This window comes from Bacteroidota bacterium, from assembly GCA_016183775.1.
Classification (GTDB): domain Bacteria; phylum Bacteroidota; class Bacteroidia; order JABDFU01; family JABDFU01; genus JABDFU01.
In genome coordinates, this window is sequence record JACPDY010000152.1 from 1 (window position 1) to 44,649 (window position 44,649).

36 protein-coding genes are annotated in these 44,649 nt (G+C 39.2%); 10 read left to right on the forward strand and 26 right to left on the reverse strand.

Annotation, left to right across the window (positions count from 1 at the left end; translation table 11 throughout):
* On the reverse strand, positions 1-486 hold a 486-nt coding region (locus HYU69_16720), incomplete at its 3' end, for a transposase (protein ID MBI2271984.1).
* A 199-nt stretch (positions 487-685) separates the two neighbouring features.
* On the reverse strand, positions 686-3,223 hold the full coding sequence (locus HYU69_16725; protein MBI2271985.1) for a hypothetical protein: 2,538 nt from the start codon (positions 3,221-3,223) through the stop codon (positions 686-688).
* A gap of 238 nt (positions 3,224-3,461) precedes the next feature.
* Here HYU69_16725 and HYU69_16730 point away from each other — a divergent pair, with 238 nt between their 5' ends.
* From HYU69_16730 to HYU69_16745, 4 genes are all read left to right on the forward strand, one after another.
* A complete protein-coding gene (locus HYU69_16730) occupies positions 3,462-4,340 on the forward strand; it encodes a M23 family metallopeptidase (protein MBI2271986.1) in 879 nt (292 codons plus the stop codon).
* A gap of 44 nt (positions 4,341-4,384) precedes the next feature.
* The gene (locus HYU69_16735) at positions 4,385-5,542 is read left to right on the forward strand and encodes a 1-deoxy-D-xylulose-5-phosphate reductoisomerase (protein ID MBI2271987.1); all 1,158 of its coding nucleotides are present in this window, start codon (positions 4,385-4,387) and stop codon (positions 5,540-5,542) included.
* 93 nt (positions 5,543-5,635) lie between these two features.
* Positions 5,636-6,946, forward strand: a complete 1,311-nt coding sequence (gene rseP, locus HYU69_16740; GenBank protein ID MBI2271988.1) for an RIP metalloprotease RseP — start codon at positions 5,636-5,638, stop codon at positions 6,944-6,946.
* A 281-nt stretch (positions 6,947-7,227) separates the two neighbouring features.
* Positions 7,228-7,956 carry a hypothetical protein gene (locus tag HYU69_16745; GenBank protein ID MBI2271989.1) on the forward strand — a complete coding sequence of 243 codons (729 nt, stop codon included), beginning with the start codon at positions 7,228-7,230 and terminating at the stop codon, positions 7,954-7,956.
* On the opposite strand, the gene argH is transcribed toward HYU69_16745, so the two are convergent.
* The 22 genes from argH to HYU69_16855 all read right to left on the reverse strand — a co-directional run bounded on the left by argH (position 7,957) and on the right by HYU69_16855 (position 33,283).
* Positions 7,957-9,279 (reverse strand): argininosuccinate lyase, encoded by a 1,323-nt coding sequence (argH, locus tag HYU69_16750; protein MBI2271990.1) that lies wholly within the window; start codon positions 9,277-9,279, stop codon positions 7,957-7,959.
* An 84-nt stretch (positions 9,280-9,363) separates the two neighbouring features.
* On the reverse strand, positions 9,364-10,209 hold the full coding sequence (locus HYU69_16755; protein ID MBI2271991.1) for a Bro-N domain-containing protein: 846 nt from the start codon (positions 10,207-10,209) through the stop codon (positions 9,364-9,366).
* A gap of 62 nt (positions 10,210-10,271) precedes the next feature.
* The gene (locus HYU69_16760) at positions 10,272-11,066 is read right to left on the reverse strand and encodes a hypothetical protein (GenBank protein MBI2271992.1); all 795 of its coding nucleotides are present in this window, start codon (positions 11,064-11,066) and stop codon (positions 10,272-10,274) included.
* Positions 11,067-11,073: 7 nt separating this feature from the next.
* Positions 11,074-12,150: a M20 family metallo-hydrolase gene (locus HYU69_16765; protein MBI2271993.1), complete on the reverse strand. Its 1,077-nt coding sequence runs from the start codon at positions 12,148-12,150 to the stop codon at positions 11,074-11,076.
* Positions 12,151-12,301: 151 nt separating this feature from the next.
* The gene (argB, locus tag HYU69_16770; GenBank protein MBI2271994.1) at positions 12,302-13,096 is read right to left on the reverse strand and encodes an acetylglutamate kinase; all 795 of its coding nucleotides are present in this window, start codon (positions 13,094-13,096) and stop codon (positions 12,302-12,304) included.
* Between the two features lie 102 nt (positions 13,097-13,198).
* Positions 13,199-14,146, reverse strand: coding sequence for an acetylornithine carbamoyltransferase (locus HYU69_16775; GenBank protein MBI2271995.1), 948 nt, complete (start codon positions 14,144-14,146; stop codon positions 13,199-13,201).
* On the reverse strand, positions 14,143-15,285 hold the full coding sequence (locus tag HYU69_16780) for an aspartate aminotransferase family protein (GenBank protein ID MBI2271996.1): 1,143 nt from the start codon (positions 15,283-15,285) through the stop codon (positions 14,143-14,145). The genes HYU69_16775 and HYU69_16780 overlap by 4 nt, the downstream gene beginning before the upstream one ends.
* 104 nt (positions 15,286-15,389) lie before the next feature.
* The gene (locus HYU69_16785) at positions 15,390-16,376 is read right to left on the reverse strand and encodes an N-acetyl-gamma-glutamyl-phosphate reductase (protein ID MBI2271997.1); all 987 of its coding nucleotides are present in this window, start codon (positions 16,374-16,376) and stop codon (positions 15,390-15,392) included.
* Positions 16,376-17,575, reverse strand: a complete 1,200-nt coding sequence (locus HYU69_16790) for an argininosuccinate synthase (protein MBI2271998.1) — start codon at positions 17,573-17,575, stop codon at positions 16,376-16,378. Before HYU69_16790 ends, HYU69_16785 begins: the two co-directional genes overlap by 1 nt.
* Positions 17,572-18,231, reverse strand: coding sequence for a GNAT family N-acetyltransferase (locus tag HYU69_16795; GenBank protein ID MBI2271999.1), 660 nt, complete (start codon positions 18,229-18,231; stop codon positions 17,572-17,574). The genes HYU69_16790 and HYU69_16795 overlap by 4 nt, the downstream gene beginning before the upstream one ends.
* Positions 18,232-18,389: 158 nt before the next feature.
* Positions 18,390-21,383, reverse strand: a complete 2,994-nt coding sequence (locus HYU69_16800; GenBank protein MBI2272000.1) for a hypothetical protein — start codon at positions 21,381-21,383, stop codon at positions 18,390-18,392.
* 98 nt (positions 21,384-21,481) lie between these two features.
* Positions 21,482-22,198, reverse strand: a complete 717-nt coding sequence (gene recO, locus HYU69_16805) for a DNA repair protein RecO (protein MBI2272001.1) — start codon at positions 22,196-22,198, stop codon at positions 21,482-21,484.
* Positions 22,199-22,246: 48 nt separating this feature from the next.
* On the reverse strand, positions 22,247-24,535 hold the full coding sequence (locus tag HYU69_16810; protein MBI2272002.1) for a hypothetical protein: 2,289 nt from the start codon (positions 24,533-24,535) through the stop codon (positions 22,247-22,249).
* A 267-nt stretch (positions 24,536-24,802) separates the two neighbouring features.
* Positions 24,803-25,171, reverse strand: coding sequence for a DMT family protein (locus HYU69_16815; protein MBI2272003.1), 369 nt, complete (start codon positions 25,169-25,171; stop codon positions 24,803-24,805).
* A gap of 21 nt (positions 25,172-25,192) precedes the next feature.
* Positions 25,193-26,023, reverse strand: coding sequence for a universal stress protein (locus HYU69_16820; GenBank protein ID MBI2272004.1), 831 nt, complete (start codon positions 26,021-26,023; stop codon positions 25,193-25,195).
* A 306-nt stretch (positions 26,024-26,329) separates the two neighbouring features.
* Complete coding sequence (locus HYU69_16825) at positions 26,330-27,229, reverse strand: methyltransferase domain-containing protein (GenBank protein MBI2272005.1); 900 nt, start codon at positions 27,227-27,229, stop codon at positions 26,330-26,332.
* A 506-nt stretch (positions 27,230-27,735) separates the two neighbouring features.
* The gene (locus tag HYU69_16830; protein MBI2272006.1) at positions 27,736-28,779 is read right to left on the reverse strand and encodes a M20/M25/M40 family metallo-hydrolase; all 1,044 of its coding nucleotides are present in this window, start codon (positions 28,777-28,779) and stop codon (positions 27,736-27,738) included.
* A 52-nt stretch (positions 28,780-28,831) separates the two neighbouring features.
* Positions 28,832-30,253 carry a pyruvate kinase gene (gene pyk / locus HYU69_16835; protein ID MBI2272007.1) on the reverse strand — a complete coding sequence of 474 codons (1,422 nt, stop codon included), beginning with the start codon at positions 30,251-30,253 and terminating at the stop codon, positions 28,832-28,834.
* Between the two features lie 137 nt (positions 30,254-30,390).
* The gene (locus HYU69_16840; GenBank protein ID MBI2272008.1) at positions 30,391-30,810 is read right to left on the reverse strand and encodes an IPExxxVDY family protein; all 420 of its coding nucleotides are present in this window, start codon (positions 30,808-30,810) and stop codon (positions 30,391-30,393) included.
* Positions 30,811-30,941: 131 nt separating this feature from the next.
* Positions 30,942-31,655 (reverse strand): ribonuclease III, encoded by a 714-nt coding sequence (rnc, locus tag HYU69_16845; protein MBI2272009.1) that lies wholly within the window; start codon positions 31,653-31,655, stop codon positions 30,942-30,944.
* A 28-nt stretch (positions 31,656-31,683) separates the two neighbouring features.
* Positions 31,684-32,940 carry a beta-ketoacyl-ACP synthase II gene (gene fabF / locus HYU69_16850; GenBank protein ID MBI2272010.1) on the reverse strand — a complete coding sequence of 419 codons (1,257 nt, stop codon included), beginning with the start codon at positions 32,938-32,940 and terminating at the stop codon, positions 31,684-31,686.
* Between the two features lie 106 nt (positions 32,941-33,046).
* Positions 33,047-33,283 (reverse strand): acyl carrier protein, encoded by a 237-nt coding sequence (locus HYU69_16855; protein MBI2272011.1) that lies wholly within the window; start codon positions 33,281-33,283, stop codon positions 33,047-33,049.
* A gap of 298 nt (positions 33,284-33,581) precedes the next feature.
* On the opposite strand from HYU69_16855, the gene HYU69_16860 reads away from it, so the two are divergent.
* A complete protein-coding gene (locus tag HYU69_16860) occupies positions 33,582-33,989 on the forward strand; it encodes a cobalamin B12-binding domain-containing protein (protein MBI2272012.1) in 408 nt (135 codons plus the stop codon).
* A 14-nt stretch (positions 33,990-34,003) separates the two neighbouring features.
* Here the strand turns inward: HYU69_16860 and HYU69_16865 are convergent, their stop codons facing one another.
* Together HYU69_16865 and HYU69_16870 are read right to left on the reverse strand one after the other, a co-directional pair.
* Positions 34,004-34,393 carry a DUF1801 domain-containing protein gene (locus tag HYU69_16865; protein ID MBI2272013.1) on the reverse strand — a complete coding sequence of 130 codons (390 nt, stop codon included), beginning with the start codon at positions 34,391-34,393 and terminating at the stop codon, positions 34,004-34,006.
* A 61-nt stretch (positions 34,394-34,454) separates the two neighbouring features.
* Complete coding sequence (locus tag HYU69_16870) at positions 34,455-35,363, reverse strand: hypothetical protein (protein ID MBI2272014.1); 909 nt, start codon at positions 35,361-35,363, stop codon at positions 34,455-34,457.
* A gap of 281 nt (positions 35,364-35,644) precedes the next feature.
* On the opposite strand from HYU69_16870, the gene HYU69_16875 reads away from it, so the two are divergent.
* The 5 genes from HYU69_16875 (at position 35,645) to HYU69_16895 (ending at position 44,436) form a co-directional block, all read left to right on the forward strand.
* Positions 35,645-38,977 carry a T9SS type A sorting domain-containing protein gene (locus tag HYU69_16875; GenBank protein MBI2272015.1) on the forward strand — a complete coding sequence of 1,111 codons (3,333 nt, stop codon included), beginning with the start codon at positions 35,645-35,647 and terminating at the stop codon, positions 38,975-38,977.
* Between the two features lie 15 nt (positions 38,978-38,992).
* The gene (locus HYU69_16880; protein ID MBI2272016.1) at positions 38,993-40,693 is read left to right on the forward strand and encodes a hypothetical protein; all 1,701 of its coding nucleotides are present in this window, start codon (positions 38,993-38,995) and stop codon (positions 40,691-40,693) included.
* Between the two features lie 266 nt (positions 40,694-40,959).
* Positions 40,960-41,337 (forward strand): DUF1987 domain-containing protein, encoded by a 378-nt coding sequence (locus tag HYU69_16885; GenBank protein MBI2272017.1) that lies wholly within the window; start codon positions 40,960-40,962, stop codon positions 41,335-41,337.
* Positions 41,338-41,476: 139 nt separating this feature from the next.
* On the forward strand, positions 41,477-43,819 hold the full coding sequence (gene rnr, locus HYU69_16890; protein ID MBI2272018.1) for a ribonuclease R: 2,343 nt from the start codon (positions 41,477-41,479) through the stop codon (positions 43,817-43,819).
* A 68-nt stretch (positions 43,820-43,887) separates the two neighbouring features.
* Positions 43,888-44,436 carry a hypothetical protein gene (locus HYU69_16895; protein MBI2272019.1) on the forward strand — a complete coding sequence of 183 codons (549 nt, stop codon included), beginning with the start codon at positions 43,888-43,890 and terminating at the stop codon, positions 44,434-44,436.
* Positions 44,437-44,649: the final 213 nt, after the last annotated feature.

Sequence of the window (44,649 nt, forward strand, 5' to 3'; positions counted from 1 at the left end):
CTTAATATTCGCATCTTCCAGTATCTTCAGCAAACGATTTTTTTCAGAGCTTACCTGCCCAACCAGTTTCTTTTTATACCGGAACAGATCACGTAATTCACGTATGTCTCTTGGCGGTATAAAGCTTCGTTTCAAAAGACCGCTCAACAGCAATTTGGCTATCCATGAACTATCCGCTTTATCTGTCTTGCGACCGGGTACATTTTTCATGTGCCGGGCATTGACAAGAAGAATATCAAAATTGGATTCCAATATATTGTATACTGGTTTCCAATACACCCCGGTGCTTTCCATCGCAACATGCGTAATGCCTGCCTGTTTTAACCAATCTCTCAATTCTGTCAAAGAACTTGTAAAGGTGGTAAAGGTTCGTGTTTCTGCTTTTATCTCTTTACCTTTAATTGTGGCTACCATTGTTTCCTTATGCACATCCAGTCCGCAACCTCGTTCAACTATTTGTTCGTATTCTACTTTTTCTGTTTCCATGATGCTATAAAGTTTTTGATTATAGCACCAAAGTTAAATGTTCATTCCTCTTTGTGTTTATTAAATCATGAATGCTTCATTTGTGTATAATTTTTAAGTTACCATTTGTCAGATGGAATACGCCATATTTATGTCCATTTGGTATGCCGAAGGTATATGGCTATTTCATGAGTATGAATTGTTATTTGACGGATAATATTTATTTCAAAAAATTTCCCTGAAAAAAAGCCATGTAGTCACTGATATTTTTTGCTTTATAGAACACCGGGAAGTTTTCGGAAGAAATAACAAACGTTTTTAATTTCGCTGCATCAAGGTCTGAAAAAATTTCTTTTTTATCTTTTGATATCAGATTGTAATAGGTCATGGCTTTTTCTTTGCCGACAAATGATTTCACACTTATCATTTGCTTTCCTGCGTCCAATAAAATATTTTCAATGAATAAATTATCCAAACTATAATACTCGGAGTTAATGTCTGAAAGCTCGATCTTTATTTTGTTGATGTCAATTGGCCCGTCATATACAAAAATCCAGTAATATTCAGCATCCTTGTTATACAGGTATTGAACAGCATTGTTAATCAGGCTGTCTTTTTTGGTATCCGAGAGCCCGTCTTTTTGTTTTTTGATCAGGTCAAGATATTCCTGGGCCTTGTCTTTCACTTCGTCTTTTGGATATTTGATCACGATACGTGTCAAAGCGCTTTCAAAAGCACTGGTTCCCTGTGTGCGTCCTATGGCAAGAGCTTCAAGCAGGTCGAATTTAGACAGCAGCGGACTCTTTCCAAGTGCGGTATCAGCGATCTGGCATTTGACGATCACAGCGAGGTAATTAGCATCACGGTACAACTGATATGTTTCAGTATATAGTTTTTCCGCTTCACCAATGTCCGCCTGTTTTTCTTTGTTATAATCGGGGTTGTCAATTATTTTGGCATATTCTGTTTCGGGGTATTTGGTAAGGAAGATGTTTTTATAATATTCTGCCCGGTCATTATCTCCGATTGTTAAATACAAACGGTATAACTGGTAATATGTTGAAAGTTTATATTTGTTCTCCGGATAGCGTTTCAGCATCTCTTCAAATGATTCGGCCGCTTTGTTGTTGTTGTATAACTGTTCTTTATAAATAGCTCCAAGGTTATAATAAGCGTCAACTATTTTTTCATTTGATTTTTGAACAGCGCTTTCAGTCAGCGGGAGATTTTGTAAATAATATTCTTTGCTTTTTTTGTTTGAAATTTTTGGACTTGCCTTTTTACTTGTGTCACTTGCAAGAGTCTGTTCAGGGTTTGTTCCGGAGTCATCCAGCACGATCTCTTTTGAAGCTCTTCTCCAGTTATCCTCCAGTTTGCGATCGCCCCATTTTTTACGAAACTCAGAAGCGCCAAAACTCACTGTCGTTGGATTATAGAAATACCATTGTCCGCTGTTTTGTTGCGCATTATTTTGCTGAGTGATCTGGGTAACCTGGAGAGCCTGTTGCTGTTGAAGCTGCTTTTCCTCTTCCTTTTTCTTTTCTTCTTCTTCAAGCTGAATGATCATTTTTTCTATCCTTGCATTGCGTTCTTTTTCATCCATTTTGGCAAAAAGTTGCAGGCTATCCTCTTTTGCAATAATATTCAGATTTTTAACCAACTCCGACAAACTGTTTTTTTTATTTACGATAAGTTCGTAGTTCGGAAATCCGGGTTTAACCAGTGTTACTGTGCTGTCGTAATAGGCCTGTGCTGATTTATAGTCCGTATTTGCAAAGGCGATATCTGCAAGTTTCAGGAAAGCAAGAGCTTTTTGGGTATTGTTGGAAACACTTGCCTGTGCCGACTTTTTAAGGTAATTTATGCACTGCGGGATATCGTTTTCTTTTTCCGCTATTTCAGCCAGCACGTAATAGATCTGGTCGAAATACTCCGTGTTTTTTTCATCTTTCAGCATCTTATTCAATTCTTTTTTTATTGATGCTCCTGCGGTTGATGATGTAACTTCAAAGCAGCGCGCGCGGTTAATCTGTGAATTGAAGGTTAACTCATAGCCGGGGTTTATTCTGATAACTTCGCTGTATAATGCAGAGGCCTTTTTTGTTTTCCCCAGCTTTTGTTCCAGTTGCGCTTCTATAAACATATAGCGCGCGCGTACTTTCTTCTTTTTGGTTAACGCAATAGCAATATTTAAAGGCTTTAAAGCTCCTCCGTAATTTTCGCGTAAAATAAAATGTTGGGCTTGAATAGCTGCTAACTCGGCTTTATATTCTTTGGGAAATTCTTTCTCATCCGCTAACAGATCGATCATAGATTCAGCCTGGGATATACTGCCAAGTTCATCATAGGAGCGAATAAGCCACATCATACCTTTGAACCGGGTGGGAAGGGTTTTATATGTTTTGGCAACATAGTCGAAGGTCTCGATGCCGGAAAAAAAATCGCGTTTATAAAAATGCGCCTGACCCATAAGCAGGTAGCTGTCATCAATCCATTTACAGGCTCCCGGAATTTCTTTTTTGCTTTTGGTGGTTATGGTATGACGATGAATAACAGTAGAAAGTTTTTTTATCGCTTTATCCATATCCGGGAACAGTCCTTTTGCCTCATCCGCTGAAGGATATATATAAACAGGTAAAATTTGTGTAAAATCATCTTTGTGATTTTTTTCGAGTCGGCTTACGGCATCTTTTACACTTTCATTTGCATAAAAATAGCCGTTGAAGCGGGAAGTGGTGTTATGAAAAGTTCTGGTCACAAAAGTATTGCGCTTTGTTGAGCAACCGGTTATAAACACCAAAAGCCCTGTGAAAAGAAGGGCGAAAAAAACACTTTTTAATATGTTGCCGCGTATCACTTAAATGCTTGCTGGTACAACGCTGGAAAGGCAAAATTATTATAATTTTTTGAGCATCCTTTCTATTCTTTTCTTTATTGCGAAACATTAGTGAATTTAAGGGATATAAAGGGGTATTTTTGCGATATTTACAACCCTTATGTCGCCCGAAACACATAAAAAGCGCAGTTTGTCGGAACGCCTGCGTGATCGTTACAGGTTGGTTATACTAAATGACTCTTCTTTTGAAGAGAAGTTTGTATTAAAATTAAAGCCATTATCACTGTTTATTGGTATTGGCGCTACAATTATTTTACTTATTGTTATTGTTATCAGCACTATTGCATTTACTCCCCTTCGGGAATATATTCCGGGGTATGCCGATATTACGATGCGCCGCTCCCTGATAAATCTCGCTGTAAGAGCCGATTCGCTGCAATACGAATTGGCCCTGAAAACACAATACATCGAAAATATTAATAATGTGATCAGCGGGAATATTAAACCGGACAGCATCCAGAACAAACGCGACACGACCAAAAACTATAAAGCCCTAATCATTGCCAGCCAGCCCTCAAAAGAAGATTCTATTTTGCGAAGCGAGGTAGAACACAAGGAGCGCTTTAGCCTTGCACAGAGTGATGGGAAGCCTGCAAATAATGGGATTTCCAGTTTTTTCTTTTTCACCCCTTTAAAGGGAACCGTTACAACGTCATTTAAAATTGCCGATGAACATTTCGGAGTGGACGTTGTTGCTAAAGAAAATGAAGCCATCAAATCAACACTTGACGGGACCGTTATATTGGCAGCGTGGACCACAGAAACCGGCTACACTGCGCAGGTACAGCATAGTAATAACCTGATCTCGGTGTATAAACATTGTTCGGCGTTAATGAAAAAAACGGGGGCTTTTGTAAAGGCGGGTGAAGTGATCGCAATTGTGGGTAATAGCGGCGAACAATCTACCGGTCCGCATTTGCATTTCGAATTATGGTATAATGGGAACCCGATCGATCCGCAGGATTATATGGTGTTTTAGTTAGGTGAAAAAGGAATTAGTTATTAAGTATATAATCAGTGCGAATGAAACCTGAAACCAAAAAACTTGCCATCCTGGGTTCTACCGGCTCCATTGGTACGCAGGCACTTGATGTAATTCGTGCGAATCCGGAAATGTTTTCTGTGGAAGTATTGACAGCAAATGGAAATGCGGATCTGCTTATCAAACAGGGGTTGGAATTTAATCCCAACATAGTTGTTATTGCAGATGACAGCAAATGGAAATTTGTAAAAGACGCATTGTTTGACAAAGGCATAAAAGTATTTACGGGCAATAGTGCGGTTGAACAGGTAGTACAAATGGATGAAATTGACATGGTGCTTGCTGCCATTGTGGGCTATGCCGGATTGGCGTCAACCCTAAGCGCGATAAAAGCAGGAAAGCAAATTGCATTGGCCAATAAAGAAACATTGGTTGTGGCAGGAGAGCTTGTTACCGCTCTTGCCAAAGAAAAGGGAATTAATATTTACCCGGTTGATTCAGAACATTCGGCTATTTTTCAATGTTTGGCGGGTGAATTCCACAACCCGGTTGAAAAAATATATTTAACCGCTTCCGGTGGACCTTTCCGGGGGAAGGACACAAAATATCTTTCAACGGTTACAAAAGCGCAGGCACTCAAACATCCCAACTGGGACATGGGAGCAAAAATTACCATCGACTCTGCAACCCTTATGAACAAAGGACTTGAAGTGATAGAGGCAAAATGGCTATTTCACCTTAAGCCTGAACAGATCGATGTGATCGTGCATCCGCAATCAATTATTCATTCGATCGTTCAGTTTCAGGATGGTTCCATGAAAGCCCAGATGGGCTTGCCCGACATGAAGCTGCCTATTCAATATGCATTGGCATACCCGAATCGTTTACCTTCAACTTTTAAACGGTTTAATTTTTTAGACTATCCCAATTTAACCTTCGAGCAACCTGATAAAAAAGCATTCCGTTGTCTTGATCTGGCATTTCAGGCCATGAATAAGGGCGGAAATACAGCTTGTGTACTTAATGCCGCCAATGAAATTGCCGTGGCAGCGTTTTTGCAGGATAAGATCAGCTTTGTGAAGATCGCTGATGTGATTGAACAATGTATGAGTAAAATTAATTTTATCGCAAAGCCCTCTTATGAAGATTATGTAAATACAAACAAAGAAACCCGTAAATTTGCGCTGACGTTATTGTAATAAATGGGTGTAATATTTAAACACACCCCTGCTCCTCTCAAGAGGGAAGGCCATCGTTTTGGCGACAATAACTTAATAACTGATAACTAAACCATGATCCAGGCCATTCAATTTATACTTAGCCTCTCGATTCTAATTGTGCTGCACGAGCTGGGGCACTTTATTCCTGCTAAACTTTTTAAAACTAAAATTGAAAAATTCTATTTGTTTTTCGATCCATGGTTCTCACTTTTTAAAATAAAGCGTGGTGAAACAGAGTACGGCATCGGCTGGCTTCCTTTGGGCGGCTATGTAAAAATTGCAGGCATGATCGATGAGTCGATGGACAAAGAACAAATGAAACTTCCTCCTCAACCCTGGGAGTTTCGCTCCAAACCTGCCTGGCAGCGTCTCATTATTATGTGTGGTGGTGTAACCGTGAATGTTATACTTGGTGTACTTATTTATGCAATGGTACTGTTTGCCTGGGGCGAAGAATATCTCCCGACTAAAAATGCTAAGTATGGCATTGCTTGTGACTCTACCGCATTGAGAATGGGCTTTAAAGATGGGGATAAAATACTTTCTGTTGACAATAAAGAGGTGGACAATTTTAACAAGATCCCTCTTGAAATAATTTTAAATAAAGCCAAAAGTGTGCAGGTGGATCGGGATGGACAGAAATTAGATATTCCGATAAAAGAAGAATATTTTACGGAACTTATCAAGGGCAAGGTCTCATTATTTGATATACGTATGCCTTGTGAGGTGGATTCCGTTATTCCCGGAATGGCTGCCGATTTAGGAGGATTAAAGAAAGGAGATAAAATAATTTCAATTGATTCTGTTCCGACGGCCTTTTATCAAAATGTTGTGCAGTCTCTTCAACGCCATAAGGAGGCATTCGTAAAGGTTAATGTGAATCGTAATAACGATACTGTTGCGTTGAAGATATATGTATCAGCTGAAGGAAAGTTGGGTTTCATTAACAAAGGCCCTTTGGACTATTTTCAGTTTTCTACACGTAGCTACAGCTTTTTGGAATCATTTCCTGCCGGTATCCACAAAGGGGTCGAAACAATGGACAGTTATATCAAGCAAATGAAAATGATATTTACCACAAAGGATGCTCACAAATCCCTTGGCGGTTTTATAACCATTGGTAAAGCATATTCGCCTGTATGGGATTGGCAGCGTTTTTGGGTATTTACAGCATTTTTATCTATTGTGCTCGCCATTATGAATATATTGCCTATTCCGGCGTTAGATGGCGGGCATATGATGTTTTTGCTTTACGAAGTGATAACGCGCCGTAAGCCAAATGAAAAGGTAATGGAATACGCGCAATATGCCGGAATGATGTTATTGCTGGCATTATTGTTGTACGCCAATGGAAATGATGTGATGAGGCTGTTTATAAAATAAAGGTCCTCACCCCTATCCGGAGGAGAGGGAGTTTGATAAACCTATTTAATATGACACGGTTAATTTTATTGCCTCAAAAATTTTTTTCCCTCGCCTGCCTGTCGAAGCATTTCTGCGTAGACACGGCCCCTCGTCCCTCGTTTCTCGCTTGCCTGCCGAAGCATTTCCGCGCAGGTGTGGCCCTTTTGTCTCTTATCTCATGTCTCATATCTCACATCTCCTTTTCCCAAAGCACAACTGTTTCGCCCTCCTCCGATAAGCCCAAAATTGCCCCCCCTTCAATGATTGAAAGGAAAGACACACGCAAAGTATTAGTCATTCCTTTTGAACCAAAATTGTATATGTCGGAAATTGACCAGAATGTGAATAAGGAAACAAAGATGAATTTTAATCAGATCCGCTATGCCTTTCGTTCCGGGCTTGATTATAGTGTTGTTGCAGAATTCAAAAAAAAATACAGCGTAATTTCATTGTTGAGTGATACGGCCAGGTCAATGAGCGATCAGTATTACATTTATTCCTCAATAGCTTATAAATATGATGTTGTTCCGGATTCAACCGGAAAGACACAAGCAGACCATATGATAAATAAGCCTAAAATTCAAAACGGCCAGATCATAGTTGCTACCAACGACCAGCGAAAATTCATGAATACAAGAATCACCAACCCGAATTTACTGACCACCCTTCATAAAAAATATGGTACGGAGATATTTATTTTTATTAACCAACTCGACATGAAGATCAACGTTGATAATAGTGGAAATAGCACTACCGGAGGGTTTGACCGCACCGCGGCGGTTCATTATTCCATATTTGATCTGAGCGGCAATTTATTGAATTCAGGACTAGCAACTAAAAATTTTCCTGCTAATACGAATAACCCCAATAGAATAGTAAATGACTATTTTTCCGGTATAGCAGAAACAATCCTCGCAAATTATCTCGCTGCAACGGCTCCAAAAGTTGAAAAGGGTAAAGGAGTGCTCGAATGGCAGGACGGGAAATAATTATTTGACCAGATCCAACATCACAGACTTTTTCCCCAACGCTGCTTTCGCCTTATTAAATTGCGTTACTATCTTATCATTATTCAAATTACCAATACTGCCTTGGTGTGTATATACAACCTTCTTAGGACGTGTAAATTTTCCTTTGGCAATTGTTTCTCCAACTTGTTTGTACGCATCACGGAATGGGATCCCCTGCATTACTAATTGATTGACAGATTCAACGCTGTAAAGCATATCGTATTTCTTGTCGTTCAATATATCCTTTTTAATGGAAATGTTTTCGAGCATTAATATGGTCATAGCAATGCATTCCTGCAGGGATATAATGGCAGGAAAAATAATTTCCTTGGTTAATTGCAGGTCCCGGTGATAGCCCGATGGCAGGTTATTAGTGAGTAATGTAAGTTCATTTGGAATGGATTGTATCCTGTTGCAACGCGCACGGATCAACTCGAATACATCAGGATTCTTTTTATGCGGCATAATGCTTGAACCTGTTGTTAACTCATCAGGAAACGAAACAAAACTGAATTCCTGGTTCATATATAAGCACATGTCGTATGCCAGCTTCGCTAATGTGGAGGCCACATTAGCCATTCCCATGGCCGTAACTTTTTCCGATTTTCCCCGTGTCATTTGGGCATAAACAACATTGTGGTTCAGGCTTTCAAAACCAAGACAGTCGGTTGTCATTTTACGATTTAGCGCAAATGAGGATCCATAACCGGCTGCAGAACCGAGTGGGTTTTTGTTCACCACATCATAGGCTGCCGTAAGCATTCCCACATCATCAACCAAACTTTCGGCATAGGCTCCAAACCACAAGCCGAACGAAGAAGGCATTGCTACCTGGAAATGTGTATAGCCGGGGAACAAATGATCTTTGTACTTTTCACTTTGCTTAATGAGCAGCTTGAAAAGCTCTTCAACACTGTCAGTTATCTCTTTTATATTTTCGCGCAGAAATAATTTTAGATCAACCAACACCTGATCGTTGCGGGAGCGGCCCACATGAATCTTTTTGCCGGTTTCGCCAAGAGCTTGTGTAAGCATCAACTCTATTTGCGAATGTACATCCTCTACTCCATCTTCAATTTTAAATTTTCCGGCTTTAATTTGTTTGTATATTTTTTTTAGTTCTATCTCTATCTTTTTTAATTCCTCTTTTGTCAGCAGGCCAATAGAAGTTATCATCCGTGCATGCGCAATAGAGCCAAACACATCGTATTTAGCCAGCTGTATGTCGAACATCGCATCGTTGCCAACGGTGAACAGTTCTATCTTTTCGTTTGTTTTATATCCTTTTTGCCAGAGTTTCATACGGTAAAGGTATGTACTTTATTGATATTGTTTTTCAGCGATTACAATTTGTAACCAACTGAAACCTTCCTGTTTTAGGTTTGGTTATCTCTTTTTCCCTTTTCCTTTATTTAATTCTTTCTTTTTCTCTGCTTCGGGCAAATAATTGTCTTTGGATATTACTTTTTTACCTGTCCGGCTTTCAAGTTCTCGTCTTGCGTTGCCTGCTACGCTCCCTCCTTGTTTAGCTGCTTTGCGATTTTCTATAAATCCTTTTGGATTCTGCGTCTTTACAATTTCAGTTGTCGAAGCCTCTCCAAGCATTGAAAAGATCAACTCAAGGTCGGTCATGTGGTCTCTGAGGTTTTGGCTTTTAAGACCTTTTACATTTTTGTATTGTGTAGGGGTTAATCCAAATGTCGCTTTTGAAATTTCAGCAGTAAGGATCGCGTATTCTCTTTGCTCTTTTACTCCCCTGTTTTTCCATTCTTCTGTCAGTTCTTCACGTATCGCGATACTGCGCATACGTTTTTCTATCCAGTCGTCAGAATACCCTTTCAGTTTATAAAGTTCTCTTGTGCGTTGGGTCGCTAATTCCGGATTTTCAATTTCGTCCAATCTGTCCGAGCCAACTTGCGCCAACCAAAGTTTAAAGGGTTCTGCTTTTGGTGATGGAATAGATTGAATAATTCTCAGAAGCCCCTGAGCATTGGCGGCTTGAACTTTTCGTTTTTTGCCGTCAGCAGCCATCATTTCAACCAGGGGACAAATTGTCCCCCAGTTGGAATTTAGCTGAACATCACGCTTTTTCATTTTTTTGATATAATCCTTTACATCAGAAGTATCCGTTAATAATTGAACTACATCCTGAATAGAAAAATACCACTTCTGCTCGGTTTCATCCCAAGCACTTCGTATTTGTTTGCTTTCAAATAGTTTAATGTTACTCATAATGTTGTGAACAACTCTATCTTTTCGTTTGTTTTATATCCTTTTTGCCAGAGTTTCATGGGTTAATTTTTGATTTTCTTTTTTTCTCCCGATAATTTTATTTTTTCATCTATTTCAAAAGTGATAGAGTTTTTTAAAAAATCTTGAATATGTACCTGCCCCTTCCCATATGCCCATAAAAACAATTCGATACCTAATGGTGAAGGTTGCAGTATCATTCCTCCAACATTGCTTTCGGGAAAAGTTTTTTGAATGTGTTCCTTTCCGCCAAATTGAAAATACCCATCGATTAAGTCTTCTTTTAAAAGACCAAAAATGGAATGATTAATTAAGTTTGAAATTTCTTTTTTCTCTTCTTCAACAAAATCCATTGCTATAGCATATGTTTCAATTGGGATAAATACCCTTAAATTATTTCTTTCTTGGTCAAATGCAACATTTGTAGACTCCCCGTTGTATAGCTCTTTAACAGTGTGATACATAATATAGTGCAGGCGCAATTGATAGGATGATAGCCTACTTATAAGCGCATTAAAATAAGCCCCCCTATCATCTCTTGATATTCCACTTCTTGATGAAGCGAGTACTCCACCAAAGTAATCAACGGAAAGAAAATCATCACAATATGAGCCTTCGTTAATTATTCCTTTTAATACTTTCGGAGAAACCCCACCACTTTCCTCGTCAAGCTTTTTACCTAATTTTTTGCCTGCATTAGAAAAAATATTTTTCAATGTATCCACCCTTTTTTCTGTAAAATCTTTTAACCCTTTTCCGAGATAATCGGCAGTTGGTCCAAGTATTTTTCCAACAATTTCTTTACTTCCTAAAATGGTTAACCCCGTTCCTATGTCCATTTATTTATTATTTTATTATTTCCCCCAACAACCTCCTATAAACCTCAATCCCCTCCTTTATTTCACCCAATCCAATATACTCATCCGCCGAATGTGAGCGTGCACTATCACCCGGCCCTATCTTCACCGAAGGCGCATCAATCAGCGATTGGTCGGATAAAGTAGGTGAGCCAAATGTTTTAATGCCAAGTGTCTTCGCTGCTTTTACAAGTGCATGATCTTTACTAATAAAAGAAGGCTGCAGGCGTGTTGAGCGTGGCATAATATCGGAAGACACATGCTGTTTAATAATGGCAAGTGTTTCTTCATTGGTATAAGCATCTGTTGTACGCACATCAACTGTAAATTTACATTCATCAGGAACCACGTTATGCTGTTTGCCTGAATTAATAATGGTGGTACTCATTTTTACCGGCCCCAGTGTTTCAGATACTTTTGGGAACTGGTAATTTTTTATCCATTCAATATCTTTTATGGCTTTGTAAATGGCGTTATCGCCTTCGTTGCGTGCGGCATGTCCTGCAACGCCTTTTGCTGTGCAATCCAAAACCATCAAACCTTTTTCGGCAATGGCCATTTGCATTTGAGTTGGTTCACCTACAATTACACAATCCAAAGCAGGCAAATCTTTGAGGATCTTCGCAATGCCATTATTCCCGGAAATTTCTTCTTCAGCTGTAGCGGCAAGGATAATATTGTATTTCAGATCAGCTCTTTCATAAAATGATACAAAGGTCGCGATCAGTGCTACCAATGGTCCTCCTGCATCGTTACTGCCGAGGCCGAATAATTTAGCTTCTTCTACTTCCGGCAAGAATGGGCTGCGTGTATAGCCAGCATTGGGCTTTACCGTGTCATGGTGAGAGTTTAATAATATAGTAGGTTTACTCTTATCGAAATGTTTATTGAGGACCCATACATTATTTTTCTTACGCTGCGTTTTCATATTCCGTTCCGCAAAAAAATTCTCAATCGCTCCTGCTGTTCCTTCTTCCTCTTTACTGAATGAGGGAATCGCAATAAGCTCTTTCAGCAGTTCTACCGCATCATGAAATAATTTTTCAGACGTTACCGCTTCGCTCATTTATCAAATAATAATTTTTGGTGGGCTTTAGTGTTTTGGTGTTTTAGTGGCAATTTAATTTTAGCCACCAAAGCCTGCCTACCGGACAGGCGGGCACGAAAGCTCCAAATTTTCACCAAATATTTTTCTAAAAAATTCACAATAATCCTATTTAACAGATGCGTGTGCCAATGGGCTGTGTATTATTTATAATAGATGGCAAATGAAATGCATTACAAATGTATACCGAATGAACACCTTTTGCGATGGTCTCGAAAGCATTGTCCAGCTTGGGAATCATTCCTTCATAAATTTGTTTTTTGCTTTTTAATTCTTCGAACTGTGATTTTTTCAATTCACGTATAAAGGAAGTATCATCATTTACATCAAGTAATACCCCGTTTTTCTCAAAGCAATAAAATAAATGTGTTTCGAATTTTTTTGCTGTTGCATAAGCCAATACCGCGGCGATTGTGTCAGCATTGGTATTTAGCAGGTTTCCGTTTCCGTCATGTGTAATAGGACAAACAACCGGCATTACATTTTGCGCAAGAAGTGAGGATATCAATTCTACATTCACGGAATCATCTTCTATATCACCTACAAAACCGTAGTCAATCGTTTTAACAGGGCGTTTTTTGGCTTTTATCAGGTTTCCGTCTGCACCGCTAAATCCAATGGCATTACAACTTTTGGACTGCAATGCCGCTACTACTTTTTTATTAATAAGCCCTGCATAGGTCATGGTAACCAGATCAATGGTGGCTTCATCAGTTATCCTGCGGCCTTCCACCATTTTGGTTTCAATACCTAATTTTTTTCCGAGTTCGGTGGCAATTTTTCCTCCGCCATGCACTAATATTTTTTTCCCTTTAATACCTGCAAAATCGCCCAGAAATCTGTCAAGGGCTTTAGGGGCGTCGAGTACGTTGCCGCCGATCTTTATTATGTATAATTTCTCTTTCATGGTTATAAATAGAACACTGATTTTTATGATCGTTATGATTTTTTATGATCAGGATCTGCGCAGATCATAATAATCATAAAAATCTGCGTTCCCTTTTCTATATTATTTCTTTAACATATTCTTCAACACAGCCTGTGCTGCATACACTCTGTTCTCCGCTTGCTGTAATATCAATGAATTTGGCCCATCAATCACTTCATGCGCTAGTTCCAATCCCCGGCGCACGGGTAAGCAGTGCATTACTTTTGCTTTATTTGTTTGCTCCAGTTTTTTGTTGGTAAGCATCCATCCTTCGCCGGAGGAAAGTATTTTGCCATAATCGCTGTAGCTCGACCAGTTTTTTACATACACAAAATCAGCTCCCTTGAGTGCTTCATCCTGGTCATGCAAAATAGCTGCTTTGCCTGTGAATTTTTTATCCAATTCATAGCCTTTCGGATGTGTAATAACAAAATCTACATCCGCATTGTTCATCCATTCGGCAAAGGAATTGGAAACGGCTTGCGGCAATGATTTTATATGAGGAGCCCATGTAAGAACTACTTTTGGTTTTTTATTTTTCTTGCGGTTCTCTTCGATGGTAATAAGGTCGGCAAAACTTTGCAATGGATGCAGGGTAGCGCTTTCGAGGCTTATAACAGGCACTTTTGCATATTTGATAAACCTGGAAAGTGTTTCTTCGTTGTAATCTTCCGCTTTGTTTTTCAGGCCGGGGAAAGACCGTATACCAACAATATCACAATATGTTCCAATAACTGCAGCAGCATCTTTAATATGTTCCACGGTTGAGCCATTCATTATTACATCATCCTGCATCTCAAGCGCCCAGCCATCCTTGTCCATATTCATTACCATTACATTCATGCCAAGGTTCATGGCGGCTTTTTGGGTACTTAAACGTGTACGCAGACTTGGATTTAAGAAGAGCAATCCCAGCGTTTTGTTTTTGCCAAGCTTTGAAAAAGCTAAAGGATCTGATTTTAATTTTAACGCTTCTTTAACGAAGGATTTAATATTGGCAACATCAGTTACTGAAGTGAATTGGTTCATGCGCCAACCGGGCTTTGCGCCAGGACTTGTTTAAATGCGTTATTGAATTGATCGATGTCTTCCTGCTTAACATTAAGCGCAGGTAATAAACGGATCACATTTTTGTTTGAAGCAGAACCGGTAAATATATTGTGTTCAAACAATAGTTTCTTACGGATCTCCGCGCAAGGTGCATCCAGTTCTACTCCTATCATTAAGCCCAGGCCGCGCACTTCTTTTACACCATTCAATTTTTTAAGTTCATTTATCCAGTTGTTGCCAACGCGCAAAGCCTGCTCAACAAGATTTTCTTCTTTGATCACTTCCAGCACCGCTATTGCTGCAGCACAGGCTAAATAATTTCCGCCAAAAGTAGTGCCAAGTAAACTATGCTTAGGTTTTATTTCGGGTGAAATTAAAACGCCGGCGACAGGAAACCCATTCCCCATGCCTTTAGCTGTGGTTATTATATGCGGTTTTACCCCGGAGTATTGATGCGCGAAAAATTTTCCTGAACGTCCGTAGCCTGATTGCACTTCATCCAATATAAATACCGCTCCATGCTGTTTACAAAGAGTATCTATCTTTTTCAAAAATGAATTGGTAGGAATGTTTACTCCGCCAACGCCTTGAATGCCTTCTATAATCACAGCACAAACATCTTTATTCATGGCCTGTTCAAGTGCGGTCTCATCATTGAAAGGTAAAAACTGGATGTTAGGCGTTTCATTAACAGGGGCAACAATACTTTTGTCATCTGTAGCGGCAACAGCCAATGAAGTGCGCCCATGAAACGATTTGCTGAAAGAAATTATTTTTTTCTTGCCTGTGTGAAAGGATGCCAGTTTAATTGCATTTTCATTTGCCTCAGCGCCGGAATTACATAAAAACAACTGGTAATCATTATACCCGCTCAACTCACCCAATTTCTCTGCCAGCTCATTTTGCTGTTCAATTTTTATCGAGTTAGAATAAAATCCGATCTGATCAAGCTGATCTTTTATTTTCTTTACATAATGCGGATGACTATGCCCGATGGATATCACAGCATGTCCGCCATATAAGTCAAGATACTTTTTCCCTTTGCTATCCCACAAGGTTGAGCCCTGTGCTTTCGCAATGGTGATGTCGAATAATGGATATACGTCAAATAATTTCATAATAAATACATTTAAAAAACACACCCCTGCCTTCGTTAAGGCTTCGGCAGACAAGCCTGCTTGCCCGCAGGCAAACACCCCCCCCCTCTCCAGAGGGGAAAAAATCAAAACGCACTTGCTTTCAAGTTCAATCCTGTCTTCTCATCCAGCCCGCACATCAGATTCATATTCTGAACAGCCTGTCCTGACGCGCCTTTCAGCAGGTTGTCGATTATGCTTGTAATTAATAACTGATCGCCATGTTTTTGTAGGTGAACGATTCCTTTATTGGTGTTCACCACTTGTTTCAGGTCGATCTTATTTGTACTTACATGTGTAAATGAACTATCTTTGTAATAGTTCTGATAAAGTTCGATCGCATCTTTTTCTGTGCCTTTATAAGGTGTGTAAACAGATGCCATAATTCCTCTTGTAAAATTACCGCGATACGGAATAAAATGAATGTTCTTTTTAAACGAAGGCTGCAATTGCAAAACAGAATGTGTTATTTCATTCAGATGCTGGTGCTCAAAAGCCTTGTAAGTCGACATATTACTATAGCGCCAGGTAAAATGTGTTTCGGGTTTCAATGCCTGCCCTGCTCCTGTGCTGCCTGTTATCGCTGAGATGTGAACATCTTCGTTCAGTAATTTTTTAGCTGCAAGCGGCAATAGGGCCAATTGGATTGATGTGGCAAAGCAGCCGGGGTTGGCAATATTTTCAGCTGTTTTAATTGAAGTGTTATTCAGCTCCGGTAATCCATAAATAAAATTCCGGTTTTGCTTTTTGAAAGCAGCATCAACCCGGAAATCCTGGCTCAGATCAATGATCCGGATATCCTTGTTTATATCGTTCTGTTCCAGGAATTTTACGGAGTCCCCATGTCCAAGACATAAATAAAGCACATCAATATCCTGATCAATAGTTGAAGAAAATTTCAGATCACAATCACCCAGCATATCAGTGTGCACACCATAAATATATTTATCTGCATTGGAAGTACTGTGCACAAATTTTATTGAAACATTAGGATGAAAAATTAAAATACGGATCAACTCCCCTGCTGTATAGCCGGCTCCGCCTATGATACCGATATTTAATTTTTTACCCATCAGGGATTAATTTTGTTAACTGCGTTATAGATAGCCACCTGGTTTCCAAAAATTTTCGCGAAACCTTTTACATCATCACCAGTCCATGAATTGTTCATTTCGCCATAACTGCCGAATTTAGCCGACATCAGGTCGTGCTCTGAATCAATGCCGTTTACTTTAAACCCATAAGGAGCAAGCGTAAGAAAAACTTTACCACTTACAAATTGTTGTGTGTCTTTCAGGAATTTTTCGATGTTGCGCATTACAGGATCCAGGAACTGACCTTCATGCAGCCAGTTGCCGTACCATACACTCATTTGGTCTTTCCAATACAATTGCCATTTGGTAAGCGTGTGTTTTTCCAGGGCGTGATGCGCTTTAATTGTGATAAGGGGTGCCGCAGCCTCAAAGCCAACACGGCCTTTTATGCCGATAATAGTATCACCCACATGTATATCACGACCTATTGCAAATGGCGAAGCCAGTTCATTTAACTTTGCAATAGCCTTTGCGGGACTTTTAAATTTTTCGTCGTTAAGTCCGACGAGTTCTCCTTTTTCAAAAACGAGTGTGACATTTTCCGGCGTTTTTTTCTTTAGCTGCGATGGATATGCTTCTTCCGGCAATGCTCCGCCTGAAGTAAGTGTTTCCTTCCCTCCTACCGATGTGCCCCAAATACCTTTATTGATGGAGTATGCAGCCTTTTCAAAATTCATCTGCACACCATGTTTTTTTAAATATTCTATTTCTGCCTGGCGCGATAATTTCAGATCGCGTATTGGAGTAATGATCTCGGCTTTCGGAATAAGAATGTTGAACGCCATATCAAAGCGCACCTGGTCGTTGCCGGCACCTGTACTGCCATGTGCTACAGCATCGGCATTTATTTTTTGTACGTATTTCGCTATAGTCAATGCCTGGAAGATACGTTCCGCACTTACAGAAAGCGGATACGTACCGTTTTTAAGTACGTTGCCATATATCAAATACCTGATACACTGATTGTAAAAATCATCAACCGCATTTATACATGAATAGGAAGCAGCGCCTAACGAAAGCGCACGTTTTTCAATCTCCGCGATATCCTGTTTTGTAAACCCTCCGGTATCAACAGTTACGGCATGTACCTCCATATTCTTTTCTTTGGAGAGATAAATGGCACAGAAGGTAGTATCAAGTCCTCCGCTATAAGCGAGCACAACTTTTTTCTTACTCATTTTTGATTCAGGTCTTTTTTTAAGAACACAAATTTTTTCAGGCTCAGAAAACGTTCATATAGCTTTGATCTTTTTTTAAAAGTATCGGCCGGGGTTTCCTGTTTCTTTTCTTTTTCAGCAGGATTGTATAGCATAGCTGTACATAAACAATTTGTGCGGCCTTTCATGGAAAGAATATCAAAGTTAACGCAGCTTTGGCAGCCTTTCCAGAATTCATTATCGGTAGTCAGTTCAGAATATGTAACCGGCTCGTAGCCCAACTCTGAGTTGATCTTCATAACAGCCAATCCCGTAGTTAATCCGAAAATTTTCGCGTTGGGGTATTTGGTGCGTGATAATTCAAATATTTTTAGTTTAATCGCTTTTGCCAAACCGCTTTTACGGAATTTTGGGGAAACAATTAACCCGGAGTTGGCAACAAATTGTTCGTGGCTCCATGTTTCGATGTAACAAAAACCGGCCCAGGCACCATCGTTATGTAGCGCAATAACAGCCTTGCCTTCCAGCATTTTCTGAGCGACATAATCGGGGGAACGCTTAGCTATGCCGGTACCGCGAACCTTCGCGGATTCAGCCATTTCTTCAACGATCTGTTCCTTGTAGCCAACATGTTCAGGGCCTGCCACAACAATTTTGAAATCCGGTAATGCACTCATCTCAAACCCTTTTAAGTACTATTTTCTCCCATCTGATTTGGGCGGATAAATATAAATAAAAAGAGGGAGAAACAGTCCAAAAATTATTCAATAATAACCAGAGGAAGACGTTGTGTGAAGGCATTGTCTGGCCTACAGTCAGGATAGTATCTTAGAGCTTAATCGGCATAGCAGACCACTTTAAAATTACTGATGTAAGCCTTAGCTTTTCCGGTGTTCCATACATATATTTTTATAATATCTCCGGGTTGTATTTCCTGAGGAATTTTTTTTTGCAAAATATTTTTTGTCCATTTATTAATACCGTTGGCCACAATATTTTGTGTAACATATTGATATGTTTTCCCATCACGATCAATTGCATATACCAATACTCCTGTAAATTCCTTCTCTGCAATTGCATCCAAACTGATCGTCATAAATTTTTCCTTTAATTTATTGACTTCCGCTCCTATTTTGTATTCATATGTGCTACTGTATATATTCAGAGAATCTAAAAGGTTAGCATTTACAGAAAGCTCCGTGAAATCTGCTTTAATTGAAGTTATTACGGAAGGATTATGGGACCATTGCGTATATTGTTTGTTGAAGTCGTTGCATGAATAGAAAAGGCTGGGTCGTGTGTAATTTGTATCAATCGAAAAAAGCCGTATAGAGCGTCTTTCCTTATCAAATAAGGTACTTGCTTTGGGATATTTTGAACGGATGATCTCGGTTACTTCCAATGGATCTCGAACATTGAGCCATGTATAAATAAAATGTGTGCTCTTGCTTTCATGAACTAGTTTAGCAAGGGCATCCAGGTCAGCGTTCTCCTCAAATCGCATTATCTTGTAATTTAGTTTAATTGTCTTATCGGTGTTGAATAAAACATTCGCATCCGTATGATTGCTTTTTAGGCTATCCACAATCGTTTTTGTTTTTGTTTCAAGCTCAAACAAATATTCATTCTCAGATCCTATATATGGTTTATTATTAACAATTTTAAAACCCATCCAAAGTCCGGAAGTAACAGTGATCGTTATTATTAAATGTTTCCAGCGTTTGTCATTTTGAGCTTTATAGTATGATACGATGAAGTATATAATTAAAATAAGCACTAAAATATATGTAACAGAAGAGACAAAAACAACCACCTTATTGTCAAACATGAATTTTACCTTGTGTGATCCTGGAGGCAACAAGATGGACATAAAGTTTGTATTTGCTACGATCTTTTTGACTTCTTTATTATCGATAAAAATTTTCCAACTGCTGTAGTTGCTTTGTAATAAGGTAAGTAAGGTGATTTTTTTTGTTTCCGTGTTCAAAAGTATTTCATTGGGTGTAAATGCAGCGATGGATACTGTATCTCCATTGGAAATACCAAGGGCGGATTCTTTAATCTCCTTATAATCATTATCGTTCAGGTAGACATCTTTAGTATTTTTATTTGGGTCAATAAGCGTATCGTGTAAACTATTTACGGAAAAAATATTGCCGGATAAATAAATAAGCGGATTATTTAAAGACGCATTTAGCAGGTTTGGAAAATGGTCTTTTAAATTGTCAAAATCCTTCAAGTGAAATGAGCTAAAGCAATCTGCTGAAATAGTTTTGGAAAAAATATTGGTATTGCGCCAAAGTCCGTTTATTTTTCTATTATCATCGGTATAGTTTTTTATTTTTATTGATAAGTTCGGTTTAGGAAAACCTTTAGGCTGATCTCTTAATTGGTTGGAAAGTGATTTAACGTTATTTTCTGTAATAGCTGTTTTGTAAATATTACCTTGCACAGAAACTGTCATTTCTGTCAGTACTAATAGCAATAGATGAAAGCGAAAATTTGTGCTTTTGAAAACTATTAACAGAAAAAATCCTAGAATAACAAGCTGGAAGATCGCATACAAAAAAGTGTTTTCATACACATTGCCGCTATTGACCCATAGCCCAAATGACGAGTATGATTTTAAGTAGCTAAACTGTCCGAAATCTGTTTTTGCAAATGCTATAATTAATACGCAAAATAACAAAAGTGTTATAAGTAAAGTTGAAGTAACGATCTGTTTTTTATTGTCTTTTATTTGTGCGAACCCTTTATTCAGGTAAAATGCCACGAGTATGAAAAAGAAAAATGTGGAGAAGTAGCTATAAAGGCTTGGGAACCGAAAAACTCCCAACAAAGGCAAGTGGCGGGACATTTTAAATAAAGGAAAGGAATCTCCTGCTGCCACAAGCAGAAAAATCAGGGAAGTGCCAAGTACAAGTTTGTGAATACGCGACAGTCCTGATAGTATAGCCGTAAAAAGCAATACCAGAGTAATTATTCCAATATATGCATTACTCATTGCAATGTCTGTGTGAAAAAACTTCTCGTCGTTTACCATACTGAATGGTGAAATAAACGACAAGAAACTTTTAGGCGAAAGAGGTCCACGCACCGCCGTGCTATCCGAAACTCCCTGGCTAAAGCGTTCAATTTGTGGCATTACCTGGATAAACGAGACAATGATTGGCAAACACAATACAGTAGAAAAAAGTAAGAAAACAAATAGGCTGGAAAGGAGTTTATTAAATGCAATATTTTTTTTATTTTTTATCTGATACCAAACGAAGAATATTGTAAAGAAGAAACATAGATACCCTGCAAGTATGGTAAGGGTTGCATATCCTGTGGTGACCATTAAAAAAAGGAAGAAGGCTGACTTGAGGGAGTCTTGCCACAATTGTTTATTAAGAATTTTTATAAAATATAAGAAGAACCAGGGCATATATGCGGCACTCGTTATAAGGATAAAATGTTGTACATGAGCAATAAAAAAGCCACTCAGAATATAAGCACAGCTAATTATAAGTGCTGCATAATTGTTTTGGGTTAAATAGCGTATGAGGCGAAACATACCTGCTGCGGCAACAAAAATATATAAGACGAAAAGTATTTGTAAGGAATAAATACTGTGATCGAAAAAAAAACTGGTCACCATCACTTCAGGAGACCATATTGGTACCGAAAGATCTGCGTATAAGGGATATCCAAGAGCCTGATAAGGGTTCCAAAAAGGAAATACATTGTTTTGCAAACATTCACCTATAAAATACCTCCATGGCAGCCAACAATCAAGCATATCCCATTTAACTGCATTTGTACAAAAGGCAATTTGCCAGTAAGCCATAATTGTTATAAACAAGAGAAATATGTATGGCTTAAAGCGATGGAACATTCAACTATTTTATGCTTAAAGTTAAACTATTTGGAATAATCAAACGGGGCTTATAATTGTTCTAAAATCAAGTGCGATGTCAGCTCTGAACTTAAAGCGTTATGCAATTTGTAATAATCTAGCAAGATTGATATTAGTCGTTTTCTTTCTGCATTTGTGATTTGTACCTTTTCGCAACATTCAAATTTTATATTCATCAGTTCATAAATATGTCTACTTAATGTTTCGTCTACAAAATGAATATGATGTGGTACTTCAGAAAGAAAACGGCCTTCCACGAGATCAAAAAAGGTATTTTCTACGGAATAATTTTCGGTTGGATAAAAGCCAAGATATTTTGTGTATTTGAGCATAAATGCCAAATGAAAATTCGCACATCCATTTTCTTTAAGCCCTAATATCTCAAATACATTAATTAAGAATCCAAATAATTTTGGATTTGATTCTACCTCATGAATTGTTTTATATAGCAATTCATTCAGAAATAATGCAATGACATTTTTTGTCTGATCAAACTCGAGTGTTAGACTTCGTGCTCCGGTAACTTCGTTAATACGTTCAAGTCGGGGTTTCCCAGTTTTGGTAACGATCATTTCAAGCACCATTAGTCCCTGAAAATAGTTTACTTTTACTTTTGAAGTTCGGCTGTGGACGCCACGTACAATATAGTTTTGTAGGCCAAATTGATCTGTATATGTATTAACTATAAGGCTATTGTCGGTATACTTGATAGTACGTAAAACGATTCCTTTTACGTGGTGCAGCATAACGGCAAAAGGGGATAAATGTAAAAATTAAAAAATGACAACTAAGTGTTAATTAATAAAAAGGATCTTTGTAACATATGTCTTGGTTCCATCATCATTTGAACAAAACACCAAATAAACTCCTGTTTGGGCGCGTTCTCCGTTAAAATTCTTTCCATCCCAAATCGCTTGTCCGCCTAGGGCTTTTGTTTCATATATCAGGGCCCCACTAATATCGGTAATTTTTACAGCAGCATTTCTAATTAACCCTTTGATAGCGATAGTCCCGTTGTAATCGTGTTTAACGGGATTTGGATATGCATACACATCTGTAAAATCATCGCCTCCCTCAGTTGCTGTACTTTTATATGAAACGATTCCATTGGGACTACCCAAAAAAACTTCTCCGTTTTCCGAATTTATAGTTATACAACTTACTTCATTCGAAAGTAGCGGGCTATTCGTAATATCAAAATGATGAATCTGTTTTGTCCCGTCCTCTGACATCAGAAACACGCCGGATTTAGAAGTCCCGATCCACTTGCGATTGGCTCCATCAACGGCTATTGAAGTTACCTCTTCTGTTTCTAATAAGATCTGTGTGTGTCCATCCTGCTCGATCAATATACGTTGTGCATCCCAGGTTCCCCCATTAAAAATATTTTCAGGGGAATATATTACGGCAATTCCTTTGTCAGTTCCGATCCAGATGGCCCCATCCTTGTCTTCAGCTATACAGGCAACTTTAATTCCGGGCAAAGCGCCATTGCCGGTTTTGTCAGTTATGATTTTAGTATTAGAGCTATTGGGAGTGGTAAAGGAGTTGTTGTCATTGTATACCAATATAGAGTTAATACGAGGTAAAACTACCCATTTTTGTTTACTGTCTTGTGTTACTTTTATGCTACCCACGTCGGGCCTATTTACATACCCCGAAAAATCAAATGATTGCCATGTTCCGTCTTTTTTTCTTACTGAAATAACATTATTGGTTTCTCCGTTTGAAACCCATAAATTTCCATCGTCATCATAGGTTGTTCCGTTAACACGTACGGCATAATAGCCACTAACATTTTCCTGGTTTTTTATTGAACTATTACTGGGATTATACACCTTGACAAGTGCTCCATTATTAAACTCAAGTAAGCCATGAAGTATTGAACCCGCAAAGGCGTGGTTGGCATTGTTTGGATCAGGAACTATGCTCATTACACCATGTAAGGAATCCATATTTCCTCCGGGCTGCAGACCAAAAATGGTTGACCAGCTATTGTCAGAAAAATAGGAAACACCGTCAACACCAAAATACCCACCGGGTGCTGACCATATTTTTCCATTTGCTGAAGCCATAGAAAATACTGCAATGGTGCGTGGCCCATTGGGAACAATATTTTCGCCAGGACCATTTGGAAATTCCTTCACCAATCCATACCTGACATCGGCTATCCATGCAATAGCATTATTATCAACCAGGGCATCGGCAAAGATTGCATTTGCAAAACCATAATTGTAATAATTAGCGCCTACCCCTGTTTCATTGGTATCATATATGCCAATGACGTATTGACCAACTGTAGTAAGTTTGTTGTTGTTTGAGCGCAGGCGTTTAAAGTTATCATAGCCGATACCGGTAGCAGTCCATACTCCACCATTGTATTTATAAATTCTATCCTGCATCCATCCACCACTGAGCCATTTTGAAAGATTAGCATACATATACCCATTGAAATAAGCTAGTGTATTGTATGTGCTGTCCGGAAGACCCGGTTGTTTTGTCCATGAATTATAATCGGCCAGGTTAAAGCTGTTAAGCGGCGCCGTGTAAATGCCCTTATCGGTTGCGGCAAATAATTGCGTACCATCAGAGTTCACATCACGTACATTGATAGCAGAACCAGATGGTCCAATGTAATACGTTTCTTTCGTTTCGTGGTTATTGAGGTCAACTACCACGATCCCGAATCCACATGCTAAATACGCAAATCCGTTTTTAAAAAAGATATTGTTAATGGATTTATTCCCCTGTATTGATTTTATTTTAATATCGGGCAAGTTGGTAATTACGCCGTTTTGGATAAGGTCAATATTGGCATTTTTATATGCTACTACCAGTGTGTTTGTGAGTACATCAAAATTAATAGCTGTTATTGATACATCGGATATGCCGGTGAGCTTTGACATGAGCTCGAGAGAATTATCGGACTGATTATAGGCATACAGACCGCCTTTCGCGGCACAATATATTTTTCCGTTGCCTTGAGTTATCGCAATGCCTTCCTTATAGGATAAGTGCATTCTCCATTGTCCGATCGGAATATCCTGTGCGGCACAATATGCGCAGGATATCAGGATAATCATAAACGTTATGTAGACTCTGCTCTTCAATGATATCTTCTATTTACAATTATACAGTTTTTTGACCTATGTATTAACTATTTGTATACCCTTTTATTGCATGGTTTGGATCAATTTTTGTATTTGTATTATTGAATTTTCGGCACTCTCCTACCCTATTATTTTAGTTAGTTCTGTTATGTTGAAATATTTTATCGTGTTATAATTGTCTGGTGGCCATAAGACCCCTTGCTTTCAAAAGGAATCAAGAAGTGTGTATTAAAAAATGATTTACTTTCGGAAAATAAAGTAAACAGCGAGTATCAGAAACACGAATCCCACAAAATGATTCCATCGAAGCGTTTCATTTTTAAATACCAATAGCATGAAAACCGTAAATACACTGATATTAATTGCTTCCTGAATTACTTTTAGTTCAACCAATGTAAAGGGGCCACCATATTCCTTGTATCCTATTCTATTGGCGGGGACCTGGAAGAAATATTCAAATAACGCAATTCCCCAGCTTAGCAATACTACTGCCATTAAACCCATGTTTTCAAACCATTTCAAATCTTTAAACCGCAAATGTCCGTACCATGCCAGTGTCATGAACGAATTGGAAAGTATAAGCAACATTATGGTATAGAATCCGCGCATACCTTTAATTGATTCTTGAAATTAAAAAGGGCTGGCAAATGAGGTAGTATCTTTCCGGACCATAGGGCGTATGCTTATAACCGGAATATCGGATAAATTATTAATCTGCTGAGCGACTGTTCCAATAAAGAATTCTTTGAAGTTCAACTCCCCTTTCGACATGATCATGATCAGATCAGCATCTATTTCTTTAGCATATTGTACAACCATTTCGGCTATATTTTTCCCGCGAATAGTTTTATTTCCGGCGGGCACACCGTTTTCCCGTATATAGTTTCTTACCTGATTGGAATAAGCCAGCAGTTTGTTTTCATAGATCTCGGCTTTTTTATCAAGCACGGCCAGCACTTGTATCTTGGCCCCATAATACTTTGCAAATTCAATTGCTTTGCCCACCTTTTCACGGGTTTCTTTTGTAAGATCAAGCGGCAGCAAAATGGTTTCACAGCCATTTCGATGAGTTTTGCCTTTAACTGTTATAACTGGCGCTGTGCATTCGCGCACCATTCGAAATGCGTTTTGTCCAAGTATTGCTTTTGGAGGAACTATAGAGTTAAGGCCAATAAAGACAAGTATAGGTTCAAGGCGGTCAACTGCTTTATTAATTTCGACGAAGGGATTTCCCTGGGCTAAAATCGATTTCACTTCAACTTTTGCTTTCTCCTGTGTTTCTTTTGCAAGAGCGCTTAGCTTTTCCGTTGCCAATTTCTTATCTTCTCCTTCATCCACAACATGTATAAGATAGATCTTGGCGTTTGTGAACCTGGCGAGGTTATAGCTTTGACTCAGCGCAATGAGAGATTGTTCTTTGAAATCAGTTGGAACAAGAATTATTTTTTCTTTCGGACCCATTAAAAGAGATTAGTGAAAAAGAGAAAGTAAAGTAAACACTTTATTAAGCAGCCCATCTGCAGGTATACATTTTGTTTTTAACAATTCCATTTTAATAAAAGGGGGACAAATACCCCGTTTTAATTGTCGAATGCCCGTTTGTGAACTATATATCATAAAGACAGGGAAAGTGAAAAAGGTTGCATAATAATTAGAAAGGATGAAGAGAAGAGGATCAGATAAAAATCGGTAATTTTACATTCGGCACAGCAGCAATTGGTTGATTATCAATTTGTTGTTAAAATGGTTCCACGTGAAACAAATCTATTATTTCCTTATTATGTAGATCTGACTGGAAAATTCATGGCCAGATCTTATGGCCGATATATTTGATAGTGCGCCTTGGCAAATTGCCCTTAAATAATTCACAGCCCCCGTTTTGTATTTTTCACTAAGCATTGAAACATAAAATGAATCGAAGCGCATTGGGAATGTTTCAATCACTTTCATCCCGTACTTTTTGAATAGTTCATTTATATCCTTAGGAGTAAAGTGGTATAGGTGTCTTGGAACATCATAGGCTGCCCATTCTTTTCCGTAATGTTTTGCATCTAAAGAATTACAGTTTGGAACAGCTATAATAGCCCATCCACCGGGCTTTAGAAGATCTTTTATTTTTATAATCCTTCCATTTAGATCGTGAACATGTTCAAGTACATGCCACATTGTTATTATATCAAATGATTCTATTTGAAGGGTGTTTAACTCGCTCTCGGAGCGAACATCAAGTTTATAATTGTTGATCGCTAATTTGCGGGCATCAACGTCAGGTTCAATTCCAATACATTTAAATCCTGCATCATTACAAATTTTCAGAAAAGCTCCTGTGCCACAGCCAATGTCCAATAGTGATTTTTGATCTTTCGCTGAAGGGGAGCCGCAAAGCCGGACTACCAGTTGTAGTTTTTTAGCAAGAGTATATTTACGCACCAAATGATAGAGGCGGTTAATTAGGCCCTTTGTTGTATCACTATGTGATATATATTCTTCCGATTTGTAATAACTCCCAATTTCAGTTGTATCGGGCCGGGGATTGGTAAATTTAAAACCACAAGATTTGCATTGAACAATAGTAAATTCCTTTTTACTTTGAGTATAATCCGTACAGGTTAAAAATTCAGTATATTCTGCTGAATTACAAATGGGACAGGTTTTCAATATTTCCATAGCCGCAAAGGTATTTATTACTTATTTGATGTCAAAAATAATAGAATAAAGGCGTTCAAAGAAGAGAAATATCTTAATAGCGCTAGAATGATTATTTAATTTTTAGATAAATGATATTTAAAGAATTATTTTTTTCAGCAAAAATAATAAATTAGAATGGGTTATAAATCAATAGCAATGGGCTTTATATAATATTTTAATTTTAAATATTTATTTGAAAATTTGAGTAATCATGAATTTTATAACCAATGTAAAATTTGATTATAAGGGCATATATGGACCTATCCGAAGTAAAGATTAAATATTTGTCCGGTGATCTGTAGAAGATCTTGTATGATTGTGATAGTCTGTTTGATAGATAGTATTAATATAATCATTAACCTAATCCATAGGTTCCACGTGAAACACATGTATTTAATATACTGTTTATCAGCTATTTAATGTTGAATAGAAATATAATGTAGAATTCGGGGTAGATATGGGTATTATGGAATTTGTATTGGAAATTAATTATGATCCCAATTATAGGCGCTGAGATCTTCCAGGCAATGCTTAAGTAAATCAATACTGGAGCGGATATCTGTTTTGCTACACATTTCTATTACCTGATGGATATGTCTTGTAGGAATTGATACAGCACCCGATATAGCACCTCCGGGTGTCATTCGTTGAATACCTGCAGTATCAGTTCCTCCTGCAGTCAGTATTTCCAATTGATGTTTTATTTTATGTTTTGCCGCAATCTTTTTCATGTATTCAACCATTCGATAATCGCATATGGCAGAAGCATCAAGAACTTTTATAGCAGTTCCTTCGCCCAAATGTGTACACATTTCATGCTCTTTGGCTCCGGGAACATCGTATGCAAGTGTAGTATCTAATCCGAAGCCGAAATCAGGTTGAATATTTAAGGTGGCGGCCTGTGCACCACGAATGCCAACTTCCTCCTGCACGGTAAATACGGCATACACATCATACGGGGTTTTTTTCAACTCCTTCAATACCTCAATCAAAATAAATACGGATACCCGGTTGTCGAGTGATTTACAATTAACACAATCTCCCATTTCAATTAACTCCCGTTCGCGCGTTACAGGATTGCCTATGCTCACAATTTTTTCGACATCCTTTTTTCTCATTCCCAGATCGATAAAATATTCAGTGAGCGGCACAACTTTATTTCGTTCTTCAGGAGTCATTATATGAATAGGTTTGCTGCCCATAACCCCGATGACATCTTTTTTTCCATGCACAATAACACGTTGCGCGGTAAGTGTTTTTGGATCAAAACCTCCGAGGGGAATAAAACGCAGAAATCCATTTTCATCAATATGATTTACAATAAACCCGATTTCATCCATATGAGCGGCGATCATCACCTTCTTATCCTTTTTGCCTTTTTTAATGGCAGTAACATTGCCCATATTGTCAACACTTATTGAGTCCACGTAAGGTCTGACTTCTTTCATAACCAGCTCACGGATCTTTTGTTCGTAGCCTGGAACCCCCGGGGTTTCACATATTCTTTTTAATAATTCTGTATTTATCATGACGATGTGGTTAAGCGAATTTACAGTAAATATATTATTCGATATGGAGAGATCAATTGATATAACTCAACTTCAGCATATTGGTGCGGCCACGTTCCTGCATAGGTATACTGGCAATATTTATAACCAGCTCATCTGTTTTTACAAAGCCACCCTTTTTTAAATAGTCTTTTATATCAGAGATTGTTTGGTCGGTGCTTTCGTATTTGTTGTAATAAAATCCCTGTACGCCCCATACGAGGCTTAATGAAGTAAGCAGCGATTCATTATCGGTAAAAATAAAAATGTTTGCCCGGGGGCGGTGACTGGATATTTTGAATGCAGTGTAGCCCGAATTGGTCATAGAAATAATAGCGCTTGCTCCGGCTTGTTTAGCTACAAGGCAAGCGTTAAAACAAATTGAATCGGAAATGAATGTTTGCGTTTTTAAGACCGGAGGGTGTTCGCGGTGATATATATCTCCCAGCTTCTCCACTTCGGCAATTATTTTTTTCATGTACTCGATCACCTTTACCGGGTACTTACCTACAGATGTTTCACCACTTAACATAACGGCGTCAGCTCCATCCATAACCGCGTTCGCAACATCATTCACTTCGGCACGGGTAGGGGAAAAGTTGCTGATCATGCTTTCCATCATTTGTGTGGCAATGATCACAGGTTTTGATGCGTTGATACATTTATCCACCAGCATCTTCTGGATCATCGGAACCTGCTCCATCGGCAACTCAACACCCAGATCACCGCGGGCGACCATAATGCCATCGGCCATATCAATTATATTATCTATCTCATGAATGGCTTCGGGCTTTTCAATTTTGGCAATAACCCGGGCACGTTTGTTCTTGTTTTTTATGATCTCTTTCAGATCAACAATATCGGTTACACTACGTACAAAAGAAAGGCCTATCCATTCAATATCATTGTCCAGCGCAAAATCCAGGTCCTTCAAATCTTTTTCAGTCAAACAGGGTAAAGAAATTTTTGTATTCGGCAGGTTAACTCCTTTTTTGGATGACAATATTCCACCATGAATAATGCTTGCTTTCACTTCATCTTTGCGATTGGTGGAAAGCACTTTAAGCAATAGTTTGCCGTCATCAATGAGCACATTGTCACCTACGGAAACATCTTTTGGAAATTGAGGGTAGGTGATGTAAACGCGCTGATCATTGCCAATGCATTTATTGGTGGTTATGCATATTTCTTTACCGACAACCAGTTCAATGCCATTATTCTCAACCTCACCAATGCGAAGTTTGGGTCCTTGCAGGTCCGCCAATATGCCAATGTTTGTTTTGAGCTTTTTATTCAACGAACGGATCGTAGTGATAACTTTCCTGGCATCATCATACGAGCCATGCGAAAAATTAACCCGGCAAATATTAACTCCTGCCTTGATCATCGATTCCAACACATCGGGTGGAGTGGAGGCGGGCCCCATTGTGGCAACTATTTTTGTTTTATTAATCATGGAAAATCAACGAATAGTGAATGAATGCGAATATACAAATAACGAAGATTGTAGAGGTGCTATATAGGAATGAATTTGTGGATGCCCCGTACACGTATGATCCGTAAATTCGGATTCATTCGCTGTTCCATGTTATATCAAAACAGCAAATTCTCTTTTGATTTCAATTTGTTCGGATCAATTTCAAATGCAGTGAGTACGGTAGGAGTTTCTTTTATACGTTTAATAATTGTGGCTTTATCCTCGTCCATCAATGTACCTTTTATCATTAAAAAAAAGTCGGCTTGCTTTTGTTCGGGGACGAGAGCGGCGATCAGACATCTGTTCGAGATCAGGTAGTATTGACGGTGTTGCTGTTCGTTTTCGAAGGCCGACATGGAGTAGGTGAGGGGCTCTTTGTGTTTTTTTGCATCAATCTGCAGGTCGTTTGTTTTCGCCAGTTCCAGGTTGAGGCTATTATTCAGCGCCCAGGTTAAACGATAATCTTTTTCGTGGCAGGAAATACCAATCAAAACGAAGTCATATTCATACTCAATATCAAGTACAAGTTTGGCCATAATTATGAAGCTAAAGTAGCAAGGTAAATGGCAAAAGGCAAATCAAACGCTTTGATCGAACCCGATACTGCAAACCTGAGGTAGACGTTTCGTTGTTAACCCGAATACAGGTGGAATAAAAAGTGGTAAAATTATTTTTCGAGCAATACCATTGCTTCTTCTGCAGCCATTTGCTCCGCCCGCTTTTTTGAAAAATGCCGGCCCATCCCTTTTACTTCATTGTTAAGAACAAGTTCAATAATGAATTGTTTATCGGGACCGTTGCCTACTTCTTCCCGCATCCGGAATTCAAAAGGCGCTTTTTCTTTTTGTGCCCACTCGATGAATTTGCTTTTAAAATCGGTTTCTGTTTGTTCAATCTCATCAATGTCAAGATGAACCGACAATACCCTTTTCAAAATAAAAAGGTTGGCAACTTTGTATCCTTTATCAAGGTATATAGCGCCAATCAGTGCTTCGAAGGCATCGCCGCTCACAGAGGAATTCCTCATGCCACTATCGCCATTTGTTTCTATGAATGCACTGATTCCTAATTTTTTTGCCAGGAGGTTGAGTTGGGTGCGGCTCACAAGTTTAGAGCGCATTTTGGTAAGGAAGCCTTCATCCTTAAAGGGGAAACGCATGAAAAGATAATGACCGATAACCGCGCTGAGTATGGCATCGCCTAAAAATTCGAGTCGCTCATTGTTAGACTGCTTTTTATCCTTGCAGGCTGAGCGGTGACGAAAAGCCTGTTTGTATAGGTCGATGTTCTTCGGATAGAAGCCCAGAATATTTTTCAGCGAACGATATAATTTTTTATCGTCGGAAAAATAAGCACGTGTTTTGTTAAGAAAGGAAACCAATTAAATATGTTGATGTAGGTGAGGTTAATCAGCCTTTGAATTTTTTCACAATAACGGAAGCGTTATGTCCGCCAAATCCAAAGGTGTTACTAAGCGCGGCGCGCACTTCGCGTTTCTGAGCTTTGTTAAACGTAAAATTGAGTTTGTTATCTAATTCAGGATCGTCGGTGAAGTGATTAATAGTAGGGGGAACAATGTCATTTTTAACTGACAGTATACATGCCATTGCTTCAATAGCGCCTGCCGCGCCGAGCAAATGACCTGTCATTGATTTGGTTGAGCTGATATTGAGTTTGTAGGCGTGATCTTTAAAAACACTGAGTATCGCTTTTGTTTCTGCAATATCGCCCAGGGGCGTTGATGTTCCGTGAACATTCACGTAATCGATATCGGAAGCTTGCATTTCGGCATCGGCCAAAGCAGAGCGCATAACATTAAGGGCGCCCAATCCTTCAGGATGAGGAGCGGTTATATGGTGTGCGTCTGCACTCATTCCTCCGCCCGCTATTTCGGCGTATATTTTTGCTCCGCGTTTTACCGCGTGCTCGTATTCTTCCAATATGATGCAACCTGAACCTTCGCCTAATACAAAACCGTCGCGGTCCTTATCAAATGGGCGCGAAGCCGTTTGAGGCGAATCATTGCGGACCGAAAGCGCATGCATGGCGTTAAATCCTCCAACACCTGCAGGGTTGGCTGCGGCCTCAGAACCACCTGAAACAATTATATCGGCAACACCTAAACGTATATAATTAAATGAATCGATCAATGCATTTGTAGAACTGGCGCAAGCGGAACATACGGTAAAGTTTGGTCCGCGTAAACCAAAGCGAATTGATATATGACCGGAACAGATGTCCGCGATCATCTTTGGAATAAAGAAAGGGTTGAAACGTGGGGTGCCATCACCTTTAATAAAGCCGGTACACTCTTCCAAAAAGGTATCAATCCCGCCAATGCCCGAACCCCAAATGACTCCGGCACGGTCATGATCGAATTCGATATTTTTTAATCCAGAATCTTCAAATGCCTGTGTGGCGGCGGCAATGCCATATTGTGAGTAAAGATCAAGTTTGCGGCCTTCTTTACGATCAAAGTAATCCTCTACTTTGAATCCTTTTACTTCGCAGGTAAAACGGGTTTTAAATTTAGCCGCGTCGAAACGTGTAGTGAGAGCCGCCCCGCTAACACCGGCAAGTAGATTATTCCAATAATCGGTAACCGAATTTCCAATCGGGGTAATGGCTCCAAGCCCTGTAACTACTACGCGTTTTAAGTTCTTCATGGAGTTGGGAAATCAGTTTATACGTTAAAAGTCAGGTCTTATACGAAAGAATAACCCAAAGGGTTACTGTTCCAATAACAAATAACTTAAAACAAAAGCGTATAACTTACTTAACGTTAGCCTGGATATAAGCAACAGCTTCACCAACGGTGCTTATTTTCTCAGCCTGATCATCGGGGATAGCAATGTTGAATTCCTTTTCGAATTCCATGATCAGCTCTACTGTATCTAACGAGTCTGCACCCAGATCATTTGTAAAACTCGATTGCGGTGTTACTTCTTTTTCGTCAACACCTAGTTTATCAACTATAATTGATTTTACACGTGATGCAATGTCTGCCATTTTTATAAGTTTTATGGTTAAATCAGGTGCAAAGATACTTTTATGGTAGTAATAACAAAAAAAAAAAGATTTTTTTAATGCACAGGGGGGCTGTTGGTTGTAGAAATGGGAAAATTTGGGTGTTTTGAGTTCTCATCCGCCTTTCGGGCTCCTTCTATAAAGGAGAAGGGCGAAACCAATAAAATTATCTTACAATACTTAATACCCATTAATCTGTGAAAGTATAGGCTATATTTTTCCGTAAATTGCAGCACTTAGGCAGGCATATGATAATCAGTCGCTTGAAATAAAATTACAGATGAACCGACCCATACGTGTTTTAGTTGCTAAAGTAGGACTCGACGGTCACGACCGCGGAGCCAAAGTGATCGCGTCTTTTCTGCGCGATGCCGGCATGGAAGTTATTTACACCGGCTTGCGCCAAACTCCGGAAATGGTTGTAAACGCAGCTATGCAGGAAGATGTGGATGTAATTGGTGTAAGCATACTATCGGGCGCGCACAATACCGTTTTCCCAAAGTTGCTGCAATTGCTAAAGCAAAAAGGCATGACCGATGTACTTCTTACAGGCGGAGGCATTATACCCGACGCCGATATGAAAAACCTCAATGCACAGGGTGTTGGCAAGTTGTTCCCCCCCGGTACGGATACCAAAGAAGTGGTGAGTTATATTAAGGAGTGGGTAGAGAGAAATCGGAATTTTTGAATCAGGGATACAAATCATTTTAGTCTTTCCAAACGTCCTTTTCGTTTAATTAAATTTTTGTAGTCCCATTGAATTTCTATCGATTTTTTAAGCCAACGTTTTAAATCTTTTATGTTTACTTGTTTCACAGATGTGTATCGGGCTTCGGCAGCTTTAAAACTACCTTCCTTTTGTAAGCCTTTCTCTTCAAAAGATTGACCGCTCCAAAACAACAATCGAATACAACTTTTCAGTTTACTATATCCAACAATTGGATTTCCGTCTAAAAACCAGACAGGGTGTGCATGCCATATTTTATTTTCCGCTTCAGGTAAATTGCGGCAAATCTCCTGCGAAAGTAAATTACAAATTTTCCTCTCCTCAATTAATTGAGCATCATTGTAGGCTTGAATTTCTTTATTCATCTATTGTCTCTTTGTTTTGTGGAGAAGCTAATTTACAATAAAAATAATCCCGGAGGCCACACTACTTAATGATGTCTCCCGATTTCAACGACATACTCACCTCAAACAATTCCGAAGTATCCCCATCACTATCGGTAATCAGCAGCAAATGCAAAACGCCTGTAGGATCAATATGGCGTAAAGCGATCGATTCAACTTTTATTTTCAATGTCAGCCCTCTGTCAGTAATTGGTATGCAAACGGGGGTAATATTGTCGGTTAATGTTTGCAGGTTAATAATGCCGACAAAACTGCCCAACACTTCACCATCATCATACCAGTTAGGTGTATTTTCAACCGATGCTGTAAAAAGTATTTTCTTTTTATCGGGAGTAATTGTTGCGCCCGAAAAACCTGCTTCAATGCCCTTTATTTCAGCCAGCTTAAAATGAAAAACTTCCGGGACAGGACAAATACCGCCATTATTTATGTGTTCAAGAAATGCAGTTAGGCTTAATTTAAAAATAATATTCTTCCCCCGGTTAAGCAGGTAAAGGTTTTCGGGATCAGCGACAGCGCCCTCAATATTAAGTTCGCCTGCATTCAGCTTAATGGCCTCGCGAATGGTTTTATAAAATGTTTCTAAGGAGTAGGTTTTATAATTTGCCGGGTTGTTCACACTAACCCGTACCAGCACATCCCGTTGCGGTGATTTTGAGCCCGAACCGAATATGAACAGTTCCTGCTTATTTCCCGATCCAACATAAGTCATTGCTTCAAAATCGGGTTTTAGAGGTTTGGGGATCTTACCGTCTTTCAATCCTTCTGCTGATCTGATCCGGAACTTTTCCACCACACGATATTGCTTATCAAGTTTAAACAGCCAGGGCGTATTATCGCCAATTATATATATTGTATTATCAATAATATCAATGCCTGAAGCTGAAGGGATGCCCTTAAGTATATGCCTGTTTAAAACGGAAAGCTTCATAGTAAGGTTTAAATTATTGGTGTTTGCATACACATTTCGCGCCCGGCTAAGTATGGCTCAAGTTATTGATTAAAAGGTATTGATTTACGCTGCCGGAATAATTTATCAACTCAGTATAAATACTGATTTTTTAAATTCAAAATAATTTTATTTTAGTCGGCCCAAATACAATACAAAAATAGTTTGGAAACTGATTTATAATGTTTCGTCCCGGTAAAATAGTTTTATTTTTTTATTTGTTACTATGCTCAATCACTATTGCGGCGCAAAAGGAAACGGCAATGGTAACACAGAAATTAAGCTATTATATTTATTCATACGCTGTTGACACAACAACAAATGTGTTATACTATGGCGGCAATTCCAGCGGCATAATACTTGGCGCTATTGATGGTACGACCGGCAATGCTGTGTCCTGGGGACCTTTTGGGTTAGGCGGAGGAGACATTGTGACACAGGTTTTATTTTCGGACAACAAGATATACATTGCAGGATCTTTTTCTCAGGTCAAAGGATCTGCACGGAAAAACATAGCAGCTATTGATGTAAGCGGGAGTGTTCTGCCATGGAATCCTTCAGGAAGAGGAGTGAATATTGCGGGCCCTACAAATATAGCCGCGGATAAAAATTATTTATACGTCGGCGATTTTTCTTTTACAGCACTTTCTGTTATAAGTAAAGCGACGGGATACCTGATAAATGATTCTGTTATTGTTGAGGATGCCGGAGCCCCCATGCTGAAAATTGTTTATGGAGATAGTCTGATAGCAGCGCTTACGGAATATGAGCTTATTCTTTACAAATGGGAATACAATGCTTTTCTCGAACCTGTCGCGTTAAGGATCGTTGGGAGGGAGGACCTTTCATCTTATGGATTTTATTTTGATCCGCAGCAATATTATGGCAGGGGAGGAGCGGCCCTTGTCATATTAAACAGAAATATATATGTTATGGATAATTTTATTTACAGCGGTAAACACAGCGGGGCTTTGAAGTTTAAATGGAATTCTCTGAATAATCAATTAACAAAGCAAAACTACGATATTGATATGTGGTCGCTTTGCTCGTCGCCGATACGACCACCTGAAGTGCCGGATTACCTGGTTCAACCTAAAATTAATAATGCCGCGTATTACGACAGCACATTATATATAGGAGGATTTGAACTTTCAGATTTGAACAGGGGTTCCTGCGGCGATCCATATTCCATAATATCTTCAAGTCCTTATATTTCCAATTCCTCCAAAGGCTTTTCAGGTAATTTACTTTTCGGTCCTGACTATTATGATGTCCGTCAGTTGAAGGCAGTAAACAATACGCTCTACCAGGTTTCAACACGCGAATATGTTTCCGGTCCTGATAAGTATACAATTGACAGCATAAGTGCGTATTGTCTCACTCCAATGCGGCCCGGGAAGTTTGCAGTTTATAAGGCTGCTGTCTGTCCGGAAGATATGGGGGTTAAGTATGAAGTGCCGAAGGTTCCGGGCACAACATATTCGTGGACATACAGCGGGACGGGAGCCGTAATACATTCAACCGGGGCCAATAGCATAACGATGGATTTTTCAATGAATCCCGGTCCCGGAGATCTGACTGTGATAGCAATAAGTACCTGCGGACTGAAGAGTGCTCCCCGCACATTTCATATTATTATTAATACTCCGCCTGATGCAAATGCCGGTCCGGATAAGGAAATAAATTGTACGGATAAAACAGTTGTGTTATTAGGATCATCAACTACATCGGGTGTTATGTATAGTTGGAAGAGACCGGATGGCTCCATCACAACCAATGCTCAGCCCACCGCCAGCAAAGCGGGGCAGTATATTTTAACAGTTTTGGAAACAACGAATGGTTGTCATTGGCGCGATACAGCTATTGTAACTATCGATACAATTAAACCTGTTCCGTTGATACCATCCGGAAATAACACACTTACATGTTTTAAAAACACAATATCGATCAATGGAGGCTCATCGGGCAGTGCAGATTCTTTACGTTGGAAAGATGCAGAAGGGGTATCGTGGCCAAACCCATTGCAAACCGGCACAGCAGGGAATTATAAATTAATTGTGCTGAACACAACGAATGGTTGTGTTGCTGTGGATAGTGTAACTGTCTCATCCAATAAAATATCTCCGACAGTTTCGGCTTCATTTACCAGCGCCGATCTTACCTGCAAAACCGACACCCTTATTTTAATTGGCAGTACTATGACCTCAAATACAAAACTTGAATGGCTGGGAACGGGAGATACAATGTTAAATCCTACAGCAATTACAAAGGCAGGAGTTTATTTACTCATGGCGACAGATACTTCAAACGGATGCAGATCTACTCAAGCAGTAAACATTAATTACAGACAATACTCCCCGGCTATAAATGTCCCTGCCGGGAAAACAATTACATGTTCATCGCCTTCAATAATTTTAAATGGTTCATCAGTATCACTCAATACGGTACTTGGCTGGAAAGGTCCCGGAAGCTATGTTTCAACTAACCCGGCAACGGTAACTGATACCGGTATTTATATTCTGACCGTAACGGATACCATCAACGGCTGCCAAAGTATTCAACAGGTAAATGTAGATGCAAAATTATCTTTAGCGATCAACAAAGCGACTGATACTACCATTTGTCCGGGTGGAACGGTTTCACTTTGGGCCTCTCCTTTGGGAGGAACTCCCGGCTATACATATACCTGGCTGAATAAAGGCGCTGTGATAGGAAGCGGCAATACGCAAATAGTTTCTGCTACAGATACAATGGTTTATGTCGTTTCGATCTCTGATAATAATGGTTGCATTGGGACGGACAGCATTCAAGTATATGTTCCGGATCCGCTTGCTTCTGTAGTTAAAGCTTTTCAATCATGCGATCCAAAGAATGCAAGCGGGACTTTGCAAATTGCCGCTTCAAAGGGCGTTCCGCCGTACCAATATTCGATCGATGGAAATAATTTTCAATCCGCTCCGGTATTTTCAGGTCTGGGGTTGGGGCAATATACTGTAACGATCAAAGATACATTAGGCTGCATACAAACAACATCAGCTGAAATATCAAGAAGCAGTTTATTGCCTAAAGTTGATTTCCTGGTGTCTACCAATAATGCGAAAGGTGACACACTTGTTATTGTAGATATCAGCGATCCGAGACCGGATAAAGTTACCTGGCAGTTACCTGCGGGCGCCCAGCTGCTCGATACGAATTCATTCGCACCAACTATTATTTATGATAAAACGGGTTCGTTCATTCTTACCATGAAAGCGTACTTTGGCACATGTGAAATGCAATTGAATAAGACAATTAATTTTACTCCGGCCGATTCTATATCGGCTAATGTTAATGGCAGCAATGGTATTGAGGAGATCAAGATCTATCCCAATCCCAATAATGGAACCTTTACGGTTGAAATAAAATTATTTGTGAAACAGGCATTTGTTTTACAGGTGTATGATGCTAAGAGTATTGAAAAGTACAAACAGGCCATCTCTCCGTCCAGCTATTATTTTGGTTCGATCACTATCCCGGAGGCTGAGAATGGAACGTATATTTTAAAGGTAACAGCGGAACACGATTCGAAACAACGTTCAATTATTGTTACCCAATAACATTCATAATCCGGCATGCGCCTTTCGCTATTTCAAACCTCACTTTTTCTTTTAAGCGCATTTAGTTCTATTGCCCAGAATATTGAAAAGCTTGGACAAAAGGGTATGCTTAAAATAAGCGGGGGCGCTAATTTTTCGTCTATTGTTTATGCTGCCAAGGGAATACAGGCGCGCAGGGATCCATTCACCTGGTTCATGTCGGGCAGCCTTAATTTCTCTGTACTTGACTGGAGCATCCCATTTAATTATAGTTACAGCAACCAGCATGGAACGTTCACACAGCCTTTCAATCAGCTAAGTTTGGCGCCACAGTACAAATGGATTAAAGGATATGCGGGATATAACAGCATGACCTTTTCATCATATACAATGGCGGGCTATGTTTTTCTGGGTGGAGGGATTGAGCTGAACCCGGGTAATTGGCGCATCAGTGCGATGTATGGGAGACTCAATAAGCCGGTGCCTTATGATGCGATCGCGGACTCGGACGCGAACATGGCTTATAAACGGATGGGATATGGTGCAAAGGCAGGATATGAGAAAAATGGACATGCTATGCATTTGATCCTCTTCAAAGCAAGTGATGACCCGTTTTCAATTCCTTTCATACCATTAAATACCGCAGTTTTGCCAAAAGATAATATGGCGATCAGTTTGATAGGGAAAACAAAACTAAACACACATTTTTCGCTTGAGGGAGAATATGCGTTGTCGGGGTTGACAAGAAACATATTGTCTGCGGAAGACGCAGCCACAGACCGCAAAAATTATTTCCCCGGGTTATTTATTATGCGATCGACTTCGCAGTTTTTCAGCGCGTATAAAACCGCTTTTGCGTATCATGCACAACAATTTAATATTCAGCTGCAATATGAGCGTGTAGCACCGGATTACCAGACACTTGGCGCGTATTATTTCAATAATGATCTGGAGAATATCACTTTAGCTCCGTCCCTGAGCCTGCTGAAGGGAAAATTAAATCTTAGTCTGAATTCGGGATTCCAGCGTAATAACCTTGATAAAACAAAACTGAACGATACACGCAGATTTGTAAATGCTGCGAATGTCAATATGATGGTGAGTAACAAACTTTCGCTGAATGGCTCTTACTCAAACTTCAGCAGTTATACAAAAAACCGGCCGCAAAACGATCCTTTCTTTTACAATACACTCGATACTTTGAATTTTTACCAGGTGACGCAAAGTGCGAATACAGGCGTCAACTATAACTTTGGCAATGCCAAACTAAAGCAAGGTTTTATGCTTTTTACATCCTACCAGGTAACCGGCCAGAGAACAGGTATGCAGGAGCAGGTGCCGTTTATAGTTTATAGTGGCAACCTGGGCTACAACTTAAGTTGGCTGCCGACAAAAACAAACGGGAGTATTACGTTCAATATAAACCAAAGTGTGTTAGATGTATTAACTACCACTTATTGGGGCCCGAACCTTTCAGTTGCGCAAACGTTCATGAATAGTGCATTGCGAATAAGCACAACCGGAACATTCAACCAGGTAGTAATCAACGGGAAAACAAACAGTAATGTTTTTAATTCAAGAGTTGGAATTAATTATGTTCCCCAAATAAAAGAACCTAAATACGGGAAGCCAACATTGGGCATTACCTGTAATTACTTAAAGCGATTGCCCTCTGAACAGAGTGTAAAGAAGTTCAACGAGCTTACCGCCACGATCAACCTGAGTTATTCCTTTTAGTGTTTTATCTCGGCAAACTCACGTGTCCTGAGTAATCGTATTCGTCACCCATAAAGTCGGTTACTTTAATATAAATTTTTAAACAAACCCCCATTAAAACACTTATATATAGTGATATTCAGAGAGACTCCATTTTTCTGAAAAATTTCAGCATGGCTCATTTTTTGTTGTAATGAGGTTTTCTGTTTTTTGTCTCGTAAGTATTTTTAGGGTCGCGAGTTAAAAATTCTATTAATTTTGTTAGCTTCGCTTAACGAAAAATGTAAATGCAGAAATTAGTTTTAGAAGGAACAGACAATACACCTAAGGTTATTTTTGACCCGGAAAATAATATTTTTGAAATTTCGGGTTCATCGCATCCTGAAAATCCCGCTAAATTTTACAACCCTCTTTTGAATTGGATAGATGAGTATGCGAAAGCGCCGAATAAAGTAACTGAGCTTTCATTTAAACTTGATTATTTTAACTCATCAACAGCAAAATACATATTGAATATATTGTGGGGGTTTGAAAAAACTGCAAAAGAAGGTGTAAACAAAGTCATTTTTCATTGGTATTATCAGGAAGAAGATGTTGATGCCTTTGCTTCTGGCGAACGATATGCCCAGCTCACCACTTCCGAATTTCGTTTAGTTAAACATTAATTGCCGCAGGTCCGTCAGTCCCAATTCCTTTCAAATCAGATCATCTTTTTTCAATGTGTGGCTTGTATACCATTTCCCCATAATAGACTTGGGCTAAATTTGTCTATAATTGTAATAAATTAAATCGAATCAATAATTAATGTCAAGAAAATCAAAAAATAAACCGGGAAAGAACGTGTACTTGTTCGAAAAAGTATTAGCAGTGCTGAAAAAAGCGCCCGGTAAATTATTTAACTATAAACAAGTGGCATCAATACTTGGTATTTCAGATGAAAGCCAGCGCCAACTTGTAAATGTAATGCTCTCCGAACTTTTACAAAAGGGACTGATAGAAGAAGCCGACCGCGGAAAGTATAAGATCAAAGGCGCCGCCCGCCGCTATGTCACAGGAAAAGTGGACATGACCATGTCGGGCTCCGCTTATGTGATATCGGATGAGTTGGAGAATGATATTTACATTGCTCCCAAATACACCAAAGGTTATTTGCAGGGCGATATAGTAAAAGTATTACTGTTCCCTGATCGAAAAAGCGGCAAGCACGAAGGAGAAATTGTAGAAATTGTAAAACGTGCACGTGATGAATATGTAGGTACCATACAGATTTCGGAACGTTTCGCGTTTTTAGTCCCAAGCAGTAATAAAAACGGAACAGATATTTACGTGCCGCTCAATAAATTAAAGGGCGCGAAAAACGGACAAAAAGTAATTGTAAAAATTACAGAGTGGCCAAAGAATGCAGTTAATCCGATTGGTGAAGTAATTGATGTTTTGGGAAATGCGGGCGAGAACAATACCGAGATGCACGCTATACTCGCTGAATACGGCTTACCGTACGAGTTCCCGAAAGAAGTGGAAAAGGTAGCGGATTATATTCCAACCGAAATAACGGCCGCTGAAATAGCCAAACGAAAAGATTTCAGGAACGTCACAACATTTACCATCGACCCGTTTGACGCGAAAGATTTCGATGACGCTCTTTCCATTCAAAAATTAAAAAACGGAAATTGGGAAATAGGAATTCACATTGCCGATGTATCACATTATGTAAAAGAAAAATCGATAATCGATAATGAAGCCTCATCACGTGCCACATCGGTTTATCTTGTGGATCGTGTGGTGCCTATGTTACCCGAAATTTTGTCGAACAATGTTTGTTCACTGCGGCCCAATGAAGACAAGCTTTGTTTCTCGGCTGTATTCGAAATGAACGAACAGGCACAGGTTGAAGCGCAATGGTTTGGCCGTACTGTTATCCATTCCGACAGGCGCTATACTTACGAAGAAGCGCAGGCTTTGTTGGAAGACGGGAACGCGAAAAAGGCAAGCGGCATAGAAATTAATGGAGGAAAAGAGGCCGACTTTCAACAGGAATTAATGGTGCTGGATAAATTATCGAAAACACTTCGTGCCGACCGTATGCGTAAAGGAAGTATAGCTTTTGAAAAAAGTGAAGTGAAATTTCATTTAGATGAAGTGGGCAACCCTACAGGCGTTTACTTTAAGCAAATGAAAGATTCGAACCAGTTGATCGAAGATTTTATGTTGCTGGCGAATAGAAGAGTGGCGGCGTTTGTTGGAGCGAGGGGCGAGGGACGAGGGACGAGATACGAGGGAAAAAACAACCAACAACCAACAACCAATAACCAACAACTACCTTTTGTTTACCGCATACATGACAAGCCTAACGAAGAAAAGCTGAGTGACCTCGGCGGCTTTGTTGGAAAATTCGGATATAAAATAAATCTGAAAAACGAAAAATCAACGGTTGACTCGCTGAATAAGTTATTGAAAGATGTGGAAGGAAAGAGTGAAGCAAATGTTATTTCTATGTTGACCATACGTACAATGGCGAAAGCTGTCTACTCTACAAAAAATATAGGGCACTATGGTTTAGGCTTTGAGTTTTATACACACTTTACTTCGCCCATCAGGCGATACCCGGATGTGATGGTACATCGTTTATTGCAGCATTACCTGGATGGAGGAAAACCCGTTGACGCCGACGCGCTTGAACTGGAATGTAAACATTCGTCAGATATGGAGAAGCTTGCAGCCGATGCCGAGCGTTCATCCATCAAATACAAACAAGTACAATTTTTACAGGACAGAGTAGGGGAGGAGTTCGACGGAATGATCTCCGGCGTTACGGAGTGGGGCATATTTGTTGAGCTTAACGAAAACCATTGCGAAGGTATGGTGCGCATACGCGATATAAAAGGCGATATGTATTATTTTGACGAAGAAAATTATTGTCTCGTTGGCCGCAGAACCAAACAGACTCTTCGCCTCGGCGACCCTTTGCGTATTGAAATAAAAGGCGCCAACCTGATTAAAAAGCAATTGGATTTTGCTATAGTTGAGCAATTGCCTAAAAAAGCTGTCCAACCCAAACAGGAACAAAGAACTAAAGACATAAAAGAGGAGCGCCCGCAAAAAGGGAAAGGCAATAAATTTAAGGATGAGTGGGGGTTTGAGGTGTGAAGGAAATTATTTATAGGAAATATCAATAATACTAATGTAAACTTGTTTGTGGCAAGTATGAATAGATTATGAAACCAATATTTACAATACACGCAGGCGAGTATTTAGTTGCAGCAGAAATTGAGAAATCACTTAGAAGTGCGACTGTTTGGTTACCAAGTAAAGACACAGGAATTGACCTTTTACTTACCGACAAAACAAATAAAAGAACAACATCTGTCCAAGTAAAATTCTCTAAAGACTTCAATAGTACACATGTAAAGGAACATTTACGTCCAAACATAAAAGGAACTGGCTGGTGGACTTTAAATCGGGAGAAAATTGAAAAATCTCCAGCCGACTATTGGATATTTATTCTATACAGCTTTGAAAAAAAATCAAATGATTTTATTATAATAGAACCGAAGACAATCCTTAAAATATTTGCTAGCCTTGATCGAAAAGAAAAATCTATACATTGTTATATCACCGTAACGAATAATAAAAAAGCATTTGAATCACGTGGACTTTCTAAAATGGATATGCAGTTATTATGTGATAATAAGTTTGTAAATCCAAAACGCGACTTGACAAAATATTTGAATAATTGGGGACCAATTATTAATAGCTTGAACTGAGTGTACGGGCTGTTTAAAGTAGAATTCTTTGATGGCAAAAATAGACTCAATCCAACTTCATCTCCGGTATCTCCCAGGGCCACCGCATGAATAATAATTGAGGGACAAACAGTTAGCTGTTAATAATAATGGCGGATTGAGTTGAAAAGGGAATGAAAAAAGTTTGTTGTTTGATTTTAAAAATCAAACAATGGACTTTGAATTACACTTTTC

Bases quoted from the DNA above. Each gene is read 5' to 3' on its own strand.
- HYU69_16730 (MBI2271986.1), top strand. From the start codon at position 3,462: ATGTCGCCCGAAACACATAAAAAGCGCAGTTTGTCGGAACGCCTGCGT.
- HYU69_16735 (MBI2271987.1), top strand. From the start codon at position 4,385: ATGAAACCTGAAACCAAAAAACTTGCCATCCTGGGTTCTACCGGCTCC.
- rseP (MBI2271988.1), top strand. From the start codon at position 5,636: ATGATCCAGGCCATTCAATTTATACTTAGCCTCTCGATTCTAATTGTG.
- HYU69_16745 (MBI2271989.1), top strand. From the start codon at position 7,228: ATGATTGAAAGGAAAGACACACGCAAAGTATTAGTCATTCCTTTTGAA.
- argH (MBI2271990.1), bottom strand. From the start codon at position 9,279: ATGAAACTCTGGCAAAAAGGATATAAAACAAACGAAAAGATAGAACTG.
- HYU69_16755 (MBI2271991.1), bottom strand. From the start codon at position 10,209: ATGAGTAACATTAAACTATTTGAAAGCAAACAAATACGAAGTGCTTGG.
- HYU69_16760 (MBI2271992.1), bottom strand. From the start codon at position 11,066: ATGGACATAGGAACGGGGTTAACCATTTTAGGAAGTAAAGAAATTGTT.
- HYU69_16765 (MBI2271993.1), bottom strand. From the start codon at position 12,150: ATGAGCGAAGCGGTAACGTCTGAAAAATTATTTCATGATGCGGTAGAA.
- argB (MBI2271994.1), bottom strand. From the start codon at position 13,096: ATGAAAGAGAAATTATACATAATAAAGATCGGCGGCAACGTACTCGAC.
- HYU69_16775 (MBI2271995.1), bottom strand. From the start codon at position 14,146: ATGAACCAATTCACTTCAGTAACTGATGTTGCCAATATTAAATCCTTC.
- HYU69_16780 (MBI2271996.1), bottom strand. From the start codon at position 15,285: ATGAAATTATTTGACGTATATCCATTATTCGACATCACCATTGCGAAA.
- HYU69_16785 (MBI2271997.1), bottom strand. From the start codon at position 16,376: ATGGGTAAAAAATTAAATATCGGTATCATAGGCGGAGCCGGCTATACA.
- HYU69_16790 (MBI2271998.1), bottom strand. From the start codon at position 17,575: ATGAGTAAGAAAAAAGTTGTGCTCGCTTATAGCGGAGGACTTGATACT.
- HYU69_16795 (MBI2271999.1), bottom strand. From the start codon at position 18,231: ATGAGTGCATTACCGGATTTCAAAATTGTTGTGGCAGGCCCTGAACAT.
- HYU69_16800 (MBI2272000.1), bottom strand. From the start codon at position 21,383: ATGGCTTACTGGCAAATTGCCTTTTGTACAAATGCAGTTAAATGGGAT.
- recO (MBI2272001.1), bottom strand. From the start codon at position 22,198: ATGCTGCACCACGTAAAAGGAATCGTTTTACGTACTATCAAGTATACC.
- HYU69_16810 (MBI2272002.1), bottom strand. From the start codon at position 24,535: ATGATTATCCTGATATCCTGCGCATATTGTGCCGCACAGGATATTCCG.
- HYU69_16815 (MBI2272003.1), bottom strand. From the start codon at position 25,171: ATGCGCGGATTCTATACCATAATGTTGCTTATACTTTCCAATTCGTTC.
- HYU69_16820 (MBI2272004.1), bottom strand. From the start codon at position 26,023: ATGGGTCCGAAAGAAAAAATAATTCTTGTTCCAACTGATTTCAAAGAA.
- HYU69_16825 (MBI2272005.1), bottom strand. From the start codon at position 27,229: ATGGAAATATTGAAAACCTGTCCCATTTGTAATTCAGCAGAATATACT.
- HYU69_16830 (MBI2272006.1), bottom strand. From the start codon at position 28,779: ATGATAAATACAGAATTATTAAAAAGAATATGTGAAACCCCGGGGGTT.
- pyk (MBI2272007.1), bottom strand. From the start codon at position 30,253: ATGATTAATAAAACAAAAATAGTTGCCACAATGGGGCCCGCCTCCACT.
- HYU69_16840 (MBI2272008.1), bottom strand. From the start codon at position 30,810: ATGGCCAAACTTGTACTTGATATTGAGTATGAATATGACTTCGTTTTG.
- fabF (MBI2272010.1), bottom strand. From the start codon at position 32,940: ATGAAGAACTTAAAACGCGTAGTAGTTACAGGGCTTGGAGCCATTACC.
- HYU69_16855 (MBI2272011.1), bottom strand. From the start codon at position 33,283: ATGGCAGACATTGCATCACGTGTAAAATCAATTATAGTTGATAAACTA.
- HYU69_16860 (MBI2272012.1), top strand. From the start codon at position 33,582: ATGAACCGACCCATACGTGTTTTAGTTGCTAAAGTAGGACTCGACGGT.
- HYU69_16865 (MBI2272013.1), bottom strand. From the start codon at position 34,393: ATGAATAAAGAAATTCAAGCCTACAATGATGCTCAATTAATTGAGGAG.
- HYU69_16870 (MBI2272014.1), bottom strand. From the start codon at position 35,363: ATGAAGCTTTCCGTTTTAAACAGGCATATACTTAAGGGCATCCCTTCA.
- HYU69_16875 (MBI2272015.1), top strand. From the start codon at position 35,645: ATGGTAACACAGAAATTAAGCTATTATATTTATTCATACGCTGTTGAC.
- HYU69_16880 (MBI2272016.1), top strand. From the start codon at position 38,993: ATGCGCCTTTCGCTATTTCAAACCTCACTTTTTCTTTTAAGCGCATTT.
- HYU69_16885 (MBI2272017.1), top strand. From the start codon at position 40,960: ATGCAGAAATTAGTTTTAGAAGGAACAGACAATACACCTAAGGTTATT.
- rnr (MBI2272018.1), top strand. From the start codon at position 41,477: ATGTCAAGAAAATCAAAAAATAAACCGGGAAAGAACGTGTACTTGTTC.
- HYU69_16895 (MBI2272019.1), top strand. From the start codon at position 43,888: ATGAAACCAATATTTACAATACACGCAGGCGAGTATTTAGTTGCAGCA.